Raw genomic sequence first — 55,315 nt, 5'->3', positions numbered from 1 at the left:
CAGGCCGCCCGTTTGATCCAGGAAGGTCCGCATCTGACCCGACATATTGCCAAAACGCGTTGGGGTGCCGAGGATAATCGCGTCGTAATCGGCCAGCTCCTGCGGCGTCGCCTGTGGCGCGTTCTGCGTTTTGCCGCCCGCTTTCAGGAACGCTTCCGCATTCATCGTTTCCGGTACGCGTTTTACAACCACTTCTACGCCGTCGACCTTATTTGCGCCTTCCGCTACAGCGTGAGCCATGGTTTCGATGTGTCCGTACATGGAATAATAGAGCACCAGAACTTTAGCCATCTTGCGTTACTCCTCGTTGTGTATGTTCTGACAGCGAATCGCTGCGTTCATTTAAAGATATGTCTTCACAGCCAGACTGCAACTTTTCGGGCCATTTAATTGATTTATAACAAAATAGTCGCGTCTGGCCTTTGTAGCAAAATGAAACATTTTGCCCGGTCCGTTTTTTTCGAAGTATAAGAGTGGCTTATGAATGAAGCGCGGAAAATCTCATGCGAACGGGTGATTTCCTGTTGCAGAATATTACCGTTCACTGGCGGGATGCCCTCGTTTCACTAAGCTTACTTTCACACGACGCAGACAGCGGCACATGCCCGGCGTCGTCAGGTGAAAGAATCCTCTTTGACCGTATGCAGTATGATGTCTAATGTTTAACACTCTGGAGGTTAGAGATGGCAAACCATCGTGGTGGCTCAGGTAATTTCGCTGAAGACCGTGACAGAGCATCAGAAGCAGGTCGTAAAGGTGGCCAGCAGAGCGGGGGTAATTTCAAAAATGACCCGCAAAGAGCATCAGAAGCTGGCAAAAAAGGGGGCAAAAACAGCCACGGTAGCAGCAAGAATTAAGGTGCTGACTGCCCGTTTCAGCGCGTAACGCCTGAAATCCCCCCAGCCGCCGGGTCTCCCGGCGGTTTTTTGTATCTGCCACATTGAACTGTCCTGCGATGCAACGCACACTAGGGGAATCCCTTTTTTCTCTGGTATCCCATGTCTGCATCACGCTATACCTTCTCCATTAAGCCTCAGGAAGCGCTCCTGATTTTGATCACCATGTTCTGGGGCGGAACCTTCCTCGCTGTTCAATATGCCGTCACGCTGAGCGATCCCTTTTTCTTCGTCGGACTGCGTTTCGCCACGGCCGCGCTGGCGGTGGCCTTGATTTCATTCAAAACGCTCAAGGGATTAACCCGTAAAGAGTTGTTTGCCGGGGTGGCGATTGGCATAGCCATTGCCATGGGCTACAGCCTGCAAACCTGGGGATTACAGACCATTCCCAGCAGCAAATCGGCGTTTATTACCGCCATGTATGTGCCTCTGGTGCCGCTTCTTCAGTGGCTCTGCCTCGGCAGAATGCCGGGCCTGATGTCCTGCATCGGGATTGTTCTGGCCTTTACCGGGCTGGTTTTACTGGCAGGCCCGGGTGATAACCTACTGGCGATGGGACCCGGCGAGATCATCACCCTGATTGGCGCCGTAGCCATCGCGGCTGAAATAATTCTGATCAGCGCCTGGGCTGGAGAGGTCGACGTCAAGCGCGTGACCGTCGTACAACTGACCACCGCGTCGCTGGTGGCCTTTGCCGCCATGGTGCCTGCAGGTGAGCGCGTGCCACCCATGTCGTCGGGGTTGATTATCGTCGCCCTTGGGTTAGGCATTTTCAGCGCTATCATCCAGGTCACCATGAACTGGGCGCAGCGGAGCGTCTCACCCACGCGCGCCACGGTTATCTATACGGGCGAGCCGGTCTGGGCCGGTATTTTTGGTCGCCTGGCGGGAGAGCGATTGCCCATGCTCGCGCTGGTCGGTGCGGCGTTCATTATCATTGGCGTGCTGGTTAGCGAGCTAAAGCTTAAAAAGCGTCGGCGAGAGGCGCAAAAGCAGCAAGGAGAGGGCGCATGACGCACACTATCGTACCCACCCCCGGAAAACGTTCTCGCGCGGTAAGCGCAAAAAAGCAGGCCATTTTGCGCGCTGCCCTGGACACCTTTTCGCAATTTGGCATTCATGGCACGCGTCTGGAACAGGTCGCGGAGCTGTCCGGGGTATCGAAAACCAACCTGCTCTACTATTACCCGTCCAAAGAGGCGCTCTACGTCGCCGTGCTACAGCAAATTCTGGATATCTGGCTCGCGCCGCTAAAGGCGTTCCGGGAAGAGTTCGCGCCGCTGGTGGCGATTAAAGAGTACATCCGGCTCAAGCTTGAGGTATCGCGGGATTATCCGCAGGCGTCAAAGCTCTTCTGCATGGAGATGTTGCAAGGCGCGCCGCTTTTGCAGGCTGAACTGAGCGGTGATTTAAAGCAGCTGATCGAAGACAAGTCGGCGATTATTGCGGGCTGGGTAGCAAGCGGCAAGCTGGCCCCCGTTGACCCTCATCACCTTATTTTTATGATTTGGGCCTCGACGCAACACTATGCGGATTTCGCCAGTCAGGTTGAAGCGGTGACCGGAAAAACGCTTCAGGACGAGGCGTTTTTCCAGAGTGCGGTGGACAACGTTCAGCGGATGATTATCGAAGGGATCCGCCTGCGTTAATTGCCCGGCGGAAGCGGGCAGCTTAAATCGCCTTCCTCACACTGCATCAGTGACGCAAGGTACGCTTCACGCTCGACGGTTTTCTCGGTCATGCACTGGTTTGCAATCATAGGCTGGATACTGCCGCCCTCGGTGCCCGATGCGGCAAAGGCACAGTCTGCGTCGCGCAGGGCTATCCACGCCTGTTGGGCTTTTTTCAACAGATCGCGCTGCGGTACGGCGGCGCGTTTCAGTACCGCCTGCCAGGTCTGATTCAGTTTCTGATCCGCGCTCTGATACTGCTGTGCGGTACAGGTATTCAGTTCTGTCTGCGTGCTGGCGTTAGCACATTCGTCCGCCAGCGCACTGGTGCTGAGCAGCAAGGCTGCCCCGGCAATCACTACATATTTCATGTTCTCACCCAATAAAAAAAGGCCCCGTTACCGGAGCCTTATTATCATAGCGTTAGCCGATTGTCATCAGGCTGGCGTTTCCGCCTGCCGCAGCGGTATTGACGCTAAGCGAGTGTTCAACATAAAGCCGCTCCAGCAGCAGGTTGGTTTCACCCCGGGCGAAGCCCTGAACCGAGACAATTGCCCCTTCACGGGCCGCAACCTGTTCGCACAGTTCCCGCAGCTGATCGGAGTCCCCGTGATAAATCACGGCGTCGTAACGCTGGGTCGTTAACACATCCGGCTTGGCGAAATGGATCCGCGAGGTCACCTCTTTTGGCAACTGTTTAGCCAGATCGCGATGCAGGCCATCCTCAGCCCACAACACCTCACAACCTGTTGCCATCGCGGCAGCCAGCTGGATCAGCGCATCCTGTTCGTTATCTGCCATGCACAATACGCGCTCGCGTGGCATCAGGGTCCAGGTATTGCGTTCGCCCGTCGGACCCGGCAGCAGACGTTGCGTGCCGGCCTGAGCCTGCTCTCCATACTGCTGACACAGCGCAAGCAGATCCGGACGTTTCTCCGCCCATTTTGCCAGCGCGTCCAGCGGCTGAGCGATCAGCGTTTTCAGCTGTGCATCGACCGGCTGTTCCGCATCCTGACGAGCCAGGGTCATCGCTAAAGCATTCTCCGGACGATGAGCCAGCAGACGATAAAGATAGAGCGGGCCACCCGCTTTCGGACCGGTGCCCGACAAGCCTTCGCCGCCGAACGGCTGCACGCCGACCACGGCACCCACCATGTTACGGTTGACGTACAGGTTACCGACCTTCGCACTGCCCGTGACCTGGGCGATGGTTTCGTCGATACGGGTATGTACGCCGAGCGTCAGGCCGTAGCCGGAGGCGTTGATGTTATCGACCAGCGCGCCCAGGTTGTTGCGGTTGTAGCGCACCACGTGCAGTACCGGGCCGAACACCTCTTTTTTCAGCTCATCGAAGCTGTTGAGCTCAATCAGCGTTGGCGCCACAAAGGTGCCGCTGTTCCATTCGCGGGCATCTTCGCTGTTTTCACGCACGGCCTGGAAGACCGGACGGCCTTTCGCGCGCATGGTTTGAATATGCTGTTCAATATTGGCTTTCGCCTCGGCGTCTATCACCGGACCGATGTCGGTAGTAAGGCGACCAGGGTTGCCCATCCGGCACTCTGCCATCGCGCCGCGCAGCATTTTCAGCGTGTGATCGGCGATATCGTCCTGCAGGCAAAGCACGCGCAGGGCGGAGCAGCGTTGACCCGCGCTGTCGAAGGCGGAGGCCAGCACATCCACGACCACCTGTTCTGTCAACGCAGAGGAGTCGACAATCATGGCATTCATTCCGCCGGTTTCGGCAATCAGCGGCGTCGGACGTCCCTGTGGATCCAGGCGGGTGGCAATGTTGCGCTGTAACAGCGTGGCGACCTCGGTAGAGCCGGTAAACATGACGCCGCGTACGCGGTTATCACCCGTCAGCTTCGCCCCTACCGTTTCCCCACGGCCCGGCAGCAGCTGGACCACGCCCGCAGGAACACCTGCTTCAAGCAGGATGGCGATCCCCTGGGCTGCAATCAGCGGCGTCTGCTCAGCAGGTTTCGCCAGTACGCTGTTGCCTGCGGCCAGGGCGGCTGCAATTTGTCCGGTGAAAATGGCCAGCGGGAAGTTCCACGGGCTGATACAGACAACAGGCCCGAGCGGGCGGTGAGTCTCGTTATCAAAATCGTGACGAACCTGACCGGCGTAATAATGCAGGAAGTCGACCGCTTCGCGCACTTCAGCAATCGCGTTGCTGAAGGTTTTCCCGGCTTCACGAACCAGGATTCCGATCAGCTGTTGCATCTGATCTTCCATCAGAATCGCCGCGCGTTCCAGAATGGCGGCGCGCTCCTGCGGCGGGGTGGCAAACCAGATCGGCGCGTTATTCACCGCACTTTCAAGGGCCTGCTCGACCTCGCTCTCGCTGGCTTCACGCACGTAACCAACAATGTCTTTTGGCTCTGCCGGGTTAATCACCGGCTCCATTTCGCCTGCCTCAACCGGATGCTCCAGCATTGGTTTGGCCTGCCATTTTTGCAGGGCGCTGTTCAGCAGGGCAGAGGAGAGGGAGGCCAGACGATGTTCGTTCGCCAGATCCAGACCCGCTGAGTTGACGCGGTCGCTGCCGTACAGCGCACGCGGCAGAGGAATTTTCGGATGTGGCAGACCGATCTGACCTTCCTGTGCCGCCAGTTTTTCCACGGCCTGCACGGGATCTGCAACCAGTTCATCCAGCGGCAGGGTGTTGTCCGCAATGCGGTTGACGAAGGAGGTGTTCGCACCGTTCTCCAGCAGACGGCGCACCAGATAGGCCAGCAGCGTTTCGTGGGTGCCTACCGGGGCATAAATACGACAAGGGCGGTTCAGCTTGCCCTCAGCCACTTTACCGGTGACCTGTTCGTACAGAGGTTCGCCCATGCCATGCAGACACTGGAATTCGTATTGACCCGGGTAATAGTTCTGTCCGGCGAGGCTGTAAATCGCGGCCAGCGTGTGGGCGTTATGGGTGGCGAACTGTGGGTAGATAAGATTAGGGACCGCCAGCAGTTTTTTCGCGCAGGCAAGGTATGAGACGTCGGTGTAGACCTTACGGGTATAGACCGGATAACCTTCCAGACCTTCCATCTGAGCGCGTTTAATTTCGCTGTCCCAGTACGCGCCTTTCACCAGTCGGATCATCAGACGGCGACGGCTGCGGGAGGCCAGGTCGATCAGCGAGTCGATAACGAACGGACAGCGCTTCATGTACGCCTGGATAACAAAGCCGATCCCGTTCCAGCCCGCCAGCTCTGGCTCGAAGCAGAGTTTTTCCAACAGATCGAGAGAGATCTCCAGTCGGTCGGCCTCTTCGGCATCGATGTTGATCCCGATATCATACTGACGCGCCAGAAGGGTGAGGGATTTCAGGCGCGGATAGAGTTCGTCCATCACGCGGTCGTACTGTGCGCGGCTATAGCGCGGGTGCAAAGCCGACAGCTTAATAGAAATACCCGGGCCTTCATAAATCCCGCGGCCGTTCGAGGCTTTACCAATGGCGTGGATGGCCTGCTGATAAGAAACCATATAGGCCTGTGCGTCGGTGGCGGTTAAGGCCGCTTCCCCCAGCATGTCGTACGAGTAGCGGAACCCTTTGTCTTCAAGCTTGCGGGCGTTTGCCAGCGCTTCGGCGATGGTCTCGCCGGTCACAAATTGTTCGCCCATCAGGCGCATCGCCATATCCACGCCTTTGCGGATCAGCGGTTCGCCGCCTTTGCCAATAATACGGCTCAGGGAGCGGGAAAGGCTGGCTTCGTTGTGCGTCGACACCAGCCTGCCGGTAAAGAGCAGACCCCAGGTCGCGGCATTCACAAACAGAGACGGGCTGCGGCCAATGTGCGACTGCCAGTTTCCATTGCTGATTTTGTCGCGGATCAGCGCGTCACGGGTAGCTTTATCGGGAATACGCAGCAGCGCTTCGGCCAGGCACATCAGTGCCACGCCTTCCTGCGAGGAGAGCGAAAATTCCTGAAGCAGGCTCTGCACCATTCCGGCGCGGCCTGAGGCTGTTTTTTGATGACGTAGTTTATCTGCCAGCTGCCAGGCAAGCTTATGCGCCTGCTCAGCAATCGGCTCCGGCAGACGGGCCTGCTCAAGGAGCATAGGCACGGCATCGGTTTCTGCCCGACGCCAGGCCGCGGTAATGGCCGCGCGGCTCACCGACTGCGGCAAAATATGTTCTGCGAAATCGAGGAACGGCTGATGATTTTCCTCGATAACCGTGGTGATCTCGTCGCTTTCATTCGCGGTGCCCGTCAGCAGGGCAGGGAGTTCCGGCAAGCCCTCTTCGTTTTCCAGTCTTTCCAGATAATTAAAGATGGCCTGCTTAATAAGCCAGTGCGGTGTGCGGTCAATGCGCGAGGCGGCGTTTCTAATCCGTTCGCGGGTCGCATCGTCAAGCTTAACGCCCATGGTGGTCGTTGCCATGCCAAAACTCCTGTTGTTCATTATTCAGTTTCGTTCGTTAGCGAGAAATATCCATCATGTTGCAACTTTGTGCAACCGTGTTAAGTGTGACCTGGACTGCAAGCTGAAAAATGAATGGATTGTTAACGATTAGTTAGCCAGAAACGGCAGGGCGAATTTCTCTCTCAGGCCAGATTTCATGCGGCACTTAACACTTTTAAAAGGTGCAACCCGCAAAAACGTGAGCGAGTGCAACCTATAGGAAAGACCTATAAAACCAGGGATGAATTTGATGTAAATGCAGTGTTAAATCGTTTGTGAAAGGGGAGCGTATACGGCAGGATACGCCCGCCCAGCAGAAACACACATAACGTCACCACGTTCCGGTGATCAAATAACAAGGCAACCCGGATGGTTGTCGCTCGATAATTTTGGAGAGTTTAAATGGCGATTAGCACACCGATGCTGGTGACATTTTTCGTTTATATATTTGGCATGATCCTGATAGGGTTTTTGGCATGGCGTTCAACCAAGAACTTTGATGACTACATTCTTGGCGGGCGCAGCTTAGGCCCATTCGTCACCGCGCTGTCGGCGGGTGCATCCGATATGAGCGGCTGGCTATTAATGGGATTGCCAGGCGCAATTTTCATCTCCGGGATTTCAGAAAGCTGGATCGCAATTGGCCTGACGCTGGGTGCCTGGATTAACTGGAAACTGGTGGCAGGTCGACTGCGCGTCCACACCGAGGTCAATAACAACGCGCTGACGCTGCCGGACTACTTTACCGGTCGCTTCGAAGATAACAGCCGCATTCTGCGCATTATCTCGGCGCTGGTCATTCTGCTGTTCTTCACTATCTACTGTGCTTCCGGCATTGTGGCAGGGGCGCGACTGTTTGAAAGCACCTTCGGCATGAGCTATGAAACGGCGCTGTGGGCCGGTGCGGCCGCGACGATTATTTATACCTTCGTGGGCGGATTCCTGGCGGTAAGCTGGACGGATACCGTGCAGGCGAGCCTGATGATTTTTGCGCTGATCCTTACCCCGGTGATTGTCATTATTACCGTGGGCGGGTTTGGCGATTCGCTGGAAGTGATCAAGCAAAAGAGCATCGAAAACGTCGACATGCTGAAAGGTCTTAACTTTGTCGCGATTGTCTCACTGATGGGCTGGGGCCTGGGCTACTTTGGCCAGCCGCATATTCTGGCGCGTTTCATGGCGGCAGATTCTCACCACACTATCGTGCATGCCCGCCGTATCAGCATGACCTGGATGATCCTCTGTCTTGCCGGTGCCTGTGCCGTGGGTTTCTTCGGGATCGCTTTCTTCTCCGATAACCCGGCCCTGGCGGGAGCGGTAAATCAGAACGCCGAGCGCGTGTTTATCGAGCTGGCGCAGATCCTCTTCAACCCGTGGATTGCCGGTATCCTGCTGTCCGCTATTCTGGCGGCAGTGATGTCCACGCTGAGCTGCCAGCTGCTGGTCTGTTCCAGCGCAATCACCGAAGATCTGTACAAAGCTTTCCTGCGTAAAGGCGCTAGCCAGAAAGAGCTGGTCTGGGTTGGCCGCTTTATGGTGCTGGTGGTGGCGCTGGTCTCTATTGCGCTTGCCGCAAACCCGGATAACCGCGTGCTGGGACTGGTCAGCTACGCCTGGGCAGGCTTCGGTGCTGCCTTTGGGCCGGTGGTGCTCTTCTCTGTACTGTGGTCCCGTATGACGCGTAATGGCGCGCTGGCAGGGATGATCATCGGTGCGGTGACGGTTATCGTCTGGAAACAGTTCGCCTGGCTGGGACTGTATGAAATCATCCCGGGCTTTATCTTTGGCAGCCTGGGGATCGTCCTGTTTAGCCTGATGGATAAAGCGCCGTCTGCGTCCATGCAAAAACGCTTCGCCGAGGCGGATGCGCATTACCATACGGCGGCACCATCAAAAATGCAGGCCGAATAAACCTCTCTTCCTTTCCCCTCTCTGTCCGGAGAGGGGAATTGCTTGCCAAAGTACTTTTTTTACGCTCATATCGCTGTGCTTAAAACAATGAGGATAGCGAAAAATGACAATCAAAACAGGGCTGATGGCCGCCACACTCTTCATGCTGGCAGGCTGTACGGCACCCTCGCACACCGCGCCTGACGCCACCTGTAAAGCTGAAAACCAGATGCAGCAAACGACCCTCTTTTTTGGCCTGAACCGTCCCGCAGGGGCACAGATCACCGGCCAGGAGTGGCAGCAGTTTGTCGATCGGGATGTGACGCCGCGGTTTCGTGACGGCTTAACGGTATTTGAAGCGCGCGGACAATGGCTGGGAAATGACGGCACTGTGGCGCGTGAGCCGAGCAAGGCGCTGATGCTGATTCACACAAAGAATGCTGAGAGCGAGAAGAATATCGAGGCGCTTCGCGGGATCTATAAATCACGCTTTGCGCAGGAGTCAGTCATGCGTGTCGACCAGCCGGTCTGCGTGCAGTTCTGATTTTTCGTGCCGGGTTGTGCTCCGCTTACCCGGCCTTCAGTACAGCCGTGCAGGCGGAGCACGCCAGAGGTTACAGCACCAGCCCCGCAAAGCTTGCAGAGAGCAGGCTGACCAGCGTTGCGCCATACACCAGTCGCAAACCAAAGCGAGAGACGACGTTGCCCTGCTTTTCGTTCAGCCCCTTAATGGCGCCCGCCACGATGCCAATCGAGGCAAAGTTGGCAAACGAAACCAGGAACACGGACAGAATGCCCAGGCCGCGCGGCGTCATCTGACCGGCTATTTTTTGCAGCTCGATCATCGCGACGAATTCATTGGCAACCAGCTTGGTCGCCATAATGCTGCCCGCATGTAATGCATCGCTCAGCGGAATGCCAATCAACCATGCCAGCGGATAGAAAACGTAGCCGAGGATCTGCTGGAAGCTCATACCAAACAAGGTAGAGAAGAGCGCGTTAACGGCGCTAATAATGGCAATAAAGCCAATCAGCATCGCCAAAATAATCATCGCGACTTTAAAGCCGGCCAGAATATATTCCCCGAGCATCTCAAAGAAACTCTGCGACTCATGCAGTTTTTCCAGTTTGATCTCAGGTTCCGCTTCCGGGCGGGCAGGGTTGATGACCGACAGAATAATAAAGGTGCTGAACATATTGAGAATGAGCGCCGCGACAACGTAACGGGCGTCAAGCATCGTCATATAGGCCCCGACGATTGACAGCGAGACCGTCGACATCGCCGTTGCCGCCATAGTGAACAGGCGACGCGAAGAGAGCTCGCCAAGCACGCCTTTGTAAGCAATGAAGTTTTCCGACTGGCCGAGAATCAGCGAACTGACCGCATTAAAGGATTCCAGCTTGCCCATGCCATTCAGTTTTGACAGCAGGGTTCCGATGACGCGAATAAAAATGGGCAGGATACGCCAGTGCTGCAGAATACCAATCAGCGCTGAGATAAAGATGATTGGGCAGAGTACGCCAAGGAATATAAATGCTAATCCTTTTTCTGCCATGCCACCAAAGACAAAGTTAGTGCCTTCTGCGGCGAATTTAAGCAGTGATTCAAAGAAGCCGGACACATATTTAATGACTGACAGGCCGCTTTCCGCATGAAGGAAAAAGAAGGCCAGAGCCATTTCGATGACAAGGAGCTGTAAAACAAAACGCAGACGAACTTTTCGGCGGTCAAAACTGACCAGCCAGGCCAGGGCGAGAATAATCACCACTGCCAGCAGGAAATGGACAACGTTATACATAGTTTTATTCAGTTGGTTTGCAAAGCGCCTATTTAGCCATAGCCGTGCATCAGCGTAAACGGGCATTTACGTTATACGTTATAAACATATCAATTACGTATGCAACTATTACCGCGCGAGGGGTTTACATCTGCTCATCAAAACGTAACACATTTTGCTTGTGTTTCTTCTTGCCGTAATGATAATCACTATCACAAGAATTTACCTTTCTTTGCATCAGTTGACCGCGATTAACATTTAAGGTGTCGGCATGTTTGTTCCATTTCTCATTATGTTACGTGAAGGCCTTGAAGCGGCCTTAATCGTCAGCCTGATCGCCAGCTATTTAAAGCGTACCCAGCGCGGGCGCTGGATTGGCGTAATGTGGGTTGGCGTGCTGCTTGCCGCCGCGCTTTGCCTGGGCCTGGGTATCCTGATTAACGAAACGACCGGCGAGTTTCCGCAGAAAGAGCAGGAGCTCTTCGAAGGCATCGTGGCGGTCATTGCGGTGGTGATCCTCACCTGGATGGTGTTCTGGATGCGCAAGGTGTCACGTAACGTGAAGGTGCAGCTTGAGCAGGCGGTGGATAATGCCCTGCAAAAAGGTAACCACCACGGCTGGGCGTTGATTTTGATGGTCTTCTTTGCCGTGGCGCGTGAAGGGCTGGAGTCGGTCTTCTTCCTGCTGGCGGCGTTCCAGCAGGACGTGGGTATCTGGCCGCCGCTGGGCGCAGTGCTGGGTCTGGCTACCGCCGTGGTTCTCGGTTTTATGCTCTACTGGGGCGGTATTCGCCTGAATCTGGGCGCATTTTTCAAATGGACAAGTTTGTTCATTCTGCTGGTGGCCGCCGGGCTGGCGGCAGGGGCTATCCGGGCTTTCCACGAGGCGGGTCTGTGGAACCATTTCCAGGACGTCGCCTTCGACCTCAGTAATGTTCTCTCCACCCACTCGCTGACCGGGACCTTACTTGAAGGGATTTTCGGCTATCAGGAAACCCCAAGCGTCAGCGAAGTGGCGATGTACTTTATTTATCTGATTCCGGCGCTGGCGCTGTTCTTTATGCCATCGCGCCCCAGCGCTCAGCCGTCGCGTACGGCGCCCTGACGTGCAATCTGTAGTGTGACAACATACTTTTTATAGGGAAGAGTCATGACAATTCAATTTCGTCGTAGTGCGTTACAGGTGGGTGTAGCGGCGCTGTTTGCGTCTGCTTTTTCCGTACAGGCTGCGGATATCCCTCAGGTTAAGGTGACCGTAAATGATAAACAGTGTGAACCGATGACCATCACGGTGAACAGCGGCAAAACACAGTTTATTATTCAAAACCACAGTCAGAAGGCGCTGGAGTGGGAGATCCTGAAAGGCGTAATGGTGGTGGAAGAGCGCGAAAACATCGCGCCTGGCTTTAGCCAGAAAATGACCGCTAACCTGCAGCCGGGCGAATATGACATGACCTGCGGCCTGCTGACCAACCCGAAAGGGAAACTGATCGTGAAAGGGGAAGCCACGGGCGATGCCGCGAAGGGCGCAGCATTATTAAGCCTGGGTGACGCCATCACCGCCTATAAAGCCTACGTCACCAAAGAGACTGCCGATCTGGTCACCGGGACCAAAGCCTTTACCGACGCGGTGAAAGCGGGCGATATCGATAAAGCAAAATCCCTGTATGCGCCAACGCGTCAGCACTACGAGCGTATTGAACCGATTGCAGAGCTGTTCTCCGATCTGGATGGCAGCATCGACGCCCGTGAAGATGATTACGAGCAAAAAGCCGCCGACCCGAAATTTACCGGCTTCCACCGTCTGGAAAAAGCGCTGTTTGGCGATAACTCCACCAAAGGGATGGAAAAATATGCCGACCAGCTGAACAGCGATGTGCTTGAGTTGCAAAAACGCATCAGTGAACTGGCCTTCCCGCCGTCAAAAGTGGTGGGTGGCGCTGCCGGGCTGATTGAAGAAGTCGCTGCCAGTAAGATCAGCGGTGAAGAAGATCGCTACAGCCACACCGACCTGTGGGACTTCCAGGCTAACGTCGAAGGCGCACAGAAGATTGTGGATCTGCTGCGTCCGCAGCTGCAGAAAGACAATAGCGAACTGCTGGCAAAAGTGGATGCCAACTTCAAAAAAGTGACCACTATTCTGGCGAAGTACCGTACCAAAGAGGGTTACGAAACCTATGACAAGCTGACCGATGCCGATCGTAACGCGCTGAAAGGCCCGATTACGACGCTGGCAGAAGATTTAGCGCAGCTGCGTGGCGTTCTCGGCCTGGATTAACGATCGATGAATAAGCATGATGATTATGACGTTGCTGAGCCTTCACGACGTCGTTTACTGAAAGGGGTGGGGGCGCTTGGCGGCGCGCTCGCCCTCGCGGGGGGATGCCCGGTGGCGCATGCGGCAAAACCGCAAAGCGCGCCGGGAACCCTGTCGCCCAATGCCCGTATGGAGACGCAGCCGTTTTACGGTGAGCATCAGGCAGGGATCTTAACCCCCCAGCAGGCCGCCATGATGGTGGTGGCGTTCGATTCGCTGGCCAGCGACAAAGCAGAGCTGGAACGTCTGTTTCGCCTGCTGACCCAGCGTATTGCCTTTCTCACCACCGGCGGCCCGGCGCCTGATACGCCGAATCCGCGGATGCCACCGATGGACTCCGGCATCCTCGGCTCGTACATTTCCCCGGACAACCTGACGGTGACCCTTTCCGTTGGGGCGTCGTTATTTGATGCCCGTTACGGTCTGGAAAAACAGAAGCCGAAAACGCTGCAAAAAATGACCCGTTTCCCGAATGACTCGCTGGACGCGGCGCTGTGCCATGGCGATATTCTGCTGCAGATTTGCGCTAACACTCAGGATACGGTGATCCATACGCTGCGGGATATTATCAAGCACACGCCGGATTTACTGAGCGTTCGCTGGAAGCGGGAAGGGTTTATCTCCGATCACGCGGCGCGCAGCCAGGGCAAGGAGACGCCGGTAAACCTGCTCGGCTTTAAAGATGGCACCGCCAATCCGGACAGCCGTGATGCCGCATTAATGAAAAACGTGGTCTGGACCACCGCTGACCAGGGCGAACCGGCCTGGACGCTGGGCGGCACCTACCAGGCCGTGCGGATCATTCAGTTTCACGTCGAGTTTTGGGACAGAACCCCGCTGAAAGAGCAGCAGACCATTTTTGGTCGTGATAAGCAAAGCGGCGCGCCGCTGGGCATGAAGCACGAGCATGATGTGCCGGATTATGCCAGCGATCCCGACGGGGAGACGATCGCGCTGGACAGCCATATTCGTCTGGCGAACCCGCGTACGCCGGAAACCCAGTCGAGCCTGATGATGCGTCGCGGATACAGTTATTCGCTGGGGGTGACGAATTCCGGCCAGCTGGACATGGGGCTGCTGTTTGTCTGCTATCAGCACGATCTGGAAAAAGGCTTCCTGGCCGTGCAGAAACGGCTGAACGGCGAAGCGCTGGAAGAGTATGTTAAGCCCATCGGTGGCGGCTACTTCTTTGCCGTACCGGGCGTACGTAAACCGGGTGATTTCCTCGCTCAGGGGCTTTTTGAAGCGTAAAAATTATCCTCGCGATAGTTCGCGGGGATATTATTTTTTTGTCTGGCTATCCCTCTGTTATATTTCTGTAATATTCCTGTATGACACTGATTTTCAGCCGAGGGACGCCTGTTAAAGTTGCGCTCAGGTAAAATAAATGTTGCATTTATGATAATTCCTGATGTACTTACTTTATGACAGCGGTAGTTCCCGGCAGTGATGCTTATCACAATGGAGATCGCGAATGGTTGGGTCCTGTACTGGACATAAGAAACGTCATAACCGCACCACCCAGCGCGGAGGCTCTGACTCCGGCAGCGATTTCTTCACCACTGAATTCTCCCCTTTGACTCAAAAACCTGACGTTCCCGACGGGCCGAACGGCGTGCATAGCTGTTCTGTTTCGTCATCCAAAAAGGCAAGCAATGGCTTAGAAGGAAGCCAACCCGCAGATGTTCGTTTGCATGATCGCGTCCCGAAGAGGGGTGCGTGTGATGAATTCCAACAACTCAAGGTGCTATCCATGGGAAGACAAAAAGCAGTGATCAAAGCTCGTCGTGAAGCAAAACGTGTGCTGAGACGGGATTCACGAAGCCATAAACAGCGTGAAGAAGAATCGGTCACCTCGCTTGTGCAGATGAGTGGCGTAGAAGCAATTGGCATGGCGCGGGACAGCCGTGATAATTCTCCAGTCGCAGCGCGCAATGAAGCTCAGGCGCACTACCTGAATGCTATCGAGAGTAAACAGCTGATCTTCGCAACCGGTGAAGCCGGATGCGGGAAAACGTGGATAAGTGCTGCCAAAGCGGCAGAGGCGCTGATCCATAAGGATGTGGACAGGATCATTGTCACCCGTCCGGTATTGCAGGCTGATGAAGATCTCGGCTTCTTGCCCGGCGATATCTCAGAGAAGTTTGCCCCCTATTTCAGACCGGTGTACGACGTGCTGGTGAAACGACTGGGCGCTTCTTTTATGCAGTACTGCCTGCGCCCGGAGATTGGCAAGGTAGAAATCGCGCCGTTCGCCTATATGCGCGGACGTACATTTGAAAATGCGGTTGTCATTCTCGACGAGGCTCAGAATGTGACTGCTGCGCAAATGAAGATGTTTTTAACGCGCCTCGGGGAAAACGTGACCGTGATTGTAAATGGGGATATTACCCAGTGCGATCTGCCGTCGGGGGTCAAGTCTGGCCTGAGCGATGCCATGTCACGTTTCGTTGAAGACGATATGGTTGGCGTGGTGCGTTTCACCAAAGACGACTGTGTTCGTTCGGCACTCTGCCAGCGAGCGTTGAACGCCTACTACTGATTCATTGCCGCCATCAAGGCCCGGGAAACCGGGCTTTGTTTTTTGTTTAGACGCCGTGCTTCGGATCGGAAGCATATTTAGCAATCGCCTGATTGGCGGCCTCGCTCCATCTTGCCGATAAAATACCAAAGCCGGTGCAAAGAAAGGCCGCAAACCACAGCCAGGGGAAGGGGTATTTTTCGAAAAAGAAGGCAACAAAAATAAAGCCTGGTAAACCCACCGCTAAGCTGAGGCACGTGTTATAAACGGCTTTCTCATTATTGAGTCGTTGAACATCTTCAATACGCCCTTTTCTTTTTCCCTCGAGCGAAAGCTGTTTCGCCTCTTCAATAGCCGCGTTGGTTTTCTTAATGGTCCAAAGCGAGCCAATCGCGGTAAACAGACATAAACCAAAAAAGGCCTGAGACAGGGCTTTATCAAATCCGCCGTGAAAAAAAGCGACCAGCCCGGCTGCCACAGAACCGCCAAAAAGCAGAATCGTCTTTACCCACGCATCTTTCGCCAGTTTGGCATGCTGAGCTCTGACGGATCCCGCAAGCTGGCTGTTCACTTTTTTGTTCACATACAAACTGATAACGAAGGCGATCGCTACCAGGGCTATTGTGATGATCTTGACGGTCTGGCTCTGGAAAAATGCGTCCATGAGTTCTCCTTATAAAAAATGACATGGGGTCGCGGGAATATCGGCCGGTTAGCGTATTTCCTTTATGACTTTTGACAGTGAGTATAAGAGCGGCATAGGGGGATGAATGAAAAAAGGACGAAAAAAAAGCCCGCATTTTCATGCGGGCTCTTCTTTGAAGATGGCGGTGAGAGAGGGGTTCGAACCCTCGATACGTTGCCGTATACACACTTTCCAGGCGTGCTCCTTCAGCCACTCGGACACCTCACCGTATTGTTTTGCTGCCTGACCGCGTAGGGGGCAACGGGGCGCTACTATAGGGAGTTGCGCGAAAGCGGTCAAGCAGATTTTAACGCTACACGCCTGTTCGGTTAAGCAATAATCACCCACCAGACGTTCACCGCCATGAAGAACGGTTTAGCGCTGTGAATCGAGCACTTCGTTGTTCTTCACGACCTCCTGCGCTTTGCCGTAACTTTCGATCAATAACTGATACGCCGGGAAAATATGGGTATAAACGTCGGCCCACTCCGCCGCATCGGCGCGATTCCAGCTACGCTGGATTTCCGAGGCAACCGCAGCCGTATCCATCGGTACAACGCCTGCCTGTACCACACGGGCCAGGGTAATTTCCTGCGCCATTTTGCTGTAGGTACCCGAGGCGTCAATGACCGCAAACACTTTATAGCCATCGGCGACGGCGCTGACAGAAGGAAATGCCATGCAGACGCTGGTGATGGTGCCCGCGATAATCAGCGTCCGACGCCCGGTGGCCTTTACCGCCGCCACAAACTCTGGATTATCCCAGGCATTAATTTCCCCTTTACGCGCCACGTATTGCGCATGGGGGGCATTGGCGTGGATCTCCGGAATTAAGGGACCGTTCGGACCTTGTGGCACCGACGCGGTAGTGATGACCGGAATATTGGCAAGCCGGGCTATTTTGGCCAGCGCCGCAGCGCGGGCACGCAGTTCCGGCATCGGCATATCGCCGACGGTCTGAAACAGGCCGCTCTGGTGATCGATAAGCAGCATCACCGCATCATTCGCATCAATCACCGGACGTGCGCCGTTAAAATTAGCAGGGGCAGACATGGTTCTCTCCTTTATTACGCTGACATTTGGCCAAACTGGCCGCCATTAAAATCACGGATTGCCTCCGCGATTTCACTTTTACTGTTCATAACAAACGGGCCATAGCCGACAATGGGTTCGTGTAAAGGCTCGCCCGCCAAAAGCAGCACTTTGGCGTCGCGACGGGCTTCAAGGTGCAATTTTTCCCCGCTCTGGCTCAGCACGATCAGCTGCGCTTCTCCCGCCTCAGCGGTGCCATTTACCTTTATGGCGCCTTCGACAACCACCAGCGCAGTGCTCCAGCCCTGGGGCTGAGTCAGGGTCAAATGGGCATCCTGTCGCAACGCGATATCCCAGACGTTAAGCGGTGAGAAGGTATGCGCCGGACCCGTAATCTCGCCGTAGCGACCGGCAATCACCCGGATCTCACCCTGATTATCGGGCAGGGGGATGACGGGGATCGCCTTTTTGGTCAGGCTTTGATAGCCCGGCGGGGCCATTTTGTCCTTTGCGGGCAGATTGACCCACAGCTGAATCATCCTGAGATCGCCGCCCTGACGGCTGAAGGCGTCAGCGTGAAACTCCTCGTGCAAAATCCCCGCGCCGGCAGTCATCCACTGGACGTCGCCGGGACCGATAGTGCCGCCCTGACCGGTGGAGTCGCGATGCGCTACGTCGCCCGAGTAGACAAGGGTAACGGTCTCAAAACCCCGATGGGGATGTTGGCCCACACCCCGTTTCACCCCATCGCCCGGGAAGTGATGTGGCCCCGCGTAGTCCAGAAGCAGGAAGGGGCTGAGCGCTTCTCCGTGGGTCTGGTAAGAAAACAGTGAACGCACCGGAAAACCATCGCCAACCCAGTGCGGACGGGGGGCGGTATAAACGCCTGTCACCTGTTTCATACTTCTCTCCTGTTGTTCGGTTGATGAGTATTAGCTTATATTCGTGACTAATAATCCGGTAGATAGCGAAAGCAGTACTCACTGTCCCAAAAATAGAACAATGGAGTGAAGATGCAGGATCTTAATGACTTCGCCTGGTTTGTTAAGGTGGTGGATCATGGCGGGTTTGCCGCAGCGGGAAGAGCCTGCGGTTTATCCAAGTCACGCCTGAGTCGGCGGATTGCACAGCTTGAAGAGCGGCTCGGCGTGCGCCTGATCCAACGCACCACGCGGCAGTTTGCGGTGACGGAAGTCGGGCAGACGTTCTATCACCACTGCAAAGCCATGCTGGTGGAGGCCGACGCCGCGCAGGAGGCGGTGGCCGCGCTTCAGGCAGAGCCGCGCGGCTGGGTGCGTGTCACCTGTCCGGTGGCGCTGCTGCACGTGCATGTCGGTCCGATGCTGGCACGGTTTATGGCCCGCTATCCGGGGATTCATCTCCAGCTTGAAGCGACTAACCGCCGCGTGGACCTCGTTGGAGAGGGCATTGATGTGGCCATTCGCGTTCGCCCGCGTCCGTTTGATGACAGCGATCTGGTCCTGCGGGTTCTGGCCGATCGGGGGCACTGCCTGGTCGCGAGCCCGCAGCTGGTTAAGCGACTGGGGCAGCCGGTTGCACCTTCTGAACTCAGCGTCTGGCCCGGGCTCAGCATGGGGGTGGGCAGACAGGTTCACAAGTGGGCGCTGACCGGGCCTGATGGCGCGAAAGCAGAGGTGCACTTTACGCCACGTTTCGTCACAGGGGACATGCTGGCGTTACGCGAGGCGGCGATAGCCGGTGTGGGGGTGGTTCAGCTGCCCATTCTGATGGTGCGCGATCGCCTTGCCGCCGGGGAACTTGTCCGTGTACTGGACGAGTGGGAGCCGCAAAGAGAGGTGATCCACGCCGTCTATCCTTCCCGGCGCGGGTTGTTACCCTCGGTCAGAACGCTGGTGGATTTCCTGGCCGAGGAGTATGCGCGCATCGTGGAAGAGTAGGGCCTGATACAACAGACGAAAAAAAAGCCCGCATTTTCATGCGGGCTCTTCTTTAAAGATGGCGGTGAGAGAGGGGTTCGAACCCTCGATACGTTGCCGTATACACACTTTCCAGGCGTGCTCCTTCAGCCACTCGGACACCTCACCGTATTGTCATCCCAACGCTGTCGGGACGGGCGCTAATGTAAGGAAAAGCTGAACGGGCGTCAATCACCTTTTGCAGTTAACTCGCCTGTTTATACAAAGTTCCAGCAACCTGATTCCTAAATGTGCTGAAAGCGACTCTTTTATCGGCAACGCAGGGCACGGCATAATTTGTTATGCTGGCAATCCACTTGATAATGAAAACAAAACTGCGCACAAGAGAGGAGCCTTAATGGATATCATCTTCTATCACCCGACGTTTGACACCGCCTACTGGCTAAAATCGCTGAGCGCCGCGTTACCCGGGGCGCGGGTACGTGAATGGAAGCGGGGAGATAATCAACCTGCGGATTATGCGCTGGTCTGGCATCCTCCGGTAGAGATGTTGCAGGGGCGAGAACTGAAAGCCGTTTTTGCCCTTGGGGCAGGCGTGGACTCCATTTTGAGCAAGCTGAAAGCGCATCCTGAAATGTTACCGGAACATATTCCCCTGTTCCGGCTCGAAGACACCGGTATGGGTCAGCAGATGCAGGAATATGCGGTCAGTCAGGTGCTGCACTGGTTCCGTCGCTTTGATGATTACCACCTGCTGAAACAGCAGTCGCAGTGGGAGCCGCTGGCGGAATATAGCCGGGAATCCTTTACCATTGGCATCTTAGGCGCGGGCGTACTGGGATCGAAAGTCGCTGAAGCGCTGGCGCCGTGGGGATTCCCGCTGCGCTGCTGGAGCCGAAATCGCAAGCAGTATCCGGGCGTTGAAAGTTTTGCCGGGAAGGATGAGTTGCCGTCGTTCTTAAAGGGCACGCGGGTGCTGATCAACCTGTTGCCGAACACCGCTGAAACGGTGGGCATTATCAATAGCGAACTGCTGAATCAGCTGGACGATGAAAGCTATGTCATGAACCTGGCGCGCGGTGTCCATCTGGTAGAGCATGACCTGCTGGCGGCGCTGGATAACGGCAAGCTGAAAGGCGCAATGCTGGATGTTTATAGCAGTGAGCCCTTGCCGAAAGAGAGTCCGCTGTGGGCGCATCCACGCGTGGGCATGACGCCGCATATCGCGGCGGTGACCCGCCCGGCGGAGGCGGTGGCGTATATCGCCCGTACCATAAGCCAGCTGGAAGCCGGAAAGACGGTGACGGGTCAGGTTGACCGTCAGCGGGGTTATTAAGGTTCCGGGTTAGCCCATCGCCCAGCCCTCTCACAGACGAGAGGGTGCACGGGTGGCAGGGTTCAGGCCGGGTAGCGGCAGCAGGGCGTCCGCTGTGTTTTGCTAATATTCACCTGCCATTCCTGCTATCCTTTGGTAAAACAAAAGAGGAGAGACAGATGTATCCCGTTGACCTGCATATGCACACCGTCGCCAGTACCCATGCCTACAGCACCCTCCATGACTACATCGCGCAAGCAAAGCGTAAAGGCATTAAGCTCTTTGCTATTACCGATCACGGTCCGGATATGGCTGACGCACCCCATTACTGGCACTTTGTGAATATGCGCATCTGGCCGCGCCTGGTTGATGGGGTAGGCATTCTCCGCGGAATTGAAGCCAACATTAAAAATACGGACGGGGAGATCGACTGTACCGGCCCCATGCTCACTTCGCTGGATCTCATCATTGCCGGATTCCACGAACCGGTTTTCGCGCCGCAGGATAAAGAGACCCATACTCAGGCGATGATTGCGACCATTGCCAGCGGCAATGTACACATCATCAGCCATCCTGGTAATCCGAAATTCCCTATTGATATTGAGGCGGTTGCACAGGCGGCGGCTAAATATGACGTCGCCCTGGAGATCAACAACTCCTCCTTTATTCACTCGCGTAAAGGCAGCGAGGCCAACTGTCGGGCCATCGCCGCCGCGGTACGGGATGCCGGAGGAAGAGTGGCGCTGGGGTCGGATTCACACACGGCGTTTACGCTGGGTGATTTTAGCGAATGTCGGAAAGTACTGGACGACGTTGGCTTCCCGGAAGATAAAATTCTGAATGTTACGCCGCGCCGCATGCTCGATTTTCTGGAGTCTCGCGGCATGGCGCCAATCGGCGAATTTGCCGAATTATAAATGTGTAATGGAATAAAGAGATGAACGAGTTTTCAATCCTTTGCCGCGTGTTGGGCACCCTTTATTATCGCCAGCCGCAGGATCCGCTGCTGGTCCCGCTTTTCACGCTGATTCGCGAAGGTAAACTCGCGGCTAACTGGCCGTTAGAGCAGGACGAGTTGCTACAGCGTCTGCAGAATAGCTGCGATATGCAGCAAATTGCGGCCGACTATAGCGCCTTGTTTATTGGCGAAGAGTGTAAGGTCCCCCCGTATCGCTCCTCGTGGGTGGAAGGGGCAACGGAAGCGGAAGTCCGCGCGTTTTTATCGGAACGTGGTATGCCATTGACCGACGTTCCCGCCGATCATATTGGTACCTTGCTGCTGGCTGCTTCCTGGATTGAAGATAACGCCGGGGATGACGAAAGCGACGCGCTGGAAACCTTATTTGCCGATTATATTTTACCCTGGTGCGGCACCTTCCTGGGCAAAATTGAAGCCCATGCCACTTCGCCTTTCTGGCGAACCCTGGCACCGCTGACGCGCGAAGCGCTTTCCGCCATGTGGGATGATTTACAGGAAGAGAATGAAGAGTGATTTAGATCACACTTATTCTGCAACGTAATGAGTGAGCTTGCACATAATGTGCGAGCGATCTCATTATCATGGCGCGTATCTGATAAGATGCGCGCCATGAACATACTTCTTTCGATTGCCATCACAACAGGTCTTCTCTCCGGTCTCTGGGGATGGGTTGCTGTGTCGCTGGGTTTACTCAGCTGGGCAGGATTCCTTGGCTGTACGGCCTATTTTGCCTGCCCGCAGGGTGGCGTAAAAGGGTTCTTCATTTCGGGATGCACGATGATGAGCGGGGTCGCATGGGCCCTGATTATCATGCACGGCAGTGCGCTGGCGCCGCATCTGGAGATCTTAAGCTACGTCATGACCGGCGTTGTCGCCTTTTTAATGTGCGTACAGGCCAAACATCTTCTGCTCTCTTTTGTGCCTGGCACCTTTATTGGCGCCTGTGCCACCTTTGCCGGGCAGGGCGACTGGAAACTGATTGTCCCTTCCCTGATGCTGGGGCTGGTATTCGGGTACGCCATGAAAAACAGCGGATTGTGGCTCGCCGCCCGGCGGGCGCGAACAGCAAACGTGACGGCAGTGAGCAAATAAAAAAGCGAGGCTAATGTGCCTCGCTTTTTGTATGCGCGTTATTATCAGGATTCCGGAGGCACCGACATATCGCGGTATTTCACCAGAATATCGTTTTTCACTTCATTTTTATTTTGCAGGTCCCACAGGCCGCGATCGATACCATCGTTAATCAGGAAGATCACGCCCGTTTCGATAGCGGACATCAGACACAGCATCACCGGCTCATTCGAGGTATAGCCAATTTCACCTTCCAGCAGACGCTGGTAATCAATGAAGCGGAATACCCCTGCCTGAACTTCATACGAGAGAATCGTTTTACTGGTATTAACCGATGATAATATTTCACCGGTGCTGACATTTACCACGCGCAGGTTCACGGCAATCTGGTCAAGCTGGTACTGGGTGTCCGCGCCAATCCCAAAATAACGTGCGCCCGCGCCTCCGGATTTCACGTTGCTTTCATAGCCAATAATTGACCCTTCCACCATAATATTGGCGGCGGTGAGCGACTGTAATGGTACGCGGTTATTTACCCCTACGGTGCCGTTTTCCTGCGCGGCACGGATAATTTTGCGTTCATTTAAAAGATTCTGTAATCCCTGGCGCTCCAGGGGAATAAACCAGCGTGAATCTTTTAACGCCGTGACCAGCATGGCTGTGGCGCTTTGGGGGACTGCCGTCGAGAAGTTACTGGCAGGATAAGGTTTAAACTGACCCGTCTCGTCCTGAATGTTGTAGACGGAGACAAAGATCTTACCGGTTGGCATCGGCAGATGGGTTAAATCGCGATAACTTTGGGCCCGGGGCATGAGTGTTGGCTTAGCGGCTTCTTTGGGCGGAGCCGTTAAACAACCGCTCAATAAGCACACTGCAACAAGGATCAGAAAGCGCTGCATGATGATTGTCCTTATTTCGTTGTTGTTTAGAAGTCAGTTGAAGAAGACTGCAAACCCGAAACCTGAATGGTCGATGTTTTGCCGGTTTTCCGATCGGTGACATTCAGCTGTAATTGCCCGTCTTTATTGGCGATATCGACAATAAAGTCGTTCGTAACCATCCGCCCGGGCTTGCCGGTATTAATATTGGTTAATAAGCCACCTAATATTTGTGACTGAATAGCCTGGGTAAAGTTATCCAGCGCAGACGGGGTTTCGACACCGAAATCATCTTTATAGCTGGGATCTTTATAGGAATTTTGTGCCTGTGCTTCATTCAGCATGAACGCCCCGTTATTGGGGTTGCCGCCAAAGTTAGGGTTGCGGAACTGAAAGGTCATGGTGCCGGCCCAACTTAATGGTGCAATAAGCATTAAGGAAATTACTGTGTGTGCGAGACGCATTACAGCCTCCGGATAATAGACTGAATTAAAATTCATCTTTCGCTAAATCACCTGTGCCTAAAAGCGCTTTATCTATTTGCAGGCGATTTATCGCATCTTCGGTTTGTGCCAGTGCAAAAGCGACGTTTTGATCAAAGTCTCTTTTAGTCGGGAATAAAAAAGTCTGGTAGATAACGTCCTGATTGACGGTGATCGTTATCCAGCTTCCCCACCTTGCGCTGGGCCGTTCATTGATTGTTAAGTTACCGGGGTAATCACTTTCCCATTTATCGCTGAACGCACGATAAAAATCGTGGCCGATAGAGGAGACAGTATGGTCGGTTAACAATCCGGGAACTTCCACTTCAACGGCGTGGAGATTCCCGGCAGCAAGCAAAAAGCTGGCTGCGGCAATCCAGTTCAACATGCGTTTCATACTTTTAACGCCGCAGGTTATCGTTTGCCCATGAAACGGCTTGCGTCCGATTTTTAACAGCTATCTTCTTGAAAAGGTTATAAAGGTGAGTCTTGACGGTATTTTCGCTGATAAATAACGAACGGGCGATTTCGATATTTGACGCCCCAATACGTAACTTATTCAGAATCTCTTTCTCACGATGCGTCAGCAGGGCTGATTCTGAACTGTTGTAGCGATAATTTCCGGAGTGTGTGATGAGGTAGCTCGCCAGTTTTTGCGAGAAGTAACATTCGCCGCGCAAAATACCCTGGAGGCCATCCACGACCCGCGTTTCATCTTCACTGACGTAAAACACGCCGTTGATATGAGGCCAGCTTTCAATGTCCCGGAAAGGATATTCATCAGGCGTGTTCAATAATAAAACACGGATGTTATTGTTTTTTCTGCTTAAGTTATCTTGCCAGTAGTGGATAAGTTTTTTATCCGCTTCCATCATATCGAGGAGAACAATGCTGCCAGAAACAATATCATCGAAAGAACGTTGAATATTATGTAATTTTCCGTTCAGGGCCAGCGTATGCTTTAAATGCTGTAATAAAGCGGTCGCTTGTAAAGATGGTTTGGTAATCAGCAATAATGAATTGCTATGCAAACTATGGACTTCATTAAACATGATGAAACCCCACTTTTTTATAACGCCTGACAGCTGTCCCTCGTTAAGAATAAAGAGGGACCCCAGAAGCACTGACAGATGTTGAACTGCTGTGTGTAGAATCAAAAGAGCACCTCCGATACGGAGGCGAATATTAAAAAATTCAATCGTACTGCTGATTTCAATCTAGCTATTACAAAATTTTAAGCAAGAGGCAAACGTGTAACAAGATGTAAAATTAAATAATAATTTGTTAAAACGGCCTGGCTAAAAAGTTCAGAAATGATAGGAAAGTTGTACAGCTTAATAACTCTGCACACATTTTATAAATCATACAAAGTAATGTAATGCATTGAAATATATTATTTTTTAGGTTTAAGATTAATCTTAGATTAAGTGTGATTCGCGCAAAAAAGCTAAGTCTTTACATTTCCCCGAAAGCATCTTAAGAAATCGCGTGATGTGTCACAGCACCCTGAGCATCCCTGCTCGCAATACCGTTACAGTCATGGCTGATGCCGTCTTGTGAGCGTGCGCAAAGGCAGAGCAAGTGACAATGCAAATAAAATTTAAAATAACTAACTCGTGCTGGCGAAAGCATTTTTTAGGCCGGAATAATACTTTGAGGTGACGCTGGATATTAAAATAAGTCTGCTGGGTGAGATATTAAAGTTGTTACGACGGACATACTCTTCACCGTAACGCAGCGTTAACAAAAAACGAACCGCGTTTACACAAGCCTTTTAATTACCACCAGGTCCAGGTGACAACATGAAAAACAGAACGTTATTTATGATGTTTACATTACTGGGTTCGCCTGGGTTAGCAATCGCGGCAGGTCCGGATTTGGCTAATTCGGAGTATAACTTCGCGATTAATGAATTAAGCAAGTCTTCATATAATCAGGCAGCCATTATTGGTCAGCAAGGCGTGAGTAATAACGCGGATGTCCGACAGGGCGGTTCTAAATTGCTGTCCGTTGTCTCTCAGGATGGAGGTGGCAATAGGGCAAAAGTTGACCAGTCAGGGACTTACAATCTTGCTTATATCGATCAGACCGGGAACGGCAATGATGCGAATATAAAGCAGGAAGCTTTTGGTAATACCGCAATGATTATCCAGAAAGGGTCGGGTAACAGAGCAAGTATTACGCAGTATGGTACGCAGAAAACAGCAGTCGTAGTACAGAGACAGTCACAAATGGCCATTCGCGTTATTCAACGCTAACCGTTTGCGACTTATTAAATCAATCCGATGGGGGTTTACCATGAAACTTTTCAAAGTGGCAGCAATTGCAGCAATCGTAGTTTCTGGCAGTGCTTTCGCAGGTGTCGTTCCACAATTTGGTGGCGGTCATGGCGGCGGCTGGGGCGGTAATAATAGCGGCCCGAACTCTGAATTGAGTATTTACCAGTACGGTGGCGGTAACTCTGCTGTTGCTCTGCAAACTGACGCGAAAAACTCTGATCTGACCATTACCCAGCATGGCGGCGGAAATGGTGCGGATGTGGGCCAGGGTTCTGACGACAGCTCCATTGACCTGCTGCAAAAAGGCTTTGGTAACAGTGCAACGCTGGATCAGTGGAACAGCAAAGATTCTACTATGACGGTTAAACAGTACGGTGGTGGTAACGGTGCAGCTGTTGACCAGACCGCTTCTGGCTCAACGGTGTCGGTTACCCAGGTTGGCTTTGGCAACAACGCCACAGCTCATCAATACTAAGATTAAACCGGTACAACAAAAAACAGGGCCTGTGCCCTGTTTTTTTTCGGGAGTTTATTATGCATACCTTATTACTCCTCGCAGCACTGTCCAGCCAAATCACCTTCAGGACAAGTCAGCAAGGTGACATGACAACCATCATCCCGCAGGTCACCCTCACTGAACCTTGTCTCTGTCAGGTGCTCATTCTCTCTTCACGTAAAGGGCAGGGGGGCGAAAGTACCTCAACTCAACGAAATACGTTATCTATACCCGCTAATCAGCCCATCGATTTGACCCGACTCCGTTTAAATATAGGGCCTCAGGACTCTGTAACAATCAGGGTAACCGTCTCCGATGGCAAGGCGTTGCATCTTTCTCAGCAATGGCCACCCTCCGAATGAAATATTCGCGAAATCAATATTTTGACTAATTTGGCGGTTCCCGGGGAATGTTCCTATGCTGTTAATACGGAGCGCGTGACACCACAGGGATGATTCTCATCGAGGGCCTAAATATGGTAGCGTTCAAAGCAAAATGTATTATCGGTGCTGGTCTCATTGTTGCCGGCACACTCACCTCCACTTTCGCGGCAACGGTGGTCCCTGGCGGCGTGATTCATTTCCGCGGTGCCATTGTCGAAGATCCTTGTGAAGTGACCCCCCGTCAGCAGAATTTTACTCTCACCTGTCCAGGAGAGGGGAAAAGAGCGACGCGGGAGATAAGTTACCCGGCGGCGCTAAAAGGGGAGAACGCTTTCCCGAATGTGGCGACGGTCAGCATGAAGTACCTTAATCCTGAAAAATCGCTGGCGGTAATGCAGATCGACTATCGCTAGACGCCTGCGCGGGGATGCCTCCGCTTTAACGACATCCCCTTTTTCACACCTCCTCTCTGCTATACACTTAACAAAAGGGCGGGTGTAGAGAGGCTGTATGAAACCGCAAATTGAAGTTGTCGTTGGGGATATCACCACTCAGCATGTGGATGTCATTGTTAATGCGGCGAATCCCTCGCTGATGGGCGGCGGGGGCGTGGATGGCGCGATTCATCGCGCGGCAGGGCCGCAGCTACTGGAAGCCTGTAAAATTGTCCGACAACAGCAGGGCGAATGCGCGCCAGGGCATGCGGTTATTACCCTGGCAGGCGATCTGCCTGCGAAAGCGGTCATCCACACCGTGGGGCCGGTCTGGCACGGCGGTGAGCAGAACGAAGCGCGGATCCTGGAAGATGCTTACCGCAATTGCCTGAATCTGGCTGCGGCAAACAGTTATTGCACGATCGCCTTCCCGGCAATTTCCACGGGCGTATATGGTTTTCCGCGTGCGGCAGCGGCGGAGATCGCGGTTAACACGGTTTCAGACTATCTCACCCGACGGCGTCTACCGGAGCGGGTATACTTTGTCTGTTATGATGAAGAAAATGCCCAGCTCTATAAGCGATTGCTTACCCAACGAGGACAAGACTCCGACGCATAAAACGCGGCTGGGGCGGGCTATCGCCCCAGTCAGTGCCGCTCACCCCGGGCTGTGCGGACTGCTTCCCCTCGATGACAGTCTCGATGCCTTTGCCTGCCGATACCGCCTGGCCGAAATGGCCGAAAAAACGCTGGATGTGCAGTACTACATCTGGGAGGACGATATGTCCGGGCGACTTCTTTTTTCCGTTTTGTACGCTGCGGCCACGCGAGGCGTTAAGGTCCGGCTTTTACTGGATGACAATAATACGCAGGGGCTGGATGAAACGCTCAGCCTGCTGGATGCTCATCCTAATATCGACGTTCGTCTGTTCAATCCCTTTACCTTTCGCACGCTACGGGCGCTGGGGTATCTCACCGATTTCGCCCGACTCAACCGCAGGATGCACAATAAAAGCTTCACGGTGGATGGCGAAGTCACCATTATTGGCGGCAGAAATGTCGGAGATGCCTATTTTGGCGCAGGGGAAGAGCCGCTCTTTTCTGATTTAGACGTGATGGCAGTTGGGCCGGTGGTAGCCGATGTGAGCGCGGATTTTGAGCGATACTGGGGCAGTGCCTGCGTATCAACGCTGAAAAAAGTCCTTGAACTGCCTCAGGAAGAGATAGAAGCAAGGATCCATCTTCCCCAGGAAGGGATTCAGGATGAACTCACCCAGAGCTATCTTAAGAAACTGGAGACCAGCGAGTTTGTTACCGCACTTGAAGCGCGACGCTTACCGCTTATCTGGGCTAAAACGCGCCTGCTCAGTGACGATCCGCGCAAGGGAATGGGCAAAGCCAGGCGTCACTCGCTTTTGCCGCAGCGCCTGCTCGACGTCATGGGTTCGCCCACACAGCAGATCGATATTATCTCTTCTTATTTTGTCCCAACCCGCGCGGGTGTGGCATTGCTGTTACAGATGGTGCGCAAAGGGGTTAAAGTCGCCATTCTGACCAATTCTCTGGCGGCCAATGATGTGGCGGTCGTCCACGCAGGTTACGCGCGCTGGCGCAAAAAACTGCTGCGTCACGGCATCGAACTCTATGAACTCAAACCCACCCAGGACGGCACGCCTGGCCTGCATGACCGCGGATTGACGGGGAATTCGGGTTCCAGCCTGCACGCCAAGACGTTCAGCATCGATGGACGAAATGTTTTTATTGGCTCGTTAAACTTTGATCCGCGCTCAACCATGCTCAACACCGAAATGGGGTTCGTGATAGAAAGCCACGATTTAGCCAGCCTGATCCACCGGCGTTTTTTGAAAAGCCGACAGCATGAAGCCTGGCAAATCAGGCTCGATGCGCGGGGCCGCCTTAACTGGGTGGAGCAAAAAGAGGGCAGAGAAATCGTACTGGATAAGGAACCCAAAACCCGTTTCTGGCAACGCGTTTTGGTCAGGCTGGCATGGTGGCTGCCGGTGGAGTGGTTATTGTAAATGCGCCGGTGCGACCCGGCGCATACATAACGGTTAGCTCAGCGCTTTTGCGCTATCGCTTTTAGTCTGCGGCTTGCCGGAAAAGAGGAAACGCAGCAGCGGAATGCGCAGATGAATTTCATACAGCGCAATAGCAATGCCCACCACAAAGACCAGTCCGGTAAAGAAGCCCAGCGCATTCGAGGTGATGTGCGGGGTGATATAGGCGCCAAAAAAGAGCGTTAACGGGTGATGAACCAGGTAGATAAACAGCGAGGCGTTAACAAAGTAGGTGACGCGTGCAGATTTAAAGTTCAGCAGACGGTGACCCAGCGCAAAGACCACATTGACCATCCACAGGCCCAGCAACATGGTGATGACGCTTTCAGTTTCGTACATCCACGCATCGCCACTGCCATATTTTTGGTTCAGCAGATAGGCCGCGAACGCCAGCGCAGCGCCCACGGCGCACCCGCGAGAGGGGGTCGTGAACAGCGATTTGATCCCGGGCGAAATAAAGGCCAGCGCACCCAACATAAAGAAGGGAATGTAGAACAGCGTCTGCATGACGACAAAATTGAACAAGCCGTCGCTCAGTATCGGCGGATACACAATAAACAGCGTCCGGCGTATGACGCCATAACCCATCCCCAGCAATAAAAAAAGAAGGCTGAGCTTTGGCCAGGTGACGCCAGAGAAGTGCGCCTCATGGTGGCGGCTTAAGTGACGACGCAGGCGACTGAAAATAAACAGGCTCACCGTGGTCATCACCACCAGCACCAGCAGGAACCAGAGATGTGAAATCAGCTCCCAGGCCAGCGTGTTGTATTTCTCGTACAGGGACAGGTTTTGCCAGTCATCCGCTTTGCCTTTCACATACTGCAACATGATGAACTGCGGCAAAGTGAGCAGAGGAATGGCGGTTAGCATGGGGATCCCCACGCGCTCGACGCGCACCTTCCACCAGCGCTTCATGGGATAGCGCAGAAACAGCATGTAAGAGAAGTAGCCCGAAATGACGAAGAACACCTGCATCCTGAAAGAGTGTATAAAATCGTTAAACAGGGTCAGCCACCATGAAGGCTCTATACTGTTAACGTGCCAGGTGTGGGTGGAGTAAATCAATGAGATGTGAAACGGAATCCCCAGGAGCATCAGCCATGCCCGGATTGAGTCGAGGAAATATTCACGTTGTACGGGTGTCGTGGTCATATAACTTTGTGCATTCTCAGACTTTTCGCCTTATCCCTAAGACTCAATGTGGTTACATTCGAAGCCAACCCTACATCAAGACCGACACCCTGTCTCCAGGATAAGCACGCAAAGTGAAATTAGGGACTTCTACTTGCTTATTCCATGAGCCGGTGCGCTAACAAAGCGGTGATAATGTTGTCGGATTGCCTGAATTTCCAGTAAAATGGATCGGATCGAATTAAGCACACAAAGGGGGAAGTGCTTACTTATTATGAAACATAAACCACAAATGACGAAAATGCGTTGGTTGGGTGCGGCAGTGTTGTTGTCACTGTATACATCATCGGCCTGGTCCTTTTCCATCGACGACGTCGCAAAACAGGCGAAATCGATGGCAGGTAAGAGCTACGAGGCGCCCAAAAGTAACCTGCCCTCCGTTTTCCGCGACATGAAATACGCGGACTATCAGAAGATCCAGTTTAATCGCGACAAGGCTTACTGGAACAACATTAAGACCCCATTCAAGCTTGAGTTCTATCATCAGGGAATGTACTTCGAAACGCCGGTTGCCATTAATGAGGTGACAGCGACGGCCGTTCGCAAGATCAAGTACAGTCCGGACTACTTTAATTTTGGCGATGTCCAGCATGATAAAGACACCGTCAAGGATCTGGGTTTTGCGGGCTTCAAAGTGCTTTACCCGATCAACAGTAAAGATAAAAACGACGAAATCGTCAGTATGCTGGGGGCCAGCTATTTCCGTGTGATCGGTTCAGGTCAGGTCTATGGTCTATCCGCACGCGGGCTGGCGATTGATACGGCGCTGCCATCCGGTGAAGAGTTCCCGCGTTTCCGTGAGTTTTGGGTTGAACGTCCAAAACCGACCGATAAACGCCTGACGATTTATGCGCTGCTGGATTCTCCACGCGCCACCGGTGCGTACCGCTTTGTCATTATTCCTGGCCGCGACACCGTGGTGGATGTGCAGTCCAAGGTCTACCTGCGTGATAAAGTCGGCAAACTGGGCGTTGCGCCATTAACGAGTATGTTCCTGTTCGGGCCAAATCAGCCTTCGCAGGCGACCAACTTCCGTCCTGAGCTGCATGACTCAAACGGTCTGTCTATTCACGCCGGTAACGGTGAATGGATCTGGCGTCCGCTGAATAACCCAAAACATCTGGCCGTGAGCAGCTACTCCATGGAAAACCCGCAGGGGTTTGGTCTGCTGCAGCGCGGGCGTCAGTTCTCCCGCTTTGAAGATCTCGACGATCGTTACGATCTCCGTCCTAGCGCTTGGGTCACACCAAAAGGGGACTGGGGCAAAGGGAAAATCGAGCTGGTAGAAATACCGACCAACGATGAAACCAATGACAACATCGTCGCATACTGGACACCGGATCAGCTGCCGGAAGCCGGTAAAGAGATGAACTTCAAATACTCCATCACCTTTAGCCGTGACGAAGACAAACTGCACGCGCCGGATAATGCCTACGTGATGCAAACCCGTCGTTCAACGGGCGATGTGAAACAGTCCAATCTGATCCGTCAGCCTGACGGTACGCTGGCGTTTGTGGTCGATTTCGCCGGACAGGACATGAAAAAACTGTCTGCGGACACGCCGGTGACTGCGCAAGTGAGCATTGGCGACAATGGTGAAATCGTTGAAAACACCGCACGTTACAACCCTGTCACTAAAGGGTGGCGTCTAACCCTGCGCATGAAAGTGAAAGATCCTAAAAAGACCACTGAAATGCGCGCTGCGCTGGTCAATGGCGATCAGACGCTGAGTGAAACCTGGAGTTATCAGCTACCTGCCAATGAATAACACGACTCAATATATCGATGCCATGCCGCTGACGGATATCGAAAAAGCGGCACTGCCAAAGAGCGACATCCGTGCGGTGCATACCGCGCTGGATGCGGACCATCACTCATTTAGCCGTGATGATGATACGCCGCTGGGTTCTGTGAAAGCACGTCTTGAGCAGGCCTGGCCGGATTCGCTGGCAGAAGGGCAACTTATTAAAGACGACGAAGGGCGCACGCAGCTGCAGGCTATGCCGAAAGCGACACGTTCTTCTATGTTCCCGGATCCGTGGCGCACCAACCCGGTGGGTCGCTTCTGGGACCGTCTGCGCGGGCGTGATATTACGCCGCGTTATCTGTCTCGCTTAACCAAAGAGCAACAGGCATCGGAGCAAAAATGGCGTACCGTCGGCACGCTGCGTCGTTACACCTTACTGGTGTTGACGCTGGCACAGACCGTTGTCGCCACCTGGTATATGAAAACCATCCTGCCTTATCAGGGCTGGGCTCTGATCAATCCTGCCGATATGGTAGGACAGGATCTGTGGGTTTCCTTTATGCAGCTGCTGCCGTACATCCTGCAAAGTGGCATTCTTCTGCTCTTTGCGGTGCTGTTCTGCTGGGTGTCCGCCGGTTTCTGGACCGCGCTTATGGGCTTCCTGCAACTGTTGATGGGACGTGACAAATACAGCATTTCAGCGTCGACGGTCGGGGATGAACCCCTGAATCCTGAGCACCGTACTGCGCTCATCATGCCTATTTGTAATGAAGACGTCGATCGCGTGTTTGCCGGGCTGCGGGCGACCTGGGAGTCGGTCAAGGCGACCGGTAACGCCGAGCATTTCGATGTCTACATCCTGAGCGACAGCTACAACCCGGATATCTGCGTGGCTGAGCAGAAGGCGTGGATGGAACTGATCGCGGAAGTGCAGGGCGAAGGCCAGATTTTCTATCGCCGTCGTCGTCGTCGCGTGAAGCGTAAAAGCGGTAACATTGATGACTTCTGCCGTCGCTGGGGAAATCAGTACAGCTACATGGTTGTGCTGGATGCTGACTCCGTCATGACTGGTGACTGTCTGAGCGGTCTGGTCCGTCTGATGGAAGCGAATCCGAATGCCGGGATCATCCAGTCTTCACCGAAGGCATCCGGGATGGACACGCTTTACGCGCGCTGCCAGCAGTTTGCGACCCGCGTTTACGGCCCGCTGTTTACCGCCGGTCTGCACTTCTGGCAGTTAGGCGAGTCTCACTACTGGGGTCACAACGCGATCATTCGTGTGCAGCCCTTTATTGAGCACTGCGCGCTGGCGCCGCTGCCGGGTGAGGGCTCCTTTGCGGGGTCGATTCTGTCTCATGACTTCGTTGAAGCGGCTCTGATGCGCCGGGCGGGTTGGGGCGTCTGGATTGCCTACGATCTGCCTGGCTCCTATGAAGAGTTACCGCCAAACCTGCTGGATGAACTGAAGCGCGACCGTCGCTGGTGCCACGGCAACCTGATGAACTTCCGCCTGTTCCTGGTCAAAGGGATGCACCCGGTTCACCGTGCGGTGTTCCTGACCGGCGTGATGTCCTATCTCTCTGCGCCGCTGTGGTTTATGTTCCTGGCCCTGTCGACGGCGCTGCAGGTTGTCCATGCCCTGACCGAGCCGCAGTACTTCCTGCAGCCCCGCCAGCTGTTCCCGGTATGGCCGCAGTGGCGTCCGGAGCTGGCCATCGCGCTGTTTGCTTCAACCATGGTGCTGCTGTTCCTGCCGAAGCTGCTCAGTATCGTTCTGATCTGGTGCAAGGGGTCGAAAGAGTTCGGCGGTTTCTTCCGCGTGACGCTCTCCCTGCTTCTGGAAGTGCTGTTCTCCGTACTTCTGGCACCGGTACGTATGCTGTTCCATACCGTGTTTGTGGTGAGTGCGTTTCTTGGATGGGAAGTGGTCTGGAACTCCCCGCAGCGTGATGATGACTCCACCCCGTGGGGAGAAGCATTTATGCGCCATGGTTCGCAGATGCTGCTTGGCCTGGTGTGGGCCGCAGGGATGGCGTGGCTGGATCTGCGTTTCCTGTTCTGGCTGGCACCGATCGTCTTCTCCTTGATCCTGTCACCTTTCGTGTCCGTGTTCTCCAGCCGTGCCACCCTCGGGCTGCGCACGAAACGCTGGAAACTGTTCCTGATCCCGGAAGAGTATTCCCCGCCGCAGGTGCTGGTGGATACCGACAAGTATCTGGTGATGAACCGTAGCCGTTCCCTGGACGATGGCTTTATGCACGCGGTGTTCAATCCGTCGTTCAATGCGCTGGCAACGGCGATGGCAACGGCGCGTCACCGTGCAAGCCAGGTGCTGGAGATTGCCCGCGATCGTCACGTTGAGCAGGCGCTGAACGAAACGCCTGAAAAACTGAATCGCGATCGTCGTCTGGTGCTGCTGAGCGATCCGGTAACGCTGTCGCGTCTGCACTACCGCGTCTGGTCATCCCCGGAACGATACTCTTCCTGGGTGCAGTATTATGAAACGCTGAAGCTCAACCCTGAAGCGCTGAAAGCGAAGTAAGTCGTGCAACATAAAAATACCGGCCACTGAGCCGGTATTTTTTTAATGAGGTGAGCAATGAGAATTATCATCGTGGGCATCATGGCGTGTCTGCTCAGCGGATGCGGCAGCATCATCAGCCGCACAATCCCGGGGCAGGGCCACGGTAATCAGTACTATCCTGGCGTGAAGTGGGACGTTCGTGACTCCGCATGGCGTTACCTGACGGTGCTCGATTTACCCTTCTCGCTGGTCTTTGATACGCTCTTACTGCCCATTGATGCCCAGCATGGCCCTTACGAGTAATTAACGCTCATCCCACTCGTCCGCTGCGGCTTGCCCCTCTTCAGTGTCCAGCGGCGGTTCAAGCTGAAACTCCCCCTCGTCCCATTCGTGTAAGGTGTTTTCCTCAAGCCACTCCTGACGCAGTTCGATTTCATCGAAGTCACCGTCAAATACGGCCTGTGCGGCTTCACCGCTTAATATCGGCAAGCATTCGCCGTCGTCGCCTTCTTCTGCAAAAAACTCCACCTGCCACATGATATCCCCGTCCTGCAGGACATACTTTTGCACGTTGAGCTGCTGCACATCGGCATCATCAGCGTCAATGCCGGGATTGTTGGCAAGGAACTCTTCCCGAGCGGCATCAATAGCTTCTTCCAGCGTGGCATACATTGTCATTGGCGTCTCCCTGTGATTCGAATGGTATTCAGGGAAAGAATAGCTGATTCTCCGCTTTTGCCACTAAGAATGGCGTATAAAGTTGTCACAAGGGATCTTGTTCGCGCGCCGGTGCTTTATTCGCCCCAGGCGCGGCGGGGGTTGGCCGTGCGGCTCTGGCCAGGCTTCGCCAGGAATAGACGGCGTTAAAGAGCACAACGCCTGCCGTCACGATAAAGACCGCCCGAAAGCTGAAACTGGCCGAAATACCGGCGCCCACCAGCGGGCCCGTGACGTTACCGATGTCGCGAAACGACTGGTTATAGCTGAATATGCGGCCAGCAATTTGATTGGTTGAGTTATAGACCAGCAGCGTTTGCACGGCGGGCAGAAGCGCACCATCGGCGGCGCCGAGCAGAAAACGCAGTACGCCAAGCTGCCAGGGCGATTGCACAAAGGACATGGGGATGAGCAGGAGCACCGAGATGAGCAGGGCGGCAATCAGGATTTTCTCAGGACCGATGCGATCCCCCAGTTTCCCCAGCCGCGGCGCGCTCATCAAGGCGGCAACGCCGGGAACCGAGGCGATCAGTCCGCTGATAAAGGCGATGTTGTTGACGTTGCCCGCCAGTTCACGCACGTACAGGGTGAGGATGGGGGCAATCGAGCCGGTGGCGACCTGAATAATCATCGTCGTTATAAACAGGCTCAGTACCAGCTTTGGATTTTTTAACGAGCGAAGCACTTCCCGGGCGTGCAGCATCTCTTTTTTAGGCACCGGGGTGAAATTCTCCCGGATGCAGAATAAGGTCAGCAGGAAGCAGGCGAAGAGTACGCTCGCGGTGATAAAAAACACCGGGCGCAAGCCGTAGCTGTCGGCCATTAATCCGCCGGCTAACGGGCCAAGGAGTGCGCCACTGACCGCACCTGTCGAGAGCGTCCCCAGCGCCCAGCCGCTTTTATTGCGGGGCATCTGAGTTGCAATCAGGGCGTTTGCATTGGGCACGAATCCTCCCAGCAAACCGAGCAGCGCGCGCAAAATTAAAAGCTGCCAGATATTCTGTGCCAGCCCCATTAGCACCATGATAATGCCCATTCCCAGCGCCGAGCGCAGCAGCATAATTTTGCGCCCTTTACGGTCGGCCAGGCCGCCCCAGAACGGTGAGGCAATGGCGGAAAAAAGGAAGGTGATGCTGAAAACCAGACCCGACCACATGTTCAGCGCGCTATGGCCCGTGACGCCAAGCTGTTCAATATAGAGAGGGAGAAAGGGCATAACCAGACTGAACGCGGCGCCGGTCAGAAAGCAGCCAAGCCAGGCGACCGTGAGGTTACGTTTCCAGTTTATGGGGACGTCTGAGGGTGACATAGCAATCCAGGCGATAAGCAGAAGGTAATAAGCCTGCTAATTATGCGCCTGCGTTATGAATGCTGCAATGCACCAGGGCTTTTAAAGCTTAGAGAAAGGCGGCCAGGGTGGGCCGCCCTCTGACTCAGTAACGTGAAGGCATTCCTTCGGGGCGAGATTTGAAACGACGATGGAGCCACATATATTGCTCAGGCGCGAGCATAATGCATTTCTCAACCACGCCGTTCATCCACCGGGCGGTCGTTTCGGCATCGTCCAGCGGAGGCGCAAGCTCGGGTTCCAGCATCATCAGTTCGTAACCTTTTCCATCAGGCTTACGTCGGGGAACAAAGGGAACGATAGCCGCTTTGGACATTCGTGCCAGCATCCAGGTGCCCGAGGTGGTTGCTGCTTCCTGTACGGCAAAGAAGGGGACAAAGACGCTGGACTGACGGCCATAGTCATGGTCAGGTGCGTACCAGATCACCTCGCCTTTTTTCAGGGCACGGATCATGCCTTTGAGATCTTTCCGGTCGATCATGCTCTTATTGGAGCGCATACGGCCCCAGGTTTGCAGCCAGTCGATCACCGGGTTGTCGTTAGGGCGATAAACCCCGATACCGGGTGCCTGCATACCAAACATCCTTGCACCGATTTCAAGGGTCAGAAAATGTATCCCGATCAGCAGTACGCCTGTCCCTTCGGCTTGTAAACGATGCACGGGCTCCATACCGGTTCCCGTCACCTCGAACCAGCGCGACATGCGTTTATCTGACCAGAACCAGGCCATGCCGGTTTCCATCAGGCCGAGGCCGACAGATTCGAAATTCTTGACCACCAGCGTCTCGCGCTCATGCTCGCTCATTTGCGGAAAGCACAGTTCCAGGTTGCGGCGGGCAATGGCCGCGCGACGTTTCATCATGCGCAGCGCGAGATATCCGAGCGCGCGACCAATACGATAAATCACCGGATAGGGCAGCTTGACCAGTAACCACAACGTGCCGATGCCAAACCAGACAGGCCAGTAGCGAGGGTGCAGCAGCGCTGCCGAAAATTTGGGTAATTGGGTCATGTCATTCCTGTTTTTCTTCGTCCTGTGCCCTGCATTGTCGCATTTTTTAATTGTTTGCCAAAATGTATGGAACTGAATTGGACGTTTATACAGCAATTTGAGCTGTAAAAGAGTTTGTGTGAGTGAAATGTAGCGCAAAAAGTGGGGATGTAAATTCTCATTGTTTGCTATATCATGCCGCCGATTTACATTCTCTAACGATTGCAGGACTCGTACACCATGCCAGTGTTACATAACCGCATTTCCAATGAGACGTTAAAAGCGCGCATGCTGGCCGAAACAGAGCCGCGCAAAACGATCTCATTCTATAAGTATTTTACCCTTGTCGACCCTCAGGCCACACGCGATGCGCTGTATAAAGCCTTTGAGAAACTCAACGTGTTTGGCCGCGTTTATCTGGCCCGCGAAGGTATTAACGCCCAAATAAGCGTGCCTGAAAGCAACGTCGAGGCCTTACGCGATCTGCTGTACGGCTTTGACCCGGCGCTGGAGGGCTTGCGTCTGAACGTTGCCCTTGATGATGACGGCAAATCTTTCTGGGTGCTGCGCATGAAAGTGCGTGAGCGTATTGTTGCCGACGGCATCGATGATCCCACCTTCAATGCGGGCGATGTAGGGGAGTACCTGAAAGCCGCGGAAGTCAACGCCATGCTGGACGATCCCGACGCCGTGTTTATCGATATGCGTAACCACTACGAATACGAAGTGGGGCACTTTGAAAACGCGCTGGAGATCCCGGCGGATACCTTCCGCGAACAATTGCCGAAAGCGGTTGAAATGATGCAGGACTATAAGGACAAGAAAATTGTCATGTACTGCACCGGGGGGATCCGCTGCGAAAAAGCCAGCGCGTGGATGAAGCACAGTGGTTTCAACAAGGTCTGGCATATTGAAGGCGGTATCATCGAGTATGCCCGTCGCGCTCGCGAACAGGGGTTACCGGTACGCTTTGTCGGCAAGAACTTCGTCTTTGATGAGCGTATGGGCGAGCGTATCTCTGAAGATATCATCGCCAACTGCCATCAGTGCGGCACGCCATGTGATACGCATACCAACTGTAAAAACGACGGCTGTCATCTGTTGTTTATCCAGTGTCCGGCGTGTGCAGAGAAATTTAACGGCTGTTGCAGTGAATTGTGCAGTGAAGAGAGCACTCTGCCGGAAGAAGAACAGCGTCTTCGCCGGGCGGGGCGTGAAAACGGCAATAAGATTTTCAATAAGTCTCGTGGTCGTCTGAATACCAAACTCGGTATTCCTGACCCGGAATAAGCGTTAACAGCCCGGTGAGGCAAGTGTTCACCGGGCTTTTTTCTTACTTCTGCTGCACACCTTCCACCGAGATAATCAGCTCGACATCCTGCGATGCAGGGCCAAGGTCGGTTGTGATGTTAAAGTCCTTCAGGCTGATTTTCCCTGCCGCTTCAAATCCAGCACGTTTGCCACCCCAGGGATCGTCCCCCTGACCGATTAATTTGGCGTCCAGCTTCACCGGTTTTGTCACGCCATTCAGCGTCAGGTTGCCGGTAATATCCAGACCCTCGCCATCCTTTTTCACCTCTGTGGAGGTGAACGTCGCCTGAGGGAATTTGGCAACGTTCAGGAATTCCGCGCTGCGAAGATGTTTATCACGCTCTGCATGGTTAGTGTCCACGCTGTTGGTGTTAATGGTCACATTCACTTTATCCGCGGCAGGGTTCTTCTCATCAAAGCTGAAGGTCCCGTCGAAATCGTTAAAGGTGCCATATAACCAGCTGTAGCCCAGATGCTGAATACGGAAATTGACGAAAGCGTGCTGGCCCTCTTTATCAATTTTATAATCAGCGGCAACGGCAGCGCCGGTGGTGAATAACAGTGAACCTAATGCGATACCTAACAGGCGTTTTTTCATTTTATGCTCCAGAGTCAACTGACGAACGGCCCAGCATGCGCTTGAGGGTGTCGTCTTTATCGATGAAATGATGCTTAACGGCCGCAAGACCGTGAAGAACGGACAAAATGACGACGCCCCAGGCAAGCCACAAATGAATAGTGCCTGCTAAATCAGCCTGGGAACCGGCATCGGATAAGGTGGCTGGCACCTCGAACAGACCGAACACGTTGATGGGTTTGCCATCTGCCGTCGAGATGAGATAGCCACTGATCAAAATGGAAAACAGTAAAACATAGATAACCAGATGCGCCGCTAATGCACCGAATCGCGTCAGCGCACTGTGGTTTTTTAGCGCGGGAGGCGGCGGCGAGAGATGGCGCCAGACCAGCCGCACGAGCAGGGCCACCATCAGGAGGACGCCAATGCTTTTATGCAGCTCAGGTGCCTGGTGATACCAACCGTCGTAATAGCTCAGGGTGACCATCCACAGGCCCAGACCAAACATGGCATAAACCGCAAGGGCCATTAACCAGTGCAGCAGCATGGATATTATTCCATAACGAGCAGGTGAATTACGCAATTGCATAATAAGGACTCTTCCCAATAAACGAGAGGCTCAAAATGACCTGTGCGAAATGCTATTGCAAATGATATTTATTGATAATGATTATTAATTATTTTCTTTCAGTTTTATTGATTGTGTAATGAATATTAGATTCAATTTCTTCGTTCATTTTATCTGAAATAAGGTGATTAACGGTAAGGAGGTGGGTATGGGAAGGGTTCAAATATTCTGACGTAAAACTCAACTTTTATAAAGTAACGTCAATTAATGTCAATCTTTGTGCTCAGAAAAATACAATATATATGACGTCGACGATGGCCAGCAATGACCACAAAAAAATATAGAGCATAAGATGCTCGCGGATATTGTTGATGAGATAATTAACGATCCTGCGCATAGTATTCCGTCATTGCGGCAATAAAAGAAAACGCTCCGGCAGAGCCGGAGCCTGAGATGAGATTATCGTGCAAAGCGCGACAGAGAGAAGGGGCTGAGATCAAAGCGGGGCGCAATGCCCTGTGAAAATTCGGCTGCGATTTCGCCGAGCACAGAGGCGAACTTGAAACCGTGACCGCTCAGACCGCTAATGATGAGGGTGTTATCATGGCCCGGCAGGGTATCGATAATAAAATCTTCATCGGGCGTGTTGTCATAGGTACAGGCGGTGCCATAAAGCAAACCACCAATGCCGGGAAGAACGTGGCGAAGGAAGTTGAACGCTTCAGACCCATCGCCCTCGACCGCGCCAAAAGGTTTACGCTCTTCCGGCGTTGTAATGCGTTGCCCGCCGTTGTGTTTGCCAATTTTGAGCGCGTCTTTCTCCGACGGGAAGCCATAAAACTGATCGCCGTTCGGCAACTCACCGGTAAAGGCCGGGAATTTATTCTGGCTGCTGTAACGTCCATCGGCCTGGAACCAGGAGAACACTTTACGCACCGGCTGGACAGGCAGCTCCGGCAGCAGTCGGGTGACCCAGGTGCCCGCGCTGATTAACAGGCGAGCGGCGGAGAAATCGCCGTCAGAGGTGGTTACCGTGACGCCCTCGTCATGATGGGTTATCGCCGTGACGGGACAGTTAAATAACTGCGCGCAGCCTGCTTTTTCTGCCAGCGAAATCCAGGTTTTGATGGCGGTTTCACAGTGCAATACGCCAGAGTTGGCCTCAAAGAGGGCGATGTAACTATCCGGAACGCTGATTTCCGGCCAGCGCGCCATCGTGGCCTGGGCATCCAGGCGTTCCACGTTCAGATTGAATTCACGTGCGCTTTGTTCAACATTTGCCAAAAACGTGGAATCAGCAGGCCCAAGATTTACCACCCCGGTGCGTTCGAAAATCCGCTCTTCCGTTTGGGTGGCCAGTTCGTCCCATAACGTCTGCGCGCGTAACACCAGCGGCACGTAACGCTCACCCTCGCCATAAGCATGGCGAATAAGGCGGGTATCGCCGTGGTGGCTCCCTTCAGCATGGGGCGGTAAATGGGCGTCAATCATTAACACTTTTTGACCCGCCTGGGTTGCATAATATCCCGCTGCAGAGCCAACGGAGCCGCTACCAATAATGATCAAGTCGTAATTCATGGGGATCTCTTTTACTCACACTTTGCTTAGCAGAGTAATTAAGATGGAAGGGTTACACAAGGGGGAAATAAAGAAGGCACCAAAAGGTGCCTGTTGAGTGAATGGAGGGCATAGCGTTAATGCCGCCGATACTCATTTTCCTGGTAGTCGCCAGACTCTATTTTGGCAATACCTGCTTCTAAAATAGAAATAAACTGGCGTGCAACATCTGTGGTCAACCACAGTGTCTGTCCAATCTCCGCGTCTTCACGGTTTGGCTGATTTGGGGTCTGGTAGTGCAAACGCAGCATCAGTGCATCGTAGCTGTCTACGGTACTGATATCCCAGCCGACGAGAGGATGGGTCTGGATGACTTCATTATTCTTTTCCATTGTAACCCCCTTATTGCGTATTAGAAGACAACGACTTTGAGGTTCCTGGCTGTTTATCTGAAGCCTCTTCAGTATATCAATAAATAAGGGTTCTGACGGGAAAAATAAATGGGTAGCAACACATTTTTGCGCTTTTTAGGAATGTTCGAGCAATAAAACGCCATCTTGTTCACGATTCTTTAAGAAGATGCGCAATAAATTTGAACTAAATAAGATTAAGATGAAAAAAAGCCGGGGCGACCCGGCAAAAAAACACAATGAGGGAGAAAATAATTATTCTGTGATAAACCAGTCTTCTGCACTCTCCCAGGTTTCCTGCAGAATTTCACTGATGCGATCTTTTTCGTCTTTAGCGCCACCGATGACGGACAGGTTGTTTGCAGTGGCATAGCGTACGGTGACGTTACCGTCACGGTCGGGAAATGTGTCGTTGATACGACGGGATAACTCACCCGCCAGAGCATCCAGGGCGCCTGCAGGTAAGACAGTAGTTTTAGCGATGGTCACTTCGATGCGCATAATTGCCCCCTGTGTAATGTACTGTTTATTTATACAGTCAATTCACTGTATTTACAACAGGGGGCGAATAATAATTAGCGTTTCACCGTCCAGTTAACGGTTTCACCCGCCAGGAAAGGAATCAACGTATCGTCAGTCAACGCGATAGACTCCACCACCTGACTCGGTTTACGCTCCAGCTCAATGAAGCCCTCATTTACCGGCAGGTTGTAAAAACGTGGACCATTCAGGGAGCAGAAGGCTTCAAAGTGCGCCAGGGCATTCATCTCTTCAAACACCGTCGCATAGCTGGCGAGCGCTGTCGGGGCATTAAAACAGCCGGCACAGCCGCAGCTCGCTTCTTTGCGATGACGGGCATGCGGTGCGGAATCCGTGCCCAGGAACGCACGGCTAAATCCGCTTGCCACTAACTCGCGCAGGGCCTGCTGGTGCGTATTTCGCTTGAGGACAGGCAGGCAATACAGGTGAGGGCGGACGCCGCCGACCAGCATATGGTTGCGGTTGAACATCAGGTGCTGTGGCGTAATCGTCGCCGCCAGCCGATCGTTCCCATCGCGTACATAATCCGCAGCATCTTTCGTGGTGATATGCTCAAAAACAATTTTCAGGCCGGGCAGACGCTGGCGCAAAGGCTCCATCACCGTGTCGATAAAGCGTGCTTCGCGGTCGAAAATATCGATATCGGCATGGGTCACTTCGCCGTGGATCAGTAACGGCATACCCAGTTTTTCCATGCGCTCCAGGACCGGCATGATCGCGTCGGTGCTGGTGACGCCGTGGCTGGAGTTGGTGGTAGCATTGGCCGGATAAAGCTTGGCTGCGGTAAACACGCCCTCGTTAAAGCCGCGTTCAACTTCATTCGGGTCGAGAGAGTCAGTCAGGTAGCAGGTCATAAGCGGGGTGAAGTCATGACCGGCCGGGACCGCATCAAGGATGCGTTGACGATAGGCGATTGCGGCATCCACGGTAGTGACCGGAGGAACCAGGTTAGGCATGACAATCGCGCGGCCATAAATTTCACTGGTGTAAGGCACGACGGTTTTCAGCATATCGCCATCGCGCAGATGGATATGCCAGTCGTCGGGGCGGCGGATTTTCAGAACCTGGGGTTGTACAGTCATGGTGTGCTCCGGCTTGTCATGAATCAGTCATAAGGATGGCTGTTTTTGCCGGACACAAATCATATGCGGAAACGTTTTCGTTTGCACACTTTTCTGCGCAAAACTTTCGCCATAAAAAAGGGCGCCGTAGCGCCCGTCAGGTCATTGGGTGAAGGGGATGATGATCTCACCCGGCTTCACTTCTATTCCTTTGGCGTATTTTTTCGCTAAGGCTTCGCCTTTGCTCTTGTCTTCACTCAGGACATACGCAGGCTGTTGATTAAAATAGTTGCGCAGGGACTGGTTGAGATACGGCATCAGGGTCTGTAGCACCGGTTTCATTTTTTCGGGCGTCACGATGGCATCGACAATTTCCATCTCCTGCAGATAGATTGCGCCTTTCTCTTTATTGAAAACGGGCAGGGCTTTCAGCTTAAGCTTGATGTTGGCTTTCTGGCTGCCGAAGAGGGAGTTCATATCCAGGTCCGCATCACCGGATAGCGTCACTTTGTTCGGCTCTTCCCGTCCAATCTGGCTGACCAGTTTACTCAGAACGATGTGAGCATCGGCGACACCCGGTACACCGATATCCCTGGCAAAGTTGTTATGTTTTTCCAGCGCCTGGTTAATTTCCTGCTCACTGACGGTGTACTGTGTCAGCTGGTTACAACCGACCAGCAGGCCGCTGACAATCAACGCCGCGGCAATAACGATTTTTTTCATGGGGTTCCTCATCATGATGTCGGCGCTAACGTCCTGACGCGTCAGTATGTCAGGCTGATATTCCTGAGACCAGCAGAAAAAACTGAATAGCATGGGCGGGAGTAGGTTCCCGCCCGAAAGGGGTCAGATAGCCTGCGACGAGAGCAGATTGATTTGCGTCTGTTTCGCCATATTGTCACGGTAGTCAGCCACGCGGGTTGGCCAGGTAATGCCTGCGACCAGCGTCAGGTTGCGCAACAGGGGAAAGAGATGAATATCATCCTCGGAGAGCTCCCCGTTTACCGCATTGGATTTGACGATCAGTTTGTCCAGGGCGCGGAGATCGTCACTGATTTTTTTCACCAGTCCGGCTGAGTGGGCGAGATGTTCGTCAAAAGAGCCGATGGCGGCCTCTTTTTTCTCCACGAACCAGGCACGCGCCTCCGGTGTGGCAAACTCGTCAAAAGCGCCTTTGGCGAAACGGGGTATCAGCAAACGGTTAACGTAGCTGTTCACCTTGCGCAGCCACTCCTCAATGGCCGGATTCTGTTTCCCTGTGAGCAACGGATGGCCGTCAAGCTTATCGACGTAATGCACAATATCCATGCTTTCGGGGAGATAGCGGCTGTCATCCTTTTGCAGAATGGGCGCCATCTTTTTGCCAATCATGCGGGTGGGCGTCGCTTCGTCGTCGTTGAGCAGGGTCACTAACTCAACCGGGAGGTTCTTCAGCCCAAAAATCATACGAGCCTTCAGGCAGAACGGGCAATGATCGTAAATATAAAGCTTCACGTTTCTCCTCCATGTGTTGATGGTGAATCTTCAGTATGGAGGAGAAAAAAGCATCATTCAAATCAGGCGCCTGGCTCCAGCATGCCACGGGCACTGCGTTTAGTACTGAACTGCCACCATAATGCCAGCAGGGTGATAAAGCCTACCATGCCAAGCATCATCCACGGCAGCTCGGGTTGACTGAGGGCTTTGCCTGCATCAAACAACCATCCGCCGCCCGCATACCCGAGCGCCCCGCCAAGCGCCAGCCCCAGACGGCTGAAGCCCATATAGCTACCGCGGGCGCGGGGATCCGCAAGCCCGGCCCCCAGGGTTTCACGTGCGGGCTCGGCAATGATCGAGCCGATATAAAAGGTGCAGATCAACAGAAACAGCTGCTGCACGGTCCCGACCAACCCGACAGGGAGCATGCTCAGGGTCATTAATAACAGCCCGGCCATCAGGCGGTGCTCCAGGCGAAAGCGCTTTTCACTCCAGCGTGCTATGGGGTAGAGCAGGGTCAGGGACAGGCTTGCTTCAATGGCGTACATCCATTTTACCGCAGCGGGCGAGCCGGCCATGTCATTGACCATGATCGGCAGCATCAGCATCACCTGTACGGCCAGCATGTAGTAACCGGTCAGGGTCAGGACATAGGTGACGAAACGTTTGTCTGCCAGGACACGGTTCAAACCCTCCCGCACCGGTGCTTTTACCGTAGAGAGCTTCCAGGCTGGCAGCAGCCAGGCGTTAAAGCCGGCGCACAGAATAAAGAGCGCCGCGCCGGTGGCGCAGACCAGACGAAAATCATATTGCAACAGCCAGCTGCCAAGCAGGGCGCCCACTACGGCTCCGGCGCTGTCCTGCATCATCAGCAGGGAGAAAAAACGGCCTCGTTGCTGCGGGCGAATCAGCTTCACCACCAGCGCGGTACGCGGGGGATCGAAGAGCGTACCGCCAATGCCCGACAGGAAACAGGAAAACCACAGGAGCCAGGGATCGTGGGCGATACCCATGGTGGCAAAGCCCGCCGCACGCAGCAGCATACCGGTAACGATCATCGGTTTTGCGCCAAAACGGTCGGCAATGGCGCCGCCAAAAACGCCCAGGCCCTGCTGGACCAGCTGGCGTAAACCCAGGGCAATACCGACCATCAACGCCGCCCATCCCATCTGATCGACAAAGCGAATGGAGATAAGCGGGAAGACGACAAAAAAGCCGAGCACGACCAGCATGTTATCGACGAGCAGAAAATATTTACCCAGATTACGGGCCTGTGATACGCGGGACATTTCCCCTCCAGGGAAATACACCATCGCCCCGCCTGCAGCCGCAGAAAGGCGTGAGTGTATCAAAAGGTGAGCACGCTAATATTCTGCGGTGTTAGCTTCTTTTTTCCTACACCGCCCGCGACAATATTTTTTTATCAAGAACGTGGTTTGATTCAGCTTTTTAATCAAAATGTGTGAATCCAGTAAAAAAGGGTATGTCACTGTTTTCACAGAAGCGAAAGGCGCAGGTATAGTAAAGCTAACGGGCAGAGATGAAGTGACGGGAAGGAGTCGTATCGATGTTTGGCTATCGCAGTAACGTGCCAAAAGTACGTCTGACAACAGACAGACTGGTTGTTCGTCTGGTGCATGAGCGTGATGCCTGGCGGCTGGCGGATTATTACGCTGAAAATCGCCAGTTTTTAAAGCCCTGGGAGCCCGTACGGGATGAGAGCCACTGTTATCCCTCAGGCTGGCAGGCACGCCTGAGCATGATTGCAGAATTTCATAAACAGGGCACCGCGTTCTATTTTGCGCTTCTGGACCCGGAGGAAAAAGAGATTATCGGTATCGCCAATTTTTCCAACGTGGTGCGCGGCTCGTTTCACGCCTGTTATCTGGGTTACTCCATCGGGCAGAAGTGGCAGGGGCAGGGACTGATGTTTGAGGCGCTCACCGCGGCGATCCGCTATATGCAGCGCACCCAGCATATTCATCGCATTATGGCCAACTATATGCCGCATAATCAGCGCAGCGGAGGGCTACTGGCTCGTCTGGGATTTCAGAAAGAGGGCTATGCAAAAGATTATCTGCTTATTGACGGCGAATGGCGTGACCACGTGCTGACGGCATTAACCACCAAAGACTGGAGCGCAGGGCGCTAAGGAAACTGCATGAACTATCAATTAACCGCGACCGAAGCGCGGGTAGTGGGGTGTCTGCTGGAAAAGCAGGTCACCACGCCGGAACAATATCCGCTTTCAGTCAACGCGGTGACGATGGCCTGCAACCAAAAAACCAACCGTGAACCGGTCATGAATTTGAGCGAGCACGAGGTGCAGGATCAGCTCGACGCCCTGGTAAAACGCCACTATTTACGCACGGTAAGCGGGTTTGGCAACCGCGTCACCAAATATGAACAACGCTTCTGCAATTCTGAGTTTGGCGATTTAAAGCTCAATTCTGCGGAGGTGGCCGTTATCACCACGCTTTTGTTACGCGGGGCACAAACGCCGGGCGAACTGCGCTCACGCGCCTCCCGAATGCATGAATTTAGCGATGTGCAGGACGTGGAGCGCACCCTGGAGACGCTGGCCGCGCGTGAAGATGGTCCATTTGTCCTGCGTCTGGCGCGGGAGCCAGGCAAACGCGAAAGCCGTTATATGCATCTGTTCAGCGGCGACGTTGAAACGTTGGTTAACGTGGCAGAAGCGCTGTCGCCAGTCGAAGATGAATCGCTTGCCGCGCGTGTTGAGGCGCTGGAAAACGAAGTGGCTGAATTAAAACAACGGCTGGATTCATTGCTGGCCCACTCAGGAGAGTAACGGATGACAAATTTACGTATTGGCGTGGTCGGGCTTGGCGGCATTGCGCAAAAGGCATGGCTCCCGGTGCTAAGCGCCGCTACCGACTGGACGCTGGCAGGTGCCTGGTCCCCAACGCGCGCAAAAGCACTGCGCATCTGTGAAACCTGGCGTATGCCTTATGCGGCCTCGCTGCTCGACCTGGCGCGCGAATGTGATGCGGTATTTGTGCATACCTCAACGGCGTCCCATTACCAGGTGGTTACGGCGCTCTTAAATGCCGGCGTCCATGTCTGCGTGGACAAGCCGCTGGCTGAAAACGTGCAGGATGCGGAGCGGCTTATCGAGCTGGCGGCCCGTAAAAACCTGACGCTCATGGTCGGGTTTAACCGTCGTTTTGCGCCGCTCTATCAGGACCTGAAGGCCCAACTCGGCGCTGCGGCCTCGCTGCGAATGGACAAACATCGTACCGACAGCGTCGGTCCGGGGGATTTGCGCTTTACGCTGCTGGATGACTATCTGCATGTGGTCGACACCGCGCTCTGGCTTGCAGGCGGCAGTGCTCAGTTAAAAAGCGGCACGCTGCAAACGAACGAGCAGGGCGAGATGGTCTATGCCGAGCACCACTTTAGCGTGGAAAACGTACAGGTGACGACCAGCATGCACCGTCGTGCTGGCAGCCAGCGAGAAGCCGTGCAGGCGGTCACCGACGGTGGACTGTATGACGTTACGGATATGCGGGAATGGCGTGAGGAAAAAGGCAGCGGACTTCTGACGCGTCCCGTGCCTGGCTGGCAAAGCACCCTCGAACAGCGTGGGTTTGCCGGATGTGCGCGTCACTTCATCGAGTGCGTGCAAAATCAGACGGTTCCGGAAACCGCAGGCGAGCAGGCTATCCTGGCCCAACGCATCGTAGAGAAGCTGTGGCGCGATGCGATGAGCGAATAAAATGCGGTAACATCTGCCGATAGTAATTCGTTTAAATATGGGTAGACTAAGCGCTTCTTTCAACGCCTGCATTGCAGGCGTTTTGCCGTGTGGTAGTGGAAATTCACGTTAATGAACTTATTAAAATCGCTGGCGGCCGTCAGCTCGATGACCATGTTTTCTCGCGTGCTGGGTTTTGCACGCGACGCAATTGTGGCAAGAGTGTTTGGGGCAGGTATGGCGACGGATGCCTTTTTCGTCGCGTTTAAATTGCCAAACCTGCTGCGTCGTATTTTTGCTGAGGGCGCGTTCTCTCAGGCGTTCGTCCCCATCCTGGCGGAATATAAAAGTAAACAGGGCGAAGATGCGACGCGCGTCTTCGTTTCCTATGTCTCGGGGTTGCTGACGCTGGCCCTGGCGATAGTGACCGTGGTGGGCATGCTTGCGGCGCCGTGGGTTATCATGGTGACCGCGCCCGGGTTTGCGGACACCGCGGATAAATTTACCCTCACCACCCAGCTTTTGCGAATTACCTTTCCTTATATTCTGCTGATTTCGCTGGCCTCGCTGGTGGGGGCGATTCTGAACACCTGGAATCGCTTCTCGGTTCCGGCGTTTGCGCCCACCTTCCTTAACGTCAGCATGATTGGTTTTGCGCTCTTCGCCGCCCCGCACTTTCATCCTCCGGTTCTGGCGCTGGCCTGGGCGGTCACCGTCGGCGGTATCCTGCAGCTGGCCTATCAACTGCCGCACCTGAAAAAGATTGGCATGCTGGTGCTGCCGCGTATTAACTTCCGTGATGCGGGTGCGATGCGGGTGATTAAGCAGATGGGACCGGCGATCCTTGGGGTCTCCGTCAGCCAGATTTCGCTCATTATCAACACCATTTTCGCCTCGTTTCTGGTCTCTGGCTCGGTCTCCTGGATGTATTATGCCGACCGCCTGATGGAGTTCCCGTCGGGTGTGCTGGGGGTGGCGCTGGGCACTATTTTGCTGCCGTCGCTTTCACGCAGCTTCGCCAGCGGTAACCATGATGAGTATTGCCGACTGATGGACTGGGGCCTGCGTCTCTGTTTCCTGCTGGCGTTGCCAAGCGCCGTGGCGTTGGGGATCCTGGCGAAACCGCTGACGGTTTCACTGTTCCAGTACGGCAAGTTCACCGCCTTTGATGCTGCTATGACCCAGCGTGCGCTGGTCGCCTATTCAGTCGGGTTAATGGGGCTTATCGTGGTGAAGGTTCTGGCACCCGGATTCTATTCGCGTCAGGATATTAAAACCCCGGTCAAAATCGCCATCGCCACGCTCATCATGACTCAGCTGATGAACCTGGCGTTTATCGGCCCGTTGAAGCACGCCGGGTTGTCGCTGTCGATTGGTCTGGGGGCCTGTATGAATGCCGGGCTGCTGTACTGGCAGCTCCGCAAACAGGATATCTTCACGCCACAGCCGGGCTGGAGCCGCTTTTTAGTGCGTCTGGTGATTGCGGTTTTGGTCATGGCTGCGGCGCTGGTGGGGATGATGCACATCATGCCGGAATGGTCGCAAGGCACGATGGCGTATCGTCTGATGCGGTTAATGGCCGTGGTGGCGGTGGGGATTGTTGCCTACTTTGCCACGCTGGCCCTGCTGGGCTTTAAGGTCAAAGAGTTTACCCGCCGTACGGTGTAAACAACGAAAGGGGAGTCACCCTTCGGTGCTCCCCGCCGTCATAATCGCCTGGCGATTATATTGAAATCTTTTTCCCGCCCGCGCGTGAGCTGGCAGTCTGTCCGTTCGCACCGTACAAGCCTGGTTCCTGATGGGGTTTTAACACCTCCAGAGCCTGCTGATTACGCTCAATCTGTCCTTCCAGCAGCCAGCCATTGTGCTGGTTGAGGTCGCGAAGATGCTGCGTTTTGTCAGTGATGGTCTGCCAGCGCTCGATGATATCGTCATTGGCGCTACGGTGCGGATCTTGCTCCGCACGGCGCTGCTTCTCCAGATAATCCAGAGTGGCAAGCAGTGAGCTTTTCTCTTCTGTAATGCGCTGCAAAGCACTGCCGCTGATATGCCCGGCGGACAGCTGCTGTTGTTCGGCATCCATCACCGTTTTCAGGTCGTTCAGGACTACCGTCATTTGATCCAGTATTTCTGACAGTCGACTCATTCGGTTATTTACTCTGTAAGAAACTCTGTGCTTCCTGGATCAGCGCGTCCGCAATCTTGCTGGTATCCATTTTCAGCTCGCCGTTACGAATAGCACTTTTTAACGCCTCAACACGTTCCATGTTGATATCGTTAGTGCCAGGCTGCATCAGTTTTGACTGCGCATCGCTCAGCGTGACGCTGGTGCTGTTCGCTGTAGACGATTTCTCCAGACGCGCTTTTGGCGTGGGCGTGTCGTTCGTTTCGCGAGGTTGTACAGTACTTACCGGTTTTAAGGGCGATGTACGATCAATGCTCATGGTGTTGTCCTCATCGAGGGTTCGCGGCGTTGGCGCCTGACATCTTCATTTGTTAATTATGTATCGGCAGCCGCCGCAAAATCTTTAAAAAGATTATAGGTTAATCAGAATATTCCCATCAGAACCCACCACGCCGCTGACCACCTGGCCTGAAGCCATCCGCACGCGGGCATTTTGCGCCACCGCGGCGTTGTTCAGTGCTTTGCCTTCGCCATTGACGCTAAAGCCGTCTCCGTTCGCGATCACCATCACCCGCTGCCCGGCTTTAATTCGCCAGGCCTTACGCAACATGGAGAGCTGAACCGCTTGTCCCGGCACCAGATCGCGCAGACTGACGGCGTCTTGCGCCTGGTCAATTTCAAGCATCGTACGCGGAGGCAACTGATCGAGACGACCACGCTTCAGCGTCACGCTCCCCGGCTGTAACACGCTGCCACGGGCAATGGACTGCGCGGCGACGACGTAATTGCCGGTTGCCTGAACCATTACCTGTAAAAACCGTTTCTCATTAGGGCAACGCGTCTGCACGCTGACATTACCCCACAGCTTTGCATTGCCACTGACGCTGAATGACGGCTGCTCACAGCTGGGCAGCAGATTCGGCGGCGTGCGTACAGTGACCACTACTTCATCGCTAAAGCCCGCCAGCCGTTCGGCAAAAAAGGCCGTCAACTGTGCATTAAGATCCTGCGCCATGGCAAGAGGGCTTAAAAGCAGAATGGTTGCGGCAAGGCCACTTTTGAACGTCAGCATCGCAAATTCCCACGGTTCCTGGATTTAACAGGATTCTACCCGCAGTGGTTTCTCATCAACGCAATAAATAGCGACCCATTTTGCGCTTATTCCGTCGATAAGGGATACGGGTTGAGATTTAAGCTATGAACTGAAATTTTGCCATCAGCGGAGGAGACATGCTCGATAAACTCGACGCCGCACTACGTTTTCAGCAGGAAGCCCTGAATCTGCGCGCTCAGCGTCAGGAGATTTTGGCCGCCAATATTGCGAACGCGGACACCCCCGGGTATCAGGCGCGCGATATTGATTTTTCCAGTGAGCTTAAAAAAGTGATGGAGCGTGGTCGGGCAGAAGGGACCGGTGTCGCCCTTGCGCTGACGTCCGCACGCCATATTCCTGCTCAGGCGATGACTGCGCCGTCTACCGATTTACTTTACCGTATTCCCGATCAGCCCTCTTTGGACGGCAACACCGTCGATATGGACCGGGAACGTACACAGTTTGCCGATAACAGCCTGAAATACCAGGTGGGTTTAACCGTTCTTGGCGGACAGATTAAAGGGATGCAGACCGTTCTGCAGGGGGGCAACTAATTCATGGCCTTATTAAATATTTTTGATATCGCCGGTTCCGCGCTCACCGCGCAGTCTCAGCGTTTGAACGTCGCTGCCAGTAACATGGCGAACGCCGATAGCGTGACGGGACCCGACGGTCAGCCATATCGGGCAAAACAGGTGGTCTTTCAGGTCGATGCTGCGCCGGGCGCGGCAACCGGCGGCGTGAAAGTCTCCGATGTGATAGAGAGCCAGGCGCCAGACAAACTGGTGTACGAGCCTGGAAACCCTCTGGCGGATGCCAGTGGTTACGTCAAGATGCCAAACGTCGACGTGGTGGGGGAAATGGTGAACACCATGTCTGCCTCCCGCAGCTACCAGGCTAACGTCGAAGTGCTTAATACCGTGAAGAGCATGATGCTCAAAACGCTCACTCTCGGCCAGTAAAGGAGACACGTATGTCCATCGCCGTAAATGTGAATGACCCGACCAACTCCGGCGTCAATGGTCCCCGTAGCGCAACCGGCTCCAGTTCACTGACGGGCAATAGCGCATCCGATCTGCAGGGCAGTTTTCTGACGCTCCTGGTCGCGCAGCTCAAAAATCAGGACCCAACCAACCCGATGCAAAATAACGAACTGACCACGCAGCTTGCGCAGATCAGTACCGTTAGCGGCATTGAGAAACTTAATACCACGCTCGGTTCCGTCTCCGGTCAAATCGATAACAGCCAGTCTTTGCAGGCGGCAAACCTGATTGGTCATGGCGTCATGATCCCGGGCACCACCATTCTTGCCGGGACCAATACTACCGAAGGCTCAACCACCACCAGCACCACGCCGTTTGGCGTTGAGCTGCAACAGCCTGCGGATAAAGTGACCGCCACCATCACCAACAAAGACGGCGTTGTCGTGCGCACCATTGATATCGGTTCGCTGGCGGCGGGCGTTCATACCTTTACCTGGGATGGTTCGCTGACGGATGGCACGACGGCACCCAACGGTTCTTACAAAGTGGCCATCGCGGCCAGCAATGGGTCGACCCAACTGGTGGCACAGCCTCTGCAGTTTGGTCTGGTCCAGGGCGTCATTAAGAGCAGTGACGGCAACAAACTGGATTTAGGTACCTCTGGTACCACCACACTCAACGAAGTTCGGCAGATTATTTAAGCCCTAATACTTATCAGGAGTAAGTCATGGCCTTTTCTCAAGCGGTCAGCGGCCTGAATGCTGCGGCCACCAACCTGGACGTCATTGGCAACAACATCGCCAACTCCGCGACCTATGGTTTTAAATCCGGTTCTGCCTCATTCGCAGATATGTTTGCCGGTTCCAAAGTGGGCCTCGGTGTTAAAGTCGCCGGCATCACTCAGGACTTCACTGACGGCACCACGACCAATACCGGACGTGGTCTGGACGTGGCCATCAGCCAGAATGGTTTCTTCCGTATGGTGGACGCCAACGGGTCTGTTTTTTACAGCCGTAATGGCCAGTTCAAGCTGGATGAAAACCGTAACCTGGTGAACATGCAGGGTCTGCAGTTGACCGGCTATCCGGTAGCGGGCACGCCGCCAACGGTTCAGACGGGCGCTAACCCGCAGGCCATTACTATTCCGACCACGCTGATGGCGGCGAAATCGACCACCACCGCGACCCAGCAGATCAACCTGAACTCTACCGATACTGCACCGACCGTTGCGTTTGATGCCACCAACCCGGATTCCTACAACAAGAAAGGGACGGTGACGGTCTTTGATAGCCAGGGTAATGCGCACAACATGAACCTGTTCTACGTCAAAGATGCGACCCCGGCGAACTCCTGGAAAGTGTATTCCCAGGATGGCAGCGTGGCGGGAAGCACCCCAGCGCTGGCGACCACCTTAACCTTCAATCCGAGCGGCGTGCTGACCGGTGGCGGGAATATCAATATCACGACAGGCACCATTCCTGGCGCGACCCCGGCAACCTTCGCGATGAGCTTCGCCAACTCCATGCAGCAGAACACCGGTGCGAACAACATCGTGGCCACTAACCAGAACGGTTACAAGCCGGGCGATCTGGTGAGCTACCAGATTAACGATGATGGCACCGTTGTCGGTAACTACTCTAACGAGCAGGAGCAGGTTCTGGGGCAGATCGTGCTGGCAAACTTCGCGAATAACGAAGGTCTGAAATCAGAAGGGAACAACGTCTGGTCTCCAACGCAGTCCTCCGGCGTGGCGCTGTTAGGCACAGCAGGTTCCGGTAACTTCGGTACCCTGACCAACGGCGCGCTGGAAGCCTCAAACGTGGATTTGAGTAAAGAACTGGTCAACATGATTGTTGCGCAGCGTAACTATCAGTCAAACGCGCAGACCA

60 protein-coding genes and 2 tRNA genes (2 of these 62 cut by a window edge) are annotated in these 55,315 nt (G+C 54.0%); 32 read left to right on the top strand and 30 right to left on the bottom strand.

Annotated elements, in window-relative coordinates; translation table 11 throughout:
- Positions 1-291, bottom strand: partial view of an NAD(P)H:quinone oxidoreductase gene (wrbA, locus tag LZP96_RS02015; protein WP_064325622.1) — the start only. 306 nt of this gene lie to the left of the window's left edge; 291 of the gene's 597 nt are visible here — the first part of the coding sequence; it begins with the start codon at positions 289-291; its stop codon lies off the left edge, out of view.
- Between the two features lie 392 nt (positions 292-683).
- Between wrbA and LZP96_RS02010 the strand changes: the two genes are divergently transcribed.
- The 3 genes from LZP96_RS02010 (at position 684) to rutR (ending at position 2,545) form a co-directional block, all read left to right on the top strand.
- Positions 684-857 (top strand): con-10 family general stress protein, encoded by a 174-nt coding sequence (locus LZP96_RS02010; RefSeq protein ID WP_064325623.1) that lies wholly within the window; start codon positions 684-686, stop codon positions 855-857.
- A gap of 141 nt (positions 858-998) precedes the next feature.
- Positions 999-1,910 (top strand): DMT family transporter, encoded by a 912-nt coding sequence (locus LZP96_RS02005; protein WP_064325624.1) that lies wholly within the window; start codon positions 999-1,001, stop codon positions 1,908-1,910.
- Complete coding sequence (rutR, locus tag LZP96_RS02000; RefSeq protein ID WP_064325625.1) at positions 1,907-2,545, top strand: HTH-type transcriptional regulator RutR; 639 nt, start codon at positions 1,907-1,909, stop codon at positions 2,543-2,545. The genes LZP96_RS02005 and rutR overlap by 4 nt, the downstream gene beginning before the upstream one ends.
- Here rutR and LZP96_RS01995 read toward each other — a convergent pair.
- A complete protein-coding gene (locus LZP96_RS01995) occupies positions 2,542-2,937 on the bottom strand; it encodes a lysozyme inhibitor LprI family protein (RefSeq protein WP_064325626.1) in 396 nt (131 codons plus the stop codon). The two genes, rutR and LZP96_RS01995, sit on opposite strands and share 4 nt — an antisense overlap.
- Positions 2,938-2,989: 52 nt before the next feature.
- Positions 2,990-6,952, bottom strand: a complete 3,963-nt coding sequence (gene putA / locus LZP96_RS01990; RefSeq protein WP_064325627.1) for a trifunctional transcriptional regulator/proline dehydrogenase/L-glutamate gamma-semialdehyde dehydrogenase — start codon at positions 6,950-6,952, stop codon at positions 2,990-2,992.
- A 423-nt stretch (positions 6,953-7,375) separates the two neighbouring features.
- On the opposite strand from putA, the gene putP reads away from it, so the two are divergent.
- Together putP and LZP96_RS01980 are read left to right on the top strand one after the other, a co-directional pair.
- A complete protein-coding gene (putP, locus tag LZP96_RS01985) occupies positions 7,376-8,884 on the top strand; it encodes a sodium/proline symporter PutP (protein WP_064325628.1) in 1,509 nt (502 codons plus the stop codon).
- 103 nt (positions 8,885-8,987) lie between these two features.
- Positions 8,988-9,407 carry a DUF3574 domain-containing protein gene (locus LZP96_RS01980; RefSeq protein ID WP_064325629.1) on the top strand — a complete coding sequence of 140 codons (420 nt, stop codon included), beginning with the start codon at positions 8,988-8,990 and terminating at the stop codon, positions 9,405-9,407.
- 70 nt (positions 9,408-9,477) lie between these two features.
- Here LZP96_RS01980 and LZP96_RS01975 read toward each other — a convergent pair whose 3' ends face one another.
- Positions 9,478-10,662: a NupC/NupG family nucleoside CNT transporter gene (locus tag LZP96_RS01975; protein ID WP_064325630.1), complete on the bottom strand. Its 1,185-nt coding sequence runs from the start codon at positions 10,660-10,662 to the stop codon at positions 9,478-9,480.
- Positions 10,663-10,912: 250 nt separating this feature from the next.
- On the opposite strand from LZP96_RS01975, the gene efeU reads away from it, so the two are divergent.
- The 4 genes from efeU to phoH all read left to right on the top strand — a co-directional run bounded on the left by efeU (position 10,913) and on the right by phoH (position 15,500).
- Positions 10,913-11,746, top strand: coding sequence for an iron uptake transporter permease EfeU (efeU, locus tag LZP96_RS01970; RefSeq protein ID WP_064325631.1), 834 nt, complete (start codon positions 10,913-10,915; stop codon positions 11,744-11,746).
- Positions 11,747-11,791: 45 nt separating this feature from the next.
- Positions 11,792-12,919: an iron uptake system protein EfeO gene (efeO, locus tag LZP96_RS01965; protein ID WP_064325632.1), complete on the top strand. Its 1,128-nt coding sequence runs from the start codon at positions 11,792-11,794 to the stop codon at positions 12,917-12,919.
- Between the two features lie 6 nt (positions 12,920-12,925).
- Entirely contained in the window at positions 12,926-14,209 is a 1,284-nt protein-coding gene (efeB, locus tag LZP96_RS01960) for an iron uptake transporter deferrochelatase/peroxidase subunit (protein WP_064325633.1), read from the top strand.
- 502 nt (positions 14,210-14,711) lie between these two features.
- Positions 14,712-15,500, top strand: coding sequence for a phosphate starvation-inducible protein PhoH (gene phoH, locus LZP96_RS01955; RefSeq protein WP_198324759.1), 789 nt, complete (start codon positions 14,712-14,714; stop codon positions 15,498-15,500).
- Between the two features lie 46 nt (positions 15,501-15,546).
- On the opposite strand, the gene LZP96_RS01950 is transcribed toward phoH, so the two are convergent.
- The 4 genes from LZP96_RS01950 to LZP96_RS01935 all read right to left on the bottom strand — a co-directional run bounded on the left by LZP96_RS01950 (position 15,547) and on the right by LZP96_RS01935 (position 18,098).
- The gene (locus LZP96_RS01950; RefSeq protein ID WP_064325635.1) at positions 15,547-16,143 is read right to left on the bottom strand and encodes a hypothetical protein; all 597 of its coding nucleotides are present in this window, start codon (positions 16,141-16,143) and stop codon (positions 15,547-15,549) included.
- A gap of 161 nt (positions 16,144-16,304) precedes the next feature.
- Positions 16,305-16,392: transfer RNA gene (locus LZP96_RS01945), tRNA-Ser, on the bottom strand.
- Positions 16,393-16,539: 147 nt separating this feature from the next.
- The gene (locus LZP96_RS01940) at positions 16,540-17,217 is read right to left on the bottom strand and encodes an isochorismatase family protein (protein WP_064325636.1); all 678 of its coding nucleotides are present in this window, start codon (positions 17,215-17,217) and stop codon (positions 16,540-16,542) included.
- 14 nt (positions 17,218-17,231) lie between these two features.
- Positions 17,232-18,098, bottom strand: coding sequence for a pirin family protein (locus LZP96_RS01935; protein WP_064325637.1), 867 nt, complete (start codon positions 18,096-18,098; stop codon positions 17,232-17,234).
- Between the two features lie 111 nt (positions 18,099-18,209).
- Between LZP96_RS01935 and LZP96_RS01930 the strand changes: the two genes are divergently transcribed.
- A complete protein-coding gene (locus LZP96_RS01930; protein WP_258925672.1) occupies positions 18,210-19,115 on the top strand; it encodes a LysR family transcriptional regulator in 906 nt (301 codons plus the stop codon).
- A gap of 59 nt (positions 19,116-19,174) precedes the next feature.
- On the opposite strand, the gene LZP96_RS01925 is transcribed toward LZP96_RS01930, so the two are convergent.
- A tRNA-Ser gene (locus tag LZP96_RS01925) sits at positions 19,175-19,262 on the bottom strand.
- 229 nt (positions 19,263-19,491) lie between these two features.
- Here LZP96_RS01925 and ghrA point away from each other — a divergent pair.
- The 4 genes from ghrA (at position 19,492) to LZP96_RS01905 (ending at position 22,480) form a co-directional block, all read left to right on the top strand.
- A complete protein-coding gene (gene ghrA, locus LZP96_RS01920; protein WP_064325638.1) occupies positions 19,492-20,430 on the top strand; it encodes a glyoxylate/hydroxypyruvate reductase GhrA in 939 nt (312 codons plus the stop codon).
- Between the two features lie 158 nt (positions 20,431-20,588).
- On the top strand, positions 20,589-21,326 hold the full coding sequence (locus tag LZP96_RS01915; RefSeq protein WP_064325639.1) for a phosphatase: 738 nt from the start codon (positions 20,589-20,591) through the stop codon (positions 21,324-21,326).
- Positions 21,327-21,346: 20 nt separating this feature from the next.
- On the top strand, positions 21,347-21,901 hold the full coding sequence (locus LZP96_RS01910; protein WP_064325640.1) for a TorD/DmsD family molecular chaperone: 555 nt from the start codon (positions 21,347-21,349) through the stop codon (positions 21,899-21,901).
- A 96-nt stretch (positions 21,902-21,997) separates the two neighbouring features.
- Positions 21,998-22,480: a DUF1097 domain-containing protein gene (locus LZP96_RS01905; protein WP_232462961.1), complete on the top strand. Its 483-nt coding sequence runs from the start codon at positions 21,998-22,000 to the stop codon at positions 22,478-22,480.
- A 44-nt stretch (positions 22,481-22,524) separates the two neighbouring features.
- On the opposite strand, the gene csgG is transcribed toward LZP96_RS01905, so the two are convergent.
- The 4 genes from csgG to csgD are packed head-to-tail and all read right to left on the bottom strand — an operon-like array spanning position 22,525 to position 24,871.
- Positions 22,525-23,358 (bottom strand): curli production assembly/transport protein CsgG, encoded by an 834-nt coding sequence (gene csgG / locus LZP96_RS01900; RefSeq protein WP_064325642.1) that lies wholly within the window; start codon positions 23,356-23,358, stop codon positions 22,525-22,527.
- Positions 23,359-23,384: 26 nt separating this feature from the next.
- The gene (gene csgF, locus LZP96_RS01895; protein ID WP_064325643.1) at positions 23,385-23,801 is read right to left on the bottom strand and encodes a curli production assembly/transport protein CsgF; all 417 of its coding nucleotides are present in this window, start codon (positions 23,799-23,801) and stop codon (positions 23,385-23,387) included.
- A 25-nt stretch (positions 23,802-23,826) separates the two neighbouring features.
- Positions 23,827-24,216, bottom strand: coding sequence for a curli production assembly/transport protein CsgE (csgE, locus tag LZP96_RS01890; RefSeq protein WP_064325644.1), 390 nt, complete (start codon positions 24,214-24,216; stop codon positions 23,827-23,829).
- Between the two features lie 4 nt (positions 24,217-24,220).
- Positions 24,221-24,871: a biofilm master transcriptional regulator CsgD gene (gene csgD, locus LZP96_RS01885; RefSeq protein ID WP_064325645.1), complete on the bottom strand. Its 651-nt coding sequence runs from the start codon at positions 24,869-24,871 to the stop codon at positions 24,221-24,223.
- A 750-nt stretch (positions 24,872-25,621) separates the two neighbouring features.
- Here csgD and csgB point away from each other — a divergent pair.
- The 6 genes from csgB (at position 25,622) to LZP96_RS01855 (ending at position 29,450) form a co-directional block, all read left to right on the top strand.
- A complete protein-coding gene (csgB, locus tag LZP96_RS01880) occupies positions 25,622-26,077 on the top strand; it encodes a curli minor subunit CsgB (protein ID WP_064325646.1) in 456 nt (151 codons plus the stop codon).
- Between the two features lie 40 nt (positions 26,078-26,117).
- A complete protein-coding gene (gene csgA / locus LZP96_RS01875; protein ID WP_064325647.1) occupies positions 26,118-26,573 on the top strand; it encodes a curli major subunit CsgA in 456 nt (151 codons plus the stop codon).
- A 59-nt stretch (positions 26,574-26,632) separates the two neighbouring features.
- On the top strand, positions 26,633-26,956 hold the full coding sequence (csgC, locus tag LZP96_RS01870; protein WP_064325648.1) for a curli assembly chaperone CsgC: 324 nt from the start codon (positions 26,633-26,635) through the stop codon (positions 26,954-26,956).
- 113 nt (positions 26,957-27,069) lie between these two features.
- Entirely contained in the window at positions 27,070-27,390 is a 321-nt protein-coding gene (locus LZP96_RS01865) for a YmdA family protein (RefSeq protein WP_064328100.1), read from the top strand.
- Between the two features lie 97 nt (positions 27,391-27,487).
- Positions 27,488-28,030, top strand: a complete 543-nt coding sequence (gene ymdB / locus LZP96_RS01860; RefSeq protein WP_064325649.1) for an O-acetyl-ADP-ribose deacetylase — start codon at positions 27,488-27,490, stop codon at positions 28,028-28,030.
- Entirely contained in the window at positions 27,963-29,450 is a 1,488-nt protein-coding gene (locus LZP96_RS01855) for a phospholipase D family protein (protein WP_064325650.1), read from the top strand. The genes ymdB and LZP96_RS01855 overlap by 68 nt, the downstream gene beginning before the upstream one ends.
- 33 nt (positions 29,451-29,483) lie before the next feature.
- On the opposite strand, the gene mdoC is transcribed toward LZP96_RS01855, so the two are convergent.
- Positions 29,484-30,641, bottom strand: coding sequence for a glucans biosynthesis protein MdoC (gene mdoC, locus LZP96_RS01850; RefSeq protein WP_064325651.1), 1,158 nt, complete (start codon positions 30,639-30,641; stop codon positions 29,484-29,486).
- Positions 30,642-30,894: 253 nt separating this feature from the next.
- Here mdoC and mdoG point away from each other — a divergent pair, with 253 nt between their 5' ends.
- From mdoG to LZP96_RS01835, 3 genes are read left to right on the top strand one after another with little or no spacing between them, the layout of a single operon-like run.
- Positions 30,895-32,448: a glucans biosynthesis protein MdoG gene (mdoG, locus tag LZP96_RS01845; RefSeq protein ID WP_064325652.1), complete on the top strand. Its 1,554-nt coding sequence runs from the start codon at positions 30,895-30,897 to the stop codon at positions 32,446-32,448.
- Positions 32,441-34,969 carry a glucans biosynthesis glucosyltransferase MdoH gene (gene mdoH / locus LZP96_RS01840; protein WP_064325653.1) on the top strand — a complete coding sequence of 843 codons (2,529 nt, stop codon included), beginning with the start codon at positions 32,441-32,443 and terminating at the stop codon, positions 34,967-34,969. The genes mdoG and mdoH overlap by 8 nt, the downstream gene beginning before the upstream one ends.
- A 57-nt stretch (positions 34,970-35,026) precedes the next feature.
- The gene (locus LZP96_RS01835) at positions 35,027-35,254 is read left to right on the top strand and encodes a YceK/YidQ family lipoprotein (RefSeq protein WP_064325654.1); all 228 of its coding nucleotides are present in this window, start codon (positions 35,027-35,029) and stop codon (positions 35,252-35,254) included.
- Here the strand turns inward: LZP96_RS01835 and LZP96_RS01830 are convergent, their stop codons facing one another.
- From LZP96_RS01830 to LZP96_RS01820, 3 genes are all read right to left on the bottom strand, one after another.
- Entirely contained in the window at positions 35,255-35,629 is a 375-nt protein-coding gene (locus tag LZP96_RS01830; RefSeq protein WP_258925671.1) for a MysB family protein, read from the bottom strand.
- 85 nt (positions 35,630-35,714) lie between these two features.
- Entirely contained in the window at positions 35,715-36,977 is a 1,263-nt protein-coding gene (gene mdtG, locus LZP96_RS01825) for a multidrug efflux MFS transporter MdtG (protein WP_064325656.1), read from the bottom strand.
- 124 nt (positions 36,978-37,101) lie between these two features.
- Positions 37,102-38,028 (bottom strand): Kdo(2)-lipid IV(A) acyltransferase, encoded by a 927-nt coding sequence (locus LZP96_RS01820; RefSeq protein ID WP_064325657.1) that lies wholly within the window; start codon positions 38,026-38,028, stop codon positions 37,102-37,104.
- A 219-nt stretch (positions 38,029-38,247) separates the two neighbouring features.
- Between LZP96_RS01820 and trhO the strand changes: the two genes are divergently transcribed.
- Positions 38,248-39,297: an oxygen-dependent tRNA uridine(34) hydroxylase TrhO gene (gene trhO / locus LZP96_RS01815; protein WP_258925670.1), complete on the top strand. Its 1,050-nt coding sequence runs from the start codon at positions 38,248-38,250 to the stop codon at positions 39,295-39,297.
- 43 nt (positions 39,298-39,340) lie between these two features.
- Here trhO and LZP96_RS01810 read toward each other — a convergent pair whose 3' ends face one another.
- The 10 genes from LZP96_RS01810 to mdtH all read right to left on the bottom strand — a co-directional run bounded on the left by LZP96_RS01810 (position 39,341) and on the right by mdtH (position 46,796).
- Complete coding sequence (locus LZP96_RS01810; RefSeq protein ID WP_064325659.1) at positions 39,341-39,916, bottom strand: YceI family protein; 576 nt, start codon at positions 39,914-39,916, stop codon at positions 39,341-39,343.
- Between the two features lies 1 nt (position 39,917).
- Positions 39,918-40,484, bottom strand: a complete 567-nt coding sequence (locus LZP96_RS01805) for a cytochrome b (RefSeq protein WP_064325660.1) — start codon at positions 40,482-40,484, stop codon at positions 39,918-39,920.
- Positions 40,485-40,746: 262 nt separating this feature from the next.
- Positions 40,747-40,860 (bottom strand): YceO family protein, encoded by a 114-nt coding sequence (locus LZP96_RS01800; protein WP_064325661.1) that lies wholly within the window; start codon positions 40,858-40,860, stop codon positions 40,747-40,749.
- Between the two features lie 62 nt (positions 40,861-40,922).
- Positions 40,923-42,041: an N-methyl-L-tryptophan oxidase gene (solA, locus tag LZP96_RS01795; RefSeq protein ID WP_064325662.1), complete on the bottom strand. Its 1,119-nt coding sequence runs from the start codon at positions 42,039-42,041 to the stop codon at positions 40,923-40,925.
- Between the two features lie 116 nt (positions 42,042-42,157).
- Complete coding sequence (gene bssS / locus LZP96_RS01790) at positions 42,158-42,412, bottom strand: biofilm formation regulator BssS (RefSeq protein ID WP_064325663.1); 255 nt, start codon at positions 42,410-42,412, stop codon at positions 42,158-42,160.
- Positions 42,413-42,685: 273 nt separating this feature from the next.
- Complete coding sequence (dinI, locus tag LZP96_RS01785; RefSeq protein WP_064325664.1) at positions 42,686-42,931, bottom strand: DNA damage-inducible protein I; 246 nt, start codon at positions 42,929-42,931, stop codon at positions 42,686-42,688.
- A 74-nt stretch (positions 42,932-43,005) separates the two neighbouring features.
- A complete protein-coding gene (gene pyrC / locus LZP96_RS01780; RefSeq protein WP_064325665.1) occupies positions 43,006-44,052 on the bottom strand; it encodes a dihydroorotase in 1,047 nt (348 codons plus the stop codon).
- Between the two features lie 141 nt (positions 44,053-44,193).
- Complete coding sequence (locus LZP96_RS01775) at positions 44,194-44,754, bottom strand: lipoprotein (protein ID WP_258925669.1); 561 nt, start codon at positions 44,752-44,754, stop codon at positions 44,194-44,196.
- Between the two features lie 123 nt (positions 44,755-44,877).
- The gene (gene grxB, locus LZP96_RS01770) at positions 44,878-45,525 is read right to left on the bottom strand and encodes a glutaredoxin 2 (RefSeq protein WP_064325667.1); all 648 of its coding nucleotides are present in this window, start codon (positions 45,523-45,525) and stop codon (positions 44,878-44,880) included.
- 62 nt (positions 45,526-45,587) lie between these two features.
- Complete coding sequence (mdtH, locus tag LZP96_RS01765) at positions 45,588-46,796, bottom strand: multidrug efflux MFS transporter MdtH (protein WP_258925668.1); 1,209 nt, start codon at positions 46,794-46,796, stop codon at positions 45,588-45,590.
- 278 nt (positions 46,797-47,074) lie between these two features.
- On the opposite strand from mdtH, the gene rimJ reads away from it, so the two are divergent.
- The 4 genes from rimJ (at position 47,075) to murJ (ending at position 50,893) form a co-directional block, all read left to right on the top strand.
- Positions 47,075-47,659, top strand: a complete 585-nt coding sequence (gene rimJ / locus LZP96_RS01760; RefSeq protein WP_258925667.1) for a ribosomal protein S5-alanine N-acetyltransferase — start codon at positions 47,075-47,077, stop codon at positions 47,657-47,659.
- Between the two features lie 9 nt (positions 47,660-47,668).
- Positions 47,669-48,319 (top strand): YceH family protein, encoded by a 651-nt coding sequence (locus tag LZP96_RS01755; RefSeq protein WP_064325670.1) that lies wholly within the window; start codon positions 47,669-47,671, stop codon positions 48,317-48,319.
- Positions 48,320-48,322: 3 nt separating this feature from the next.
- Positions 48,323-49,246 (top strand): Gfo/Idh/MocA family protein, encoded by a 924-nt coding sequence (locus tag LZP96_RS01750; RefSeq protein WP_064325671.1) that lies wholly within the window; start codon positions 48,323-48,325, stop codon positions 49,244-49,246.
- Between the two features lie 111 nt (positions 49,247-49,357).
- Positions 49,358-50,893, top strand: coding sequence for a murein biosynthesis integral membrane protein MurJ (gene murJ / locus LZP96_RS01745; protein WP_064325672.1), 1,536 nt, complete (start codon positions 49,358-49,360; stop codon positions 50,891-50,893).
- 55 nt (positions 50,894-50,948) lie between these two features.
- Here murJ and flgN read toward each other — a convergent pair whose 3' ends face one another.
- The 3 genes from flgN to flgA all read right to left on the bottom strand — a co-directional run bounded on the left by flgN (position 50,949) and on the right by flgA (position 52,422).
- A complete protein-coding gene (flgN, locus tag LZP96_RS01740; protein WP_064325673.1) occupies positions 50,949-51,371 on the bottom strand; it encodes a flagella biosynthesis chaperone FlgN in 423 nt (140 codons plus the stop codon).
- Between the two features lie 4 nt (positions 51,372-51,375).
- Positions 51,376-51,669: a flagellar biosynthesis anti-sigma factor FlgM gene (gene flgM / locus LZP96_RS01735; protein WP_064325674.1), complete on the bottom strand. Its 294-nt coding sequence runs from the start codon at positions 51,667-51,669 to the stop codon at positions 51,376-51,378.
- A 93-nt stretch (positions 51,670-51,762) separates the two neighbouring features.
- Positions 51,763-52,422: a flagellar basal body P-ring formation chaperone FlgA gene (flgA, locus tag LZP96_RS01730; protein WP_064325675.1), complete on the bottom strand. Its 660-nt coding sequence runs from the start codon at positions 52,420-52,422 to the stop codon at positions 51,763-51,765.
- A 158-nt stretch (positions 52,423-52,580) separates the two neighbouring features.
- Here flgA and flgB point away from each other — a divergent pair, with 158 nt between their 5' ends.
- The 4 genes in view from flgB to flgE are tightly spaced (at most 26 nt apart) and all read left to right on the top strand, a layout consistent with a single transcriptional unit that may run on beyond the window.
- A complete protein-coding gene (flgB, locus tag LZP96_RS01725) occupies positions 52,581-52,997 on the top strand; it encodes a flagellar basal body rod protein FlgB (RefSeq protein WP_064325676.1) in 417 nt (138 codons plus the stop codon).
- Between the two features lie 3 nt (positions 52,998-53,000).
- Positions 53,001-53,405 (top strand): flagellar basal body rod protein FlgC, encoded by a 405-nt coding sequence (gene flgC / locus LZP96_RS01720; protein ID WP_064325677.1) that lies wholly within the window; start codon positions 53,001-53,003, stop codon positions 53,403-53,405.
- An 11-nt stretch (positions 53,406-53,416) separates the two neighbouring features.
- Entirely contained in the window at positions 53,417-54,127 is a 711-nt protein-coding gene (flgD, locus tag LZP96_RS01715) for a flagellar hook assembly protein FlgD (RefSeq protein ID WP_258925666.1), read from the top strand.
- 26 nt (positions 54,128-54,153) lie between these two features.
- Positions 54,154-55,315, top strand: partial view of a flagellar hook protein FlgE gene (gene flgE / locus LZP96_RS01710; RefSeq protein WP_064325679.1) — the 5' portion only. The gene runs 47 nt beyond the window's last position; the window shows 1,162 of its 1,209 coding nt (coding positions 1-1,162); its start codon is at positions 54,154-54,156; its stop codon lies beyond the right edge, outside the window.

It is taken from the genome of Huaxiibacter chinensis (assembly GCF_022171985.1).
Taxonomy (GTDB): Bacteria; Pseudomonadota; Gammaproteobacteria; order Enterobacterales; family Enterobacteriaceae; genus Enterobacter; species Enterobacter chinensis_A.
Note: the sequence above shows the minus strand (reverse complement) of the source record. Positions and strands in the feature narration are given on the sequence as shown.

Coding starts and splice junctions, on each gene's coding strand:
- LZP96_RS02010 (WP_064325623.1), top strand. CDS start 684: ATGGCAAACCATCGTGGTGGCTCAGGTAATTTCGCTGAAGACCGTGAC.
- LZP96_RS02005 (WP_064325624.1), top strand. CDS start 999: ATGTCTGCATCACGCTATACCTTCTCCATTAAGCCTCAGGAAGCGCTC.
- rutR (WP_064325625.1), top strand. CDS start 1,907: ATGACGCACACTATCGTACCCACCCCCGGAAAACGTTCTCGCGCGGTA.
- LZP96_RS01995 (WP_064325626.1), bottom strand. CDS start 2,937: ATGAAATATGTAGTGATTGCCGGGGCAGCCTTGCTGCTCAGCACCAGT.
- putA (WP_064325627.1), bottom strand. CDS start 6,952: ATGGCAACGACCACCATGGGCGTTAAGCTTGACGATGCGACCCGCGAA.
- putP (WP_064325628.1), top strand. CDS start 7,376: ATGGCGATTAGCACACCGATGCTGGTGACATTTTTCGTTTATATATTT.
- LZP96_RS01980 (WP_064325629.1), top strand. CDS start 8,988: ATGACAATCAAAACAGGGCTGATGGCCGCCACACTCTTCATGCTGGCA.
- LZP96_RS01975 (WP_064325630.1), bottom strand. CDS start 10,662: ATGTATAACGTTGTCCATTTCCTGCTGGCAGTGGTGATTATTCTCGCC.
- efeU (WP_064325631.1), top strand. CDS start 10,913: ATGTTTGTTCCATTTCTCATTATGTTACGTGAAGGCCTTGAAGCGGCC.
- efeO (WP_064325632.1), top strand. CDS start 11,792: ATGACAATTCAATTTCGTCGTAGTGCGTTACAGGTGGGTGTAGCGGCG.
- efeB (WP_064325633.1), top strand. CDS start 12,926: ATGAATAAGCATGATGATTATGACGTTGCTGAGCCTTCACGACGTCGT.
- phoH (WP_198324759.1), top strand. CDS start 14,712: ATGGGAAGACAAAAAGCAGTGATCAAAGCTCGTCGTGAAGCAAAACGT.
- LZP96_RS01950 (WP_064325635.1), bottom strand. CDS start 16,143: ATGGACGCATTTTTCCAGAGCCAGACCGTCAAGATCATCACAATAGCC.
- LZP96_RS01940 (WP_064325636.1), bottom strand. CDS start 17,217: ATGTCTGCCCCTGCTAATTTTAACGGCGCACGTCCGGTGATTGATGCG.
- LZP96_RS01935 (WP_064325637.1), bottom strand. CDS start 18,098: ATGAAACAGGTGACAGGCGTTTATACCGCCCCCCGTCCGCACTGGGTT.
- LZP96_RS01930 (WP_258925672.1), top strand. CDS start 18,210: ATGCAGGATCTTAATGACTTCGCCTGGTTTGTTAAGGTGGTGGATCAT.
- ghrA (WP_064325638.1), top strand. CDS start 19,492: ATGGATATCATCTTCTATCACCCGACGTTTGACACCGCCTACTGGCTA.
- LZP96_RS01915 (WP_064325639.1), top strand. CDS start 20,589: ATGTATCCCGTTGACCTGCATATGCACACCGTCGCCAGTACCCATGCC.
- LZP96_RS01910 (WP_064325640.1), top strand. CDS start 21,347: ATGAACGAGTTTTCAATCCTTTGCCGCGTGTTGGGCACCCTTTATTAT.
- LZP96_RS01905 (WP_232462961.1), top strand. CDS start 21,998: ATGAACATACTTCTTTCGATTGCCATCACAACAGGTCTTCTCTCCGGT.
- csgG (WP_064325642.1), bottom strand. CDS start 23,358: ATGCAGCGCTTTCTGATCCTTGTTGCAGTGTGCTTATTGAGCGGTTGT.
- csgF (WP_064325643.1), bottom strand. CDS start 23,801: ATGCGTCTCGCACACACAGTAATTTCCTTAATGCTTATTGCACCATTA.
- csgE (WP_064325644.1), bottom strand. CDS start 24,216: ATGAAACGCATGTTGAACTGGATTGCCGCAGCCAGCTTTTTGCTTGCT.
- csgD (WP_064325645.1), bottom strand. CDS start 24,871: ATGTTTAATGAAGTCCATAGTTTGCATAGCAATTCATTATTGCTGATT.
- csgB (WP_064325646.1), top strand. CDS start 25,622: ATGAAAAACAGAACGTTATTTATGATGTTTACATTACTGGGTTCGCCT.
- csgA (WP_064325647.1), top strand. CDS start 26,118: ATGAAACTTTTCAAAGTGGCAGCAATTGCAGCAATCGTAGTTTCTGGC.
- csgC (WP_064325648.1), top strand. CDS start 26,633: ATGCATACCTTATTACTCCTCGCAGCACTGTCCAGCCAAATCACCTTC.
- LZP96_RS01865 (WP_064328100.1), top strand. CDS start 27,070: ATGGTAGCGTTCAAAGCAAAATGTATTATCGGTGCTGGTCTCATTGTT.
- ymdB (WP_064325649.1), top strand. CDS start 27,488: ATGAAACCGCAAATTGAAGTTGTCGTTGGGGATATCACCACTCAGCAT.
- LZP96_RS01855 (WP_064325650.1), top strand. CDS start 27,963: ATGATGAAGAAAATGCCCAGCTCTATAAGCGATTGCTTACCCAACGAG.
- mdoC (WP_064325651.1), bottom strand. CDS start 30,641: ATGACCACGACACCCGTACAACGTGAATATTTCCTCGACTCAATCCGG.
- mdoG (WP_064325652.1), top strand. CDS start 30,895: ATGAAACATAAACCACAAATGACGAAAATGCGTTGGTTGGGTGCGGCA.
- mdoH (WP_064325653.1), top strand. CDS start 32,441: ATGAATAACACGACTCAATATATCGATGCCATGCCGCTGACGGATATC.
- LZP96_RS01835 (WP_064325654.1), top strand. CDS start 35,027: ATGAGAATTATCATCGTGGGCATCATGGCGTGTCTGCTCAGCGGATGC.
- LZP96_RS01830 (WP_258925671.1), bottom strand. CDS start 35,629: ATGACAATGTATGCCACGCTGGAAGAAGCTATTGATGCCGCTCGGGAA.
- mdtG (WP_064325656.1), bottom strand. CDS start 36,977: ATGTCACCCTCAGACGTCCCCATAAACTGGAAACGTAACCTCACGGTC.
- LZP96_RS01820 (WP_064325657.1), bottom strand. CDS start 38,028: ATGACCCAATTACCCAAATTTTCGGCAGCGCTGCTGCACCCTCGCTAC.
- trhO (WP_258925670.1), top strand. CDS start 38,248: ATGCCAGTGTTACATAACCGCATTTCCAATGAGACGTTAAAAGCGCGC.
- LZP96_RS01810 (WP_064325659.1), bottom strand. CDS start 39,916: ATGAAAAAACGCCTGTTAGGTATCGCATTAGGTTCACTGTTATTCACC.
- LZP96_RS01805 (WP_064325660.1), bottom strand. CDS start 40,484: ATGCAATTGCGTAATTCACCTGCTCGTTATGGAATAATATCCATGCTG.
- LZP96_RS01800 (WP_064325661.1), bottom strand. CDS start 40,860: ATGCGCAGGATCGTTAATTATCTCATCAACAATATCCGCGAGCATCTT.
- solA (WP_064325662.1), bottom strand. CDS start 42,041: ATGAATTACGACTTGATCATTATTGGTAGCGGCTCCGTTGGCTCTGCA.
- bssS (WP_064325663.1), bottom strand. CDS start 42,412: ATGGAAAAGAATAATGAAGTCATCCAGACCCATCCTCTCGTCGGCTGG.
- dinI (WP_064325664.1), bottom strand. CDS start 42,931: ATGCGCATCGAAGTGACCATCGCTAAAACTACTGTCTTACCTGCAGGC.
- pyrC (WP_064325665.1), bottom strand. CDS start 44,052: ATGACTGTACAACCCCAGGTTCTGAAAATCCGCCGCCCCGACGACTGG.
- LZP96_RS01775 (WP_258925669.1), bottom strand. CDS start 44,754: ATGAAAAAAATCGTTATTGCCGCGGCGTTGATTGTCAGCGGCCTGCTG.
- mdtH (WP_258925668.1), bottom strand. CDS start 46,796: ATGTCCCGCGTATCACAGGCCCGTAATCTGGGTAAATATTTTCTGCTC.
- rimJ (WP_258925667.1), top strand. CDS start 47,075: ATGTTTGGCTATCGCAGTAACGTGCCAAAAGTACGTCTGACAACAGAC.
- LZP96_RS01755 (WP_064325670.1), top strand. CDS start 47,669: ATGAACTATCAATTAACCGCGACCGAAGCGCGGGTAGTGGGGTGTCTG.
- LZP96_RS01750 (WP_064325671.1), top strand. CDS start 48,323: ATGACAAATTTACGTATTGGCGTGGTCGGGCTTGGCGGCATTGCGCAA.
- murJ (WP_064325672.1), top strand. CDS start 49,358: ATGAACTTATTAAAATCGCTGGCGGCCGTCAGCTCGATGACCATGTTT.
- flgN (WP_064325673.1), bottom strand. CDS start 51,371: ATGAGTCGACTGTCAGAAATACTGGATCAAATGACGGTAGTCCTGAAC.
- flgM (WP_064325674.1), bottom strand. CDS start 51,669: ATGAGCATTGATCGTACATCGCCCTTAAAACCGGTAAGTACTGTACAA.
- flgA (WP_064325675.1), bottom strand. CDS start 52,422: ATGCTGACGTTCAAAAGTGGCCTTGCCGCAACCATTCTGCTTTTAAGC.
- flgB (WP_064325676.1), top strand. CDS start 52,581: ATGCTCGATAAACTCGACGCCGCACTACGTTTTCAGCAGGAAGCCCTG.
- flgC (WP_064325677.1), top strand. CDS start 53,001: ATGGCCTTATTAAATATTTTTGATATCGCCGGTTCCGCGCTCACCGCG.
- flgD (WP_258925666.1), top strand. CDS start 53,417: ATGTCCATCGCCGTAAATGTGAATGACCCGACCAACTCCGGCGTCAAT.